This window comes from Psychrobacter sp. JCM 18900, from assembly GCF_904846625.1.
GTDB lineage: Bacteria > Pseudomonadota > Gammaproteobacteria > Pseudomonadales > Moraxellaceae > Psychrobacter.
Genome location: NZ_CAJHBL010000002.1, coordinates 1 through 57,671, shown reverse-complemented (window position 1 = coordinate 57,671; position 57,671 = coordinate 1). Strand labels below are relative to the sequence as shown.

Sequence of the window (57,671 nt, the reverse complement as noted above, 5' to 3'; positions counted from 1 at the left end):
CTGCCATTAGCCAAGCATTATCTACGCTTGAAAACAATCTTGGGTTTAAGCTATTTATGCAGCGTGGCAGGCACTTTGTGCCAACAGATTACTGCTTAGAGCTTGGAACGTTAACGAGTAAAGTGCAAGCAGTTGAAGACGAACTAGATCAGCTGATTCAAAGAAGTAAAATTTTTGAATCAGCTATATTGAAGGTAGGTCTATGCAGCCCGCTGCCGGGCACTGAAATTATTAAACAGTTTAGTAAGCGCTATCCCAAGCTACAGACTGAAATCTATTTTGGTAATTTCCATGAAACGTTTAGTAGAGTGGTTAACGGTCAGGTAGATGTTGGTATTCTTGCAAATGTTCCCAAAGGTGATAAGTTTCAATTTAAGAAATGTGCTACCCAAAGGCTTGTTGCTTTGTGCTCACCGAACCATGCTTTTGCATCAAGAGAATCTATAAGCTTAACTGAATTATCGACTGAAACTGTTATATTCCGCACGCACGGTTCCACCACTCAAAAACTTATAAATGAGGCGCTAGCAAAAATTAATTTAGAGATAACCCCTACGTATATCGTAAACACCCAAGAAAGTGTTTACGATGCGGTTTACCAAAACTTAGGTGTGGGATTTGCATGGAGCGAAAGCGCGATCAGAAAAGGTGGTTTTGTGAAGGTACCCATTGCGGAGCTACCTTCAGACTATGATGAGGTGGTCTTTTCACTCAAAAATGTAAACAATTTAGTGGTGACTGCTTTGATGAACTCTTTAGACACCTCTGGTTAGACTAGGTCAAAAGAGTATTTTAGTGTTTTAATATACACGCATCTTGCGAATTAGGTTTTTTTGCCTCGAACCCGTTTATCATAATACTCGATATCGCATTAGTGTACATCTGAGTGTATTTGACAACCTAGGCTTGATGGCTCTTCGAGTAGATTATCATAGAGGCAATTTATTGCTGATTATTTAGCGCATTAGAGGTCATGAGTATGCCATTTAAAGTGTTGCCACGATTCATCGAAGAATTAGGTATTGAATATACAAGTCAAGATTCTAAATACTTCTTAGGTAAAGATAAGCTTAAAGAGTTTCCAAGTGTATTAGATCATATTGAGCTATGATGAAAAAACTGTACAAGTAAACTTGAAAGATTATCGTTTTAAACAAGTCTAGGTCACTGTTTGTTTTTATTAAGGTATACTTTTTTATACATCATGGACACTTTTATAGGTCTGACTAAATAGTATACCGATACTGTCCCTTATTACTCCATCCATGGGTCAAAGTGCTGTACTTATTCAATGAAACCGAGAACAGGGCAAGAGAAAACAATGACAGAGATCAATGGAAAGCGGTTATCCTATCTTTATGAAGCTGTAACTATGGGGACGATCCGGGCTGCAGCAGATAAGCTAGATATTGCTCCCTCAGCCATCAGCCGACAAATATCTCTGTTAGAAAAAGAGTTAGCATGCATTCTTATTGAGCGGCACCGAAAAGGAGTAACACCAACAGAAGCTGGTAGTATTCTCTTACAGTTTTATCGAGAATCACTCTCCGCTGAAGAGACTTGTGTTTCCAAATTACAGGCGTTATTGGGATTACAGCGGGGTCATATAAAGTTAGCAATGGGTGATGGTTTTGTTGGGGATTTGATGTTAGGTCCATTATCTGAGTTTTCCCGTCTATATCCGGCGCTAACACTTTCAATCAGTACTGGTGGATCAAACGAGGTGATTCGTCAGGTTGAGGAAGATGAAGCGCATATTGGGCTAGTATTTCATCCCAGCAGTCATCCGCGCATCCGCTCACAGGTTATCAGTTGTCAGCCAATGTATATTATTGTTTCGCCCGACCACCCGTTGGCCAATCGAAGTAAACCTATGCAGTTAAAGGAGCTTTTGGAATATCCAGTGGGGCTGGCTGAAAGTCGTTTTGGCGTGCGTCAGTTACTAGCGATGGCAGAATTTCAACAAAAAATTCGATTTGACCCTATCCTAACCACTGACTCATTCACGGTGCTAAAGAACTTTGCTCGCTCAAATATGGGGTTTACCTTTTTACCATATTTTGTAGTGTCCAAAGAAGTGAAAGACGGACATTTGATAGCTATCCCTATAGACAATACGCTCCTGTCAAGCGGTGAAGCACATATCGTCACTCGATTGGGTCGTCATCTATCCCAAGGTCCACATGAATTACTACAGCATATGAAGTCATGGATGAAAGCTTTGTAAGTGGGCTGCACACCAGCAACGTTGAGTTGCTGGATGCTGTTTTGAAATAGCTGTTAACGTAGAACTGAACGGCTTCGCACCTTTTACAGCATAGCCTGGGCTATTATGGCAGAACCCAAGAAAGTGCCAGTAAAAGTAAGCAGCGCAACCATTGCGATTTTAAATCCAGATTTTTTAAACAAAGTCACTTCCATCTGAGAAATTGCAAACCCTGCATAGGCAAGCACAGGAGTAATGAGTTGTAATACGCCCAACTTGTCTGTTTCTACTAAGACATACTCGCTCATTGGAAACTGTGGTAAAGATATCAGAATGGCCACAATTGATATCCAAGCAATAGCGGGGACATTGACAGGAATAACCTCCTTTAATAAAACGCCAGCGATACAACAAGCGAACAGAATCAACATGGCAGGTAGCGCAGAGATTGGATCAACGCCTTGCCCTACCCAATTGCTTAGTAATAGAACGATACAGATAACCGCCAATAGGGATAGGGACTGCTTTACTGATAAAATAGATTGCTCTGGTACCTTTAAACCAAAATCTGTTTTTGTGGCAGCAGTAATATCATTATGCTTCTTAAATTTATTAATAACTTTATATAAAAACTCTGTGAATGGTAGGGCAACAAACAAACTGACGAATAGCCCTGTGGCGTAAGTTAATAAATTAGAAGTCGCTGCAAACGCAGTAATAGTTTCCGCTTGAGCAGGTACCGTTTCTGCGAGCGCTGCTGAACAGGCACCCATCATACTACCACTACCAATACCACAAGCCATAGCGAGCGCTCGAACATCCATGATATCCATAGAGGCAATAACACCCGCCATTAATGAAAAGTAAATTGCGCCAAATAAGGTGCCCATTACATAGACACCCATGACACCGATACCTTCGGCGCTCTGAAGTCCATACTTATCAGCAATGAGCGCAATATTTGGTTCACGAGCAATTGAGTGAGTGGCGCCAATAGCTTCTCTCCCCATTCCAAATACCAATACCGCAACGGGTAAGGCGATAAGAGCAGTCATTACATTGCCCAATTCTTGTAGCAAAAGAGCGGGACCTGCGGCTATGATTTCTTCAACTTTAGGACCGACACCAACACCAAATTTTGCAATGAATGGCATGATGCTCAAAAGGACGGCGTAGCTTGCAAATTTTACTCGGTCTCTAGAAATTACCGCTTTCATTGAAGGTATAACGTTGGGGTTCAATAGTAGTGTAAATATGAATGCGTATAGCAAAGGCAGTAAGACTAGTGTACCAATACCAATAGGTATCTTAATGATCCCTATCCATTCTGCAAATAGCGATGTAATAATTACTAGTAAATGCAGCTTCCAATCAAATAAGTGCTTCGTCATTGTACTTGATAGTATAGTGGTATTATTCATAGCAGTTCCTTTTGCATTTTATGATGCCTACGTTTTTTGATGATTTGGTTTATGCAGAAAGTTTTGGTAGCTGAGACTCAACTAAAGAGACCCATACTTTGATTCCTGTCTCAATAGCATCGTCATTAAAATCATAAGCCGCATTGTGTAATGGTTTAGAGGGGCTATTACCATCAACGCCTAACCAAAAATAAGCCCCCTTAACGACTTGACTCATAAATGAGAAATCCTCAGAAGCCATTGATGGTTCCACATCAGTATTTACCTTATCAGCACCCAACACTTTAGTAGCAGCCTCTTTAATTTCAAGATAGGCTTGGCTGTCATTAGTGGTTACTGGATAGCGAATATGGTAATCCATCTCTCCTGTGACACCATATAAAGGCGGTAGTGTTGCAACCATTTCTGTCAGCATATCCTGCATGGACTGTCTTACGTCCATATCAAAGCTGCGAACGGTTCCTTTTAGAATGGCGTAATCAGGAATGACATTGGTTGTATCACCACTATTCATCTGAGTGACGCTGATAACACCTGACTTGAGTGGAGATATTCGACGAGAGACAATAGATTGAATATTAGTAATCAATGCCGCACCTGCTGCTATAGGATCAGCTCCTAAATGTGGCATAGCTGCGTGAGTTCCTTTACCAGTTAAAGTAATCTCAAAGGTATCAAAAGACGCCATCATAGGCCCGTTGTTGACCGCAACCTCTCCCACAGGTAGACCTGGCCAGTTATGTAACCCGTAAACAGCATCCATAGGGAACTTATCAAACAACCCATCATCAATCATAGCCTTTGCACCGCCTAAGACCTCTTCAGCAGGTTGAAAGATAAAATAAATAGTGCCGTTAAAGTCTTTATGCTGGCTCAGATGCTTTGCCGTACCAAGCAGAACTGAAGTATGACCATCATGGCCACAGGCATGCATACAGTTTTCATGAGTGGATTTATGCTCAATATCGTTTTGCTCTTTTATTGGTAGCGCATCGATATCGGCTCGTATGCCAATAGTAGGACCTGAGCCGTTCTTTAGAACACCGACAACGCCCGTGCCGCCCAATCCTTGATGCACTTCCATCCCAAAGCTCTGTAATTTATCAACAATAAATGCTGAGGTCTTGAACTCTTTAAAGCCAAGCTCTGGTTGACTATGGATTTGCTGACGCCACTGTTTTACTTCACCTAGTAGGGTTTCGTTAATTAACATGTGTTTTCTCCTTACATACTATTGAATTGAGTAACCAAATTGGATAGCGGAGTCTTTTGCTGTTTCGACCCAGACACTTTTGGTCTGTGTATATTCGAGTAAACCTTCGTAGCCACTCGATCGACCATAGCCACTCTCACCAAAACCGCCAAATGGCGACATGACGTTGATTGATTTATAGCTATTTACCCAGAATGTTCCAGCATTTACTTGAGCGGCCATCCGATGCGCGCGGCCGACATCAGCCGTCCAAACAGCGCCCGCTAAACCAAAACGACTGTCATTTGCTATCGCTACCGCTTCTTCTTCTTCATCGAATGAAATAACAGAAACCACAGGTCCAAAAATTTCTTCCTGCGCGACTCGCATATCATTTTTCACATTGGCCAAAACGGTTGGCTGATAAAAGTAACCGTTTTTACCGCCACAAATAGCACCTGCCTTTCCGCCTGCGGCAACAACCGCACCTTCAGCAATACCGTCCGATACTAACGAGTGTACGTGGTCAAACTGTTTTTGATTATTGATCGGTCCCACCATCGTGCCTTCATGCCATGGCAAACCCACGGGCAACTTACTCGCGGCCGAGGCAACCCGATCCAACACTTCTTTATAGATATCACGATGGACCAATAACCGAGCACCCGATACACAGCTCTGTCCAGCAGCAGAAAATACCGCAGCTTGCGCGCCCACTACCGCGCGATCCAGATCAGCATCTGGAAAAATTATATTGGCTGACTTACCACCCAGCTCCAATACGCAAGGGATGACACGTTGCGCAGATGCCGAAGCAATGAGCGCACCAGTCTTCGGTGAGCCAACAAAAACCACTTTTTTAGTTGCCGGATGAGCAATGGCAGCAGATCCTGTGGTGTGTCCCAGCCCATTAATGACATTGACCAAACCACGCGGGATACCTGCTTGCTCAAGAATTTTAACGAGTGCTGTTGAGCTTAGTGGGGTTAATTCAGATGGCTTTAGTAAGACAGCATTACCGGCGCAGATGGCTGGCGCGATTTGCCAGCCTCCAGTAAATACAGGTGCATTCCAAGGGGTGATTTGAATCACGACACCATAAGGCTCATGGCGAGTGTAGTTCAAGTGGCTTGTTGGTACGGGGATAACTTGCCCCATAATTTTGTCACACCAGCCAGCATAGTATTCAAACATCTCTGCAACTTTTGCCACCTCAACCCGGCAATCCCGAATAGGCTTGCCTGCAGAGAGACACTCTAAACGTGCCAAAGGTTCTGCAGCTTCGCGTATTTTCATGCCGCACTTCCACATCAACTGACCTCGTGCACTGGCAGTCATTGACCACCATACTTTTTGAGCTTTCATAGCGGCATCAGCGGCATCAGCAACAATACTTTTTCCCGCATCACGATAGTTTAGAAATACTTGGCCAGTCGCTGGGTTAGTCAGATCGATGTTGTCTCCATTACCTGTAACTAATTCTCCATCAATCCAGCTGCCAAATTCAGAAGTACCTAATAGTTCATTAAGCAATATGTCAACTTGCTGCTCGCCATTTCCTTCTACGATAAAACTCATAACCTACTCTCCCAAGCCAGCATTTTTAACAATGCAGTTAAAATCATCCTGATCAGGTATGTTTTCTTCACTCTGCGACCAAATCTCAGCTACCTGTTGCGCCAAAGGCAACTCTAATCCCATCTCACTGATCATATTTTTTGCCAGACGTACGTCTTTACGCATCAGCTCCATCGTAAAACCGGAATCAAAACTTTGATCGAGAATCCAACGAGGAAAATTTACTTCACTGATCGCACTACGACCTGAGCCGGCATTCAAACCAGCAATAAGGTCTGCAGGATCGAGGCCTGCCTTGGTGCCCAAAGCTACTGCTTCGGCAGTGGTCACGAGATGTGCGGCACATAGTAGATTATTAATGAGTTTAGCGGCATGTCCATTGCCAGACTTGCCCATGTAGACCACTTTTGAGCTTAGCGCATCCAGATACAACTGAGCACGTTCAAGGGAGCTGCGTTCGCCGCCAACAACCATCACCATAGTACCGGCTTCAGCACCCGCTGGACCGCCACTTACAGGGCAGTCCAATAACTGATGGCCTAACCGATCTAGCTCCCTAGAGAGTGCCCGCGTTACCTCTGGTTCTGAGGTAGAGGTATCAATAATCAGAGTATTAGGCTGAGCGCAGTCAATAATGCCATCTTTACCTTTAACAACTGCTTGTACATGCTTTGCCATTGGCAAAGACAGAATGATGACGCTAGATTCGGTACAAAGCGCTTTAAGATCTGCAACCACATTCACGCCGATTCCCTTGGCAGCTTGGCATTGGGTTTCTCCTATGTCTGTGCCAAATACTTTAAAACCTTTGCGAAGCAAAGACTGAGCCATACCATTACCCATACGGCCTAAACCGACAATACCTATATTTCCATTCGTCATGTCTATTCCTTTAGTCTTATGTTTTCTGTCAGTCTTATTATGACTAATAAATTATTAAGAAGAATCACAACAAATAACCTTTTGTGTTCTAAAAAAGGCAACACTAGCGTAAGAAACGAGATAGGTTTCTCTCCACTTCATTTTGCTATTTATAGAAATTGGTAGGATATTGCTAAAATAGCTATAGTGAGCTTATAGCAGACACAACGGATTGATGACTTAGTTTTAGGAACGTTGTCATTTCGATCTTGGTGGGCTAAGTTTTTACATGAATCCTGAGATCGAGTACAAAGTTCAAATAGTTACCAGCTCGGCTGCTTTAGTTAACTGGTAACGACAAACCTTGAGTAGTGTGATGGCACGGTGGGATGACGAGAAATCTTAAGGATAGGACACAGCCGTTGGTTGCGATGATATTTGTAGAAATGTTTTCGAATCGTCCATATGGTGAATATTTTATCCAGCGTATTTCTCTCACAACGTTGATTGGGGTAAACGATAGTTGTGATAGTTTGGGAAAACAATCGAAGTCAACGAAAAAAAATATCGAAACTCACGACTTATTAGTCGATTTTCTTAAAAGTAGTTGGCGTTACAACTTGTTTGTCAAAGCTGTTCGGGATTCAAGGGACCACCCGTATCCATCGATAGATACTCACTTAAATACAAGCCAAACCTGAATTCTTTAATAAAATTTGAGCCTACTGTCACCTACCCCTGAATATCGAGCAACAGAAGACTCTATTTGCTTGTTATTTAATGACTTATTTTCAATATTTCTGGTCTAATCTGACAATGGAGTAGAGGTAAAAGTACTATAAAAATACAGTGCCTAAATACGATTTAAATTTTATTTTATTACAATTTACATTCTAATTATTCAGCCTTATAATATCTAAAGCCTTTTTATATCAATGTATGTAAGATATCGTCATAATATGTATTTTAGTCGACCTACTTTGACATGGTAGAAGTCGTTGGTTCGAATCCGATTACGCCTACCAGATTCGAAAAGCCCCAATCTTAAGATTGGGGCTTTTTTTGTCCGTGAAATATGGGCTGTAGCGGAAAATACTTGTCTACATCGACTCATAGTCATGATTATACAATCAGATTTAAATCATTTAAAAAAGTGACGGTGACCAAATGGTGACCGACCCTTAAAAACCATTAAAATTAAAACCCTCTTTTTGACCTCTACTTTAAACTGTAAGCTAAAACCTATTTCTGAGTATTTTTCTCTTTATCCTTTTTTAAATATTCAAAAATATCCCCTGCCCTAATATCTAGTGCTTCACAAATTTTATCAATTAGATCTTAGACACTGCGACTTGCTAATTTCTGTTATTCTTTATTTATACTTATATTTTTTAAAGTAAACCATACCCTAAATATCTTCTGAGTTATTACTATGTTTAACTTCGATTTTAGTCTAAATGTTCTGGTGTATCATGCCTTTCAATTAGGTATTGCTTTCATATTGTCACTACCAATCGCTCTCAATCGTGAACTTGAAGATAATGGTGCAGGTTTGAGGACTTTTCCTTTAGTAACAATTGCTTCGTGTGCTTTTATGCTAGTGGGCATGGACATTTATCAAGACGCCGATGCTGAGGCTAGAATTATGTATGGCATAATCACTGGAATGGGTTTTATTGGCGGTGGCGCTATCTTTAAAAATGAAAGCGGCGCAAAGGGCACTGCTACTGCGGCTGGATTGTGGAATACAGCCGCCATTGGGATATCGGTGGCTTATGGTCGCTATGAGATTGCCATTATATTATCAGTAGTTGGTTTTTTAATTCTACAATTCTCAAAACCTTTTAAACCAAAATCTTAACAATGCCACTCTTAGTCATTAGAATAGAGAATCAAACCGCCATTTTAACAAGAACTTCATACTTACTTTGCTTTGGACAAAGTTGTTAGTGGTTGAGCTCCTTTGAACCTTAGCAAGCGTAAAGCATTGAGAGTCACTAGTACCGTTGCACCAGTGTCCGCTATCACAGCAATCCATAGCCCAGTAATACCCAGTACAGTAGTGATTAGAAACACGGCCTTTAGTCCTAGAGCAAAAATTACATTTTGATGTATGTTGGCCATGGTTGCACGCGATAAGGCAATGAGATGAGCAACGTCTGTAACACGACTTTTTAATAACGCGATATCGGCTGTCTCGATGGCGACATCCGTACCGCCACCCATAGCAATACCTACGTCTGCTGTTGCTAATGCTGGCGCATCGTTAATACCATCACCAATCATCGCTATCTTGCTATTATCCTTCATCTCATTGAGCAAACGTAGCTTATCTTCGGGCAATAGCTCAGCTTGCCATTCTATATTTAAGTGACTAGCAAGTGCCTGAGCGGTCAGACGGTTGTCACCTGTAAGCATCACAGAGCGCACACCCATCGCTTTGAGCTGTGCCACTCCTGCCTGAGCATCCTCTCGCAATTCGTCTCGTAGCGCAACCAACCCAAGCACTTCGCAGCTCTGCTCATCGAACAGAACGGAGACCGTCTTGCCTTCCTTTTGCAATACTTCAATGTCTGCCTGTTGGTCAATTGACAGCAAGCTTTTCTCAGTTGCATAGACTGGTGATCCAATGGCTAAAGGGCGCCCGGCTACCGTTGCATGTACTGCTTTCCCCGCAGTAGCATAGGCATTTGAAGTTATCGGTATAGAGATATTAGCGGCTTTGGTATGATCAATAATCGCTTTTGCCAGTGGATGACTAGAAGCAGACTCAACACTGGCAAACAGCGCTAGTATCTCATTCTGACCTTCAGGCCCTATATGCTCTTGTACTGATTGCTTCTGTGTAAAGGCGATCACATCGGTTACCTGTGGCTTACCTTCAGTTAATGTACCCGTCTTATCAAAAGCCACGACATTCACGCGACCAATGGTTTCTAAAGCGCTGCCCCCTTTGATAAGTAAACCGCGGCGTGTACCGACAGCCAATCCTGATGCAATGGCAGCCGGAGTAGATAGTACAAGCGCGCAAGGACAGGCGATTAGCAATAGTGCAAAACCACGATATAACCAAGTCGACCATTCACCTCCCATCGTTAGCGGCGGAACAATAATAACCAGTGCAGCGATAGCCATCACCGCTGGGGTGTAATAACGACTAAATTTTTCAATGAAACGAGCCGTAGGGGCTTTAGAGGTTTGCGCTTGCTCTACCAAATTGATAATGCGTGCAATAGTGTTGTCAGCAGCTGTCTTTTGTACACGGATTTGCAGCGCCCCATCCATATTGATTGATCCTGCAAATACTGCATCGCCCATGTCTTTAGCAACGGGTATGGATTCGCCAGTGACAGGTGAGTCATCAAGACTAGAGCTACCTTGAACAATGACACCATCAGCAGATACTTTATCGCCAGGACGTACCAATACCAGATCATCGATCTGCAACGAAGCTGCAAGAACGTCACGCTGTCCGCCTTGTGCATCAAGCAAAATCGCATTCTTTGGCACCAATGATGCCAATGCCCTGATACCAGCACGGGCACGATCTGCTGCCACACCTTCTAACAATTCACCGACAGAGAACAAAAAGACAACCGCCGCCGCCTCTTCAGCCTCACCAATGACAAGCGCACCAATTGCCGCGATAGACATCAGCATTTCAATTGAAAACGGGGTGCCTGTCATTGCCAAGGTCATAGATTTTCGAGTGAAGGGGAAAACACCCACAATGACAGCAATAGCAAATGCCCACATGCCATAATCAGGAAAAACTAGTGCCAACGCGTAGGCGACACTCATCAAGATACCGAGACTAACGACTTGCTTACCTTTTCTAGTTTGCCACCAATACTGTTGCTGCGTCTTCAATTGATTATCACTAATGCTGTCTGCTGCGTTTGCTTGATCAGTAGTGGCAGATATGCCAAAACCCAGACGCTTGATGGTCTTTTCAATATCGCTGCACTGAGTATCTGAATTAGGGGCAAGCGATAGCTCTAACTTTTCAGTCGCAAAATTAAGCTGTATGTCAGAGACGCCAGGCATACGTGCTAATGCAGTTTCGATTTTTCTGACGCAACTGGCACAGTCCATACCTTCAATACGATATTGCATAATAAACTGCCTCATTATAAGAATTCATTTGATAACGCTATTGTGAACCCTCTAGTGGCTTCAGGGTCAAGGCCATTTATATGCAATTGTATAAACTTGATTTCCTTAGGGTTAAACCTTATAGTTACTTTAATGATTTCAGTTTTGAAATGACTTTGAGATAACCATGCTAATAAAAATTGGAGAGCTCGCTAAGCGTACAGGCGCTACAGTAGAAACCATTCGCTATTATGAAAAAGAAAAGCTATTACCAGAGCCTGCGCGTAGTGAAGGGAATTATCGCTTATATCGCGAAAGTCATATCGAGCGTCTACAGTTCGTTCTGCACTGTCGTACACTAGATATGACGTTGGATGAAGTACGGACTTTACTTAAGTACTGGGCAGAACCTAGCAGAGATTGCGCTGATGTCGATACCTTGTTGGATGAACATATCCGCGCTGTGGAAACACGTATAGAAGAGCTAAAACAGTTAAAAAAACACTTAAGTGTTTTGCGGCAGAAATGTGTCAGTAGCGCACCAGCGAAGTCATGTGGCATATTGAATGCACTTGCTGATCATTCTTGTCATGAAAATTCGCCATATGGCTCACATTAAATACTATCTGAATAGGTGCAAATAACTAATGCTTATTCATCGCTATATATAACGCCTCTGCTGCTTGTTAATTACTGTGCCACCATTTCACTTTATTCTGTTTAAGCGCATTCTAATGACTTGGTTAAACGGATTCTAACGATTTAGCCTCTTCAAAAAAGGCAAACCATAAGCGCCTACCCTCCTCATTAATACGTCGCACCGTCTCAAAATACTTTTGCCGTGCGTCCTCATCTACTAGGGGAGCAGGAAGCAGAGGGTCAAAAACAACACTACGAATACCTGCATCTCCAAGGACGAATATTTCTCGCAGCGCCACATGGGACGGTAAGTCGTCCAAACCACTTAACCAGTCGGTGAGCTGCTGCGACTTCTCGTTATAATGATTTTCAAGATGCATGTCTGACCAAAGTGCTCGTGCTTTTTTCTGCCTAACCTCATCAAAGTCATTGGCTTTAAAAACTGCAGCTTCCTCTTCTAAGCCCAAGTCCAATAGACGCTTGCGGACGACATCAATACCGCCTAATAAATTATTGGGACGCAGATAAAGCCCCTTATCAAGTTCACGAAACCCCAATAATGACAAAGCGCGAGCACGGGCACGCAGCGCTTTACGATCACTGCGGGGTAGTCCACCTGTAGCTACCGCTATCCATGAGCCATCGGATTTTATCGTTCTTTTATCCGCTGTCTGCCATAAGGCCACATCAGCGCCCAACTTTTGAGCTTTTGGTCCAAGTTTGTAGGTGGCAGGACCAATCGACTCAGCAAGATCCACTTGGATCAAACGAGCCAACGTCACACGTATACTGTTTTCTGTCATACCAAAGATAGAGCCTGCCAGCACCGCTTCGGAGGCACTAAGTGTGTTTGCTTCTGCCACCATAAGTAAGCGTAAAAGCAATAAACGAGGCGTTGGTTTGTTCATATTACACCTATTGACGGAATTATTTTTTATATGTAATACTGATCATGTAAGTTGCTGAACTACTGAAACTTAGGGAATGACATTCAAAATCAGGGAAGACAATTATCATGTCAATTGTAAATCAATTTAAGACCCATGAGGTGCAGAATCAACCTTTTACCTTAGCCAATTATAATGCATGGGAAACAGATACGGCGCTCAAAGAAGCTGTCGCACGAGAGGGTGCTGCTTGGGCAGAAAGTCACTTGAAAGAGTTTGGCGCACTGACTGGTGGAGAGCTGATCAGCAGCGGATTCTTAGCCAATGAAAACAAGCCTAAATTACGCAACTTTGATAGCTATGGTCGGCGTATAAATGAAGTAGAGTTTCATCCGGCTTACCATGACCTGATGCGAGCAGGAATGAAATACGGCATGAGCAATTTTGCTTGGCGCAACGAAGAGCGTGATAGTGCTCACGTGGCTCGGGCGGCAGTCATGTATCTCGGCTCACAGCCTGAGGCTGGGTTTGGTTGTCCCATGTCTATGAGCTATGCCGCTATCCCTGCCCTACGTCATTCGCCAGCACTGGCTGAAAAATGGCTGCCCAAGCTATCATCTGAACACTATGATCCGCGCAGCTTGCCCATGGAAGAAAAGCTAGGCTGTACGATGGGCATGGGCATGACAGAAAAACAAGGTGGATCAGACTTACGTCGCAATACGACTCGAGCCACACGACAAGAAGATGGCTCGTATGAAATCGTTGGGCATAAATGGTTTTTCTCAGCGCCAATGTGTGATGCTCATCTCGTCTTGGCCCAATCTGACAGTGGTCCTAGTTGCTTTTTAGTACCACGCTTTCGGCCTGATGGGACACGCAATGCCGTACAAGTTCAACGCTTAAAAGATAAATTAGGAGATTGGGCAAACGCTTCCTCCGAGGTAGAGTTTCAAGGTGCATTCGGTGAGCTAGTGGGCATTGAAGGTCGCGGTATTCCTACCATTATCGAGATGGTCGCGCTAACCCGACTTGATTGTATGATTGGCTCCTCAGCTCAAATGCGCCAAGCGATCGTTCAAGCGATTCATCACACCAGCCAGCGCGAAGCCTTTGGTAAATTATTAGTCAACCAACCTATTATGCGTAATGTGCTGGCAGACTTAGCCTTAGAGTCAGAAGCGGCTTTGGCCCTAACAATGCGTATTGCACGCGCTGTTGATAGGATAGAAACAGACCCTCATGAAGCCGCGCTCGCTCGTATCGCGACAGCAATTGGAAAGTATTGGATATGCAAACGCGCCCCCATTTTTATCAATGAGGCACAAGAATGTTTGGGCGGTAATGGCTATGTCGAAGAGACTATTATGCCGCGTTTGTACAGGCAAGCGCCGCTAAACTCAATCTGGGAAGGCAGCGGCAATGTGCAGTGTCTAGATGTGCTACGTGCCTTAAAAAAGGAGCCAGAAACTCAGCGAGCTTTATTTAAGGAACTGCAGCAGGCAGCAGGAAAAAGTGCTGATTATGATGCAGAATTACACCTGCTGATAGAGCGATTTGAGGACACTCAAACCTTGGAGTTCCGTAGTCGCTATGTGATTGAGCGCCTAGCATTGATGCTACAGGCTTCGATATTACTACAGACTGAACATACGGAGATCGCTCAGGCATTCTGTCGTTCTAGGATTGGGAATGAGCATGGGCTAGCCTTTGGTACATTAAGTCCTGATGCTCCTGTAGATTTATTGATCGAACGGGCAGCTGGCGCGACCAAAGCAGTTCTCTAGCTAGGTATATTTATATGTATCAAATAGTCTTCTACTCTTGATGTCAGTCACTTTCTTCTCAGCCATAACTGGCTAAATAACGGTCACAGGAAGCTCTAAAAAAGGCGCTTCTGAATTACAGAAACGCCTTACCGAATCGTCGTTCGAATATTAAATCGCTTAAATAAGCTCATCGTTACGCAGAGTGAGAACCTCATAGCCGTCAGAAGTAACCGCAATCGTATGCTCCCACTGAGCAGATAGCTTTTTATCATTGGTGATTACAGTCCAGCCATCTCTTTTGACTTTAACTTTGGCTTTACCTTGATTGACCATCGGTTCAATGGTAAATGTCATACCTTCTTGTAGGACTAGACCTTTTCCTTGATATCCGTAATGCAAAACTTGCGGTCCCTCATGCATCTCGCGTCCAATACCATGACCGCAATATTCTCGCACTACTGAATAGCCCTGCTGCTCAGCGTAACTTTGGATGGCATGACCAACATCACCTAGCGTTGCTCCAGGTTTCACCACTCGTATTCCTCCCCACATGGCTTCATAGGTCTGATCAACCAAGCGTTTTGCAAGTGGTGCCACCTCACCTATCAAATACATTTTGCTAGAATCAGCGATAAAACCCCCTTGTTCTAGGGTAATATCTACATTCACAATATCACCTGATTTGAGTATTTGCTGCTCTGAAGGAATGCCATGACAGACCACGTTATTCACTGAGGTATTCAATGCATATTGGTAACCATACTGACCTTTACTGGCTGGACGTGCACCTAACTGATTGACGATATAGTGCTCAGCAAGGTTATTGATGTCCATCGTAGAAGTACCAACTGTAATTTTCTCATCTAGATAATCAAAGACAGAGGCTAGAAGTCGGCCAGACTCGCGCATGATTTCCAATTCTGCTGCATTTTTAAGTATGACCTTATCCATCTATAAGGTTCCTTATATTGACATCAGCCTGTCTCATTTGCTCATTGATAATCTGGTTGTAAGACATATTCGGGTTGGCTTCAGCGAGCATGCCTATCTTCATCCAATATTCAGCTTGTGCGTTGATGGAGCGCACCATGACTGCACTTGCTTTACGAATATCTTCATGCAGTTCATCATCAATTTTCACAATACCCATAAAAATACCTTGATATACGAAACGTATATGAATCGTATATCTATTTTTGTATGGTTGCAAGAAATAACGTATCGCTCAACCTCGATTTCCTTGTATTGAAATCATGTGAATTCAACTATAGCTTGAGACTGATAGCAAAAAACCACCTATTAAGGTGGTTTTTTTAGACGTGGTGCAGCTAGCTTTTAGAAAGCTCTATTTAAAAAATCATGTGAGCACATACCGCAATGATTGGTAACGAGATGATTGTTCTTAGTAGAAAGATTATCAATAATTGAAAAAAGCTTACTGGGATTTTTGTCCCTAAAATCAATCCGCCGACTTCTGACATATAGATCAATTGAGACACTGACAAGCAAGCGATAACAAATCGAGTTAGTTCTGACTCTATTGAAGAACCGATAATAGCCGGCAAGAACATATCTGCGAAACCTACCATGATCGTTTTTGACATTTCTGCGGCAAACGGTATATTCAATAACTCTAAGAATGGAATAAACGGCATACCTAGATAATCAAATACAGGTGTTTCTTCTGCAACGATTAGACCCATCGTGCCGATTGCCATAACGACAGGCAATATCCCAATCCACATATCCAAAATATTTTTTAGACCATCTCTTAAAAAAGTAAGAAAGCTTGGACTCTTATCTGCTTTTTGGACAGCTTTATGCAAACTGTGGGTGAATAACGTTTTTCCTTCGGGAATGGTTTCATGATCTCTATCACTGTTTTCGATAGTATAAGTATCTTCAATTCTAGATAAAGGCAATAACCTTGGAACTATTAGCGCACAAACAATTCCGCATAAAGCAACGACGCCAATCATATTGATAAAGTAGCTTTCGAGCTTAACCTGAGAAATGACAACCAAACAGAATGTAATCGACACTGCTGAAAAACTTGTAGCAATAATTGCCGCTTCTTTTTTGGTATAGAACCCACCTTCCAATTGTTTATCGGTTAATAACACACCGATAGTGCCATCGCCCAACCATGACGTTAAACAATCTACAGATGACCTACCTGGTAAACCAAATAAAGGTCTCATTACTTTGCTTAGTAGAACCCCAAAGAATTCTAATAAGCCAAAATCAAGCAATAACGGTAGCAGCAATCCAGCCAAGAAAAATACGATAAAAAGTATAGGCATTAACTCATATAATATTAAGCCGCCAATATTGTCTGAATATATTGACTCAAACCCAAATTTAAAATAGGTCACGACAACAAAGAACGCACCAAGCATCCTAATAACAAGCCAAGGCGTTGTAACGTTTAATAAATTATTTAGAAACGCATTCTTCAGAATAAATGCAGGTTTCATGATTTTAGTATATAAGGTGCAACACAAGGTAATCATGATTGAGGTGACAACCAATAACGGTAAAAGGTCACCGATATAACCCTGTATATAATCCTTCAATACAGATATAGGAATGGTAAATCCTTCTGCATAGGTGACAAACTTACCGTCAACATAAGGAATTGGAAATACGAAAAGCATCAAACCTATGATAGATGGGATAAAGAACTTTAAAAATTGTCTGATATTGATACCGCTAACATCTCGACTTGCAGCGCTGGCTTTAATAATGTCCATATTATTTTTACTCGCAGTCCCTTTTTAACCAACCTAAAGAAGGTTTTAACAAACCCCTTTAGGCTAGATTCTTTTACTCATTTTAAATATTCAGTACTAGTAATTGCTCAAAAGTGTGTGGGTCACTTTCTCCAAAATTTTAAATATTCTGGTCGAGTCATCTTTTGAGTTGTTATACAAAGGATTTATTTCTGCCATCTCCCAGCAGCATACTTTCTTATTCTTAATTAACTCTATGTTAAGTTGCATCGCTTGTTCGTATGATAGGCCATTCATTGCAGGCGTACCGGTTCCTGGCACATATAAAGGATCGACACTATCAACATCAAACGACACATAAATATGGTCGCAATATTCTAGTTTTTTGAAGATTTCCTCTACGGTAGAACTGATACCTTTTTGGGTTATCTCAGCCACACTATATAAAGGGATTTTATGTCTTCTAATTAAATCCATTTCTTCTTCTTGATAATCTCTAACCGCACAAAAAACCACGTTTTCTGGCTTAATTGATGGCTCGTTCGATGCCATAAACTTCAACTTTTCCCAATACTCTTTTTCTTTTTCAGAAAGCTCGTTACGCTGACATTCCAAATTATCAATGGCACAAGCCATCGCCAAAGGCATGCCATGCATATTTCCTGACCCACTGGTATATGGTGAATGAAAATCAGCGTGAGCATCTATATAAACCACGCCGATTTCAGCATCAGGATGTGCCATTTTTAGGCCATGCATGGTGCCTGCGCAGCTAGAATGATCACCTGCGATAACAATCGGAAATTGATTCTCATTTCTTATATCTTTGATTTTATGCGCCAATTTAGAAATAACAGGTTCAATTACATCAGCGTATTTTGCATGCTTAAATGGCGACTCTTCTTCATGTATATATTCATTTTTTATACTATCAAGTTGCAATTTTTCATAATAGTCTGCGTTCATTTCTTTTGATGATGCGCGCAATGCATCGATTCCTAATGACGCGCCTTTTTTATGCCCTGCGACGTCTGAATAAACTTCTACTATTCGCACGTTTTTCATTAAATCATTCATTATTTTGTCTCTATTAAATAAAACAATTTTTTCATCATTTGAGTCCAAAACTGGCATTGAACTCCTATTTTTCTATATTCAAACTACTTATGATGCGGCCATCGCTTCATCCGTCTCTAGGCTACGATCTTTGCTATGAGCTTTGACTACCGAATAGAGGTTTTTAGGGTCTTGTTGCTGAGGAATCAAGTCAAGCAGCTCATATGCATCCTGCTTTTTGATCAAATCACGCAAAAATACCAAAGCCGTAAAGTCTTCTGAGGCAAAACCAACACCATCAAATACAACCAAGTTATCTTCATTGGTGCGTACTGCTTTTTCACCATTTACGATGCGGTGAAACTCTGTCACAGGGAAATCTTGAGAGAGCTGTTGAATGTCGCCTTCAATACGGGTTTGCGGTTCAAATTCCACAATCACATGATCGGCTCTTAACAAGATGTTGGCATCCAGCTCCGTTTTTCCAGGACAGTCACCACCGATGGCATTGATGTAGACACCTTTTTTGACCATATCATCACGAAGAATCGTGGCATTTTTCTTATCTGCGGTACAGGTAGTGATGATATCTGCACCTTCAACTGCTTCTTCTACCGTTTTGCAGATAGTAATCTCTAGGCCTGAATCGGCAAGGTTATGCGCTACTTTTTCAGACGCGGCTGAATCGACATCATATAAACGCACTTTTGAGATACCCACGACTGCTTTCATACCCATTGCTTGGAACTCACCCTGAGCACCATTACCGATAAGCGCTAAAGTCTGGGCGTTTTTGGGCGCACAATGTTTGGCAACCAATGCAGAAGTCGCCGCAGTACGTAAGGCGGTTAAAATACACATTTCTGTCAGCAGAATGGGATAGCCTGTATCGACATCAGACAATAAGCCAAAAGCGGCTACCGTCTGCAAATCACGCTTGGTGTTGATCGGATGACCATTGACATATTTGCACGCAAACATTTCACCATCGCTGACAGGCATCAACTCTATGACACCGTCTTTGGAATGAGAAGCAAAACGACTGGATTTTTCAAAACTATCCCAACGAGAAAAATCTTGTTCTAAAGCATCTACCAATTCTTTTATGGTCTGTTCTATACCATAATTACTAATAATTTCAGCCATCGCCTGTACGCTAACAAATGGCACACCCTGCTTCTGTGATACGATAAATTTAGACATTAATTTTGCTCCCTTCCATGAATATTATTTATTTAACCGACAATTAATATGCTACCAATTATAATTGTCAGTTAAAATGTCAATAATTTACCAAATATGGACGTTTTTTTGACACATTGTTAGGTGCTACTTAGCATAATGTCAAAATCTAGTGAAGGAAGCATTTTTATGGCGTATTACATTTATGATTCTTTAGATAGCGAACTGATATCTGAACTTCGACAAGATGGTCGAGCAACCATCTCAAACCTTGCTAAAAAACTCAAAGTCTCTCGTGCCACTATCCAAAACAGATTGGATAGACTGATTCACAACGGTGCTATTTTAGGATTTACGATTCGAGTGCATGAGGCACTAGATAAAGAAACGGTCAAAGCGATGATGATGATTGAAGTAACAGGAAAGTCTACTTCACAAGTGATTAGGAAACTGCGGGGTATTCCGCAATTGATTAAGCTGCATACGACCAACGGGGCCTGGGATTTGGTAGGAGAGATACACACGACAAGCTTGAGAGAATTTGATGAAGTGCTGCGTCAAGTCAGAGAAATTGATGGCATTTTGAATAGCGAAACAAGCGTTCTGCTTTCGAGTTTGTAATATAGCGACACTTGTATCACCAATAATATTGAATACTTAGTTGGCACTCCCTTTGCCATTATAGGTAAGTCTACTATTCACGTGAATATCAAAATAAATAAAAGATTTCTTTAAGTTTATTTTCTTAAATCATATAAAAGTATGAATGTAAATAAAGAACAAAAGCCTTGTATTTTATAGTTTTTTATTTACATTTGTTAACTAAACCGTTACATTGTGTCTATCTAAGTTAGGTGTGAAAATATAATGTTTTCACACCTAACTTATACTGTGCATATCACTCTATTAAAAAGGAAATAAGATGAAAGCTATATTTATTTTAATAGCCGCTTTATCACTTGGTGGCTGTGTTTCAGCAGCACATCATGCTGAACAAGTTCAAAGCAACTCAAATATATCTGTGGGCGTTGTTCAAAAACAAATCAAAGTAGGCATGAGTGGTGCAGATGTATTACAAGCACTTGGATCACCGAATATGGTCTCTACAGATGATCAAAGAAGAGAGGTCTGGGTTTACGATAAAGTAGCTACAGATAGAGTTCAGTCATCAAGTACAGGTTGGGTATTTGCTGTTCTAGCTGGTGGTCAATCTAGTTCAGGTGCGTCATCTACCTCACAGAGAACACTTACTATAATAATAAAATTTGATGAACAAAACTTGGTAAGAGACTTTGCCTATCATTCATCAAAGTTCTAGGGTCAAACTAATGAAAAAAATGAAATATATCTTTGTCGCTTGTACTTTAGCAATGACTGGTTGCGCGACAACTGCACCAGAAAACTTATTTCAAGCTTCTGAGACCTCTCTACAAGAACGACAAATGCAGTCTAGATTCTTTGAAACAAAAGATGAGATCTCACTTCTTTCAGCTGGAGTCGCTGTATTACAAGATATGGGATATTCGATAGACGAAACCGAAACAAAATCAGGTGTTATTACAGCGTCTAAGACTGTAAGTGCCACTAATAACGCGCAGATAGCAGGCGCGGTACTATTAGCCGTCCTTGGTGGTGGCAATATGTCAGTTGATAGCGAGCAGCAAATTAAAGTTAGTTTCGTCACACTACCTTCTAAGCTCAACAATGAAGGTTATTTAGCTAGAGCTACTTTTCAGCGCATTGTGACAAATACTCAAGGACAAGTAACCAAAGCCGAAACCATGAAGACAGAAGAGCTATATGTTGAATTCTTCAGTAAATTATCTAAATCAGTATTTTTAGAGGCTCAAGAAATATGAAATCATTAAAAATAACTTTTTTCGCTGCCTTCCTCGCTATTACAGGTTGTGCAACACATGATGCTAGAATTTTGGGCGCTGACAATCAAGTAGAGCTACGCAGTATGCAAACGCGAGCTTTTGATACTAGTGATAAAACTATAGTAGTTAGAAATGTAATATCAACCTTACAAGATTTGAGTTTTGTCATTGATAAAGCTGATACAGATCTTGGTACAGTTTCAGCTACCAGACTAGTCAGCGGTAATAAAGTTAGAATGACTGTTACTGCAAGACCTTCTAGTTCTGGAAAATCTGTAATTGTTAGAGCAAACGCGCAATACAACTTGAAACCAATTGAAAATCCCAAAATATATCAAGATTTTTTCTCGGCTTTATCAAAATCTCTTTTCTTATCAGCTAACGCTGTAGAGTAAGAAATATAAAAACCTTGAATCTCGGAAGTTTGTTTATATTTTAATATAACCAGTCCTCTATAACTTGGATACATGTCAGTTTCGCTTAGCCTACTATATAGTCATATATAGAGAAATATATGTAGCATAGCTCAGATAGCCATAGGCTGATACAAGAAATATCTATAAGAGAGTGTAATAATACGTTGCTTGGTCAACCTACTCAAACATGATAGAGATCGTTGGTTCGAGTCATATTATGTTTGCCAAATTTAAACAGCCCCAATCTCAAGATTGGGGCTTTCTTAGTGCCTATAGTATAAAGGCTGTAGCGGAAAACCTTTATTTTTAGAGATCTTTAACCAAAAATGGTTATTAAACGTCATTATGGTTCACTTAATAACCCAGTCGAAAGCAGCTACCCTTTCACATAGATGAATCGCTTGTTTTTATAAGAGCTGACAAGCCTCATCAAAGTCCAATCTTGGGAGGCGGCTGTACAATTGATCCTCTTGGCCATACCCTATATTAATGAGTAGATTTGAGGTCCATTTGCTATCTTTAAGAAAGGTGTCGTCCACTAATTCATTATTAAATCCAGACATAGGGCCCGTGTCTAAACCCAATGCTCTACAAGCCAAGATTAGATAAGCGGCTTGCATAGAGCTGTTTCTAAACGCCGTCTCTTTTATGAGCTCAGGGCTAGAGTTAAACCATGATCTGGCATCCGTATGTGGGAATAATTTGGGAAGTTGCTCATAAAACTCATTGTCATAAGCGACAATCACTGTGATAGGTGCTGTCATTGTTTTTTCGATATTACCTGTTGACAGTGCTGGCTCTAATTTCGCTTTAGCGTCATCAGATTTGAGAAATACAAACCGTGCCGGTGAACAGTTGGCCGAGGTAGGTGCCATTTTAACTAAATGATAGATCTCTTCAAGTAGTGCATCTGGCACGTCTTTTTTTTGCCAAGCATTAAAGGATCTGGCCTTACCAAACAGTTGGTCAAGACCTTCTGAGGTTAACGATAGGGAATCAGTCATAGTACGTCCTAATTGATATTAATTTTTGGATAAGAATTGAAGGATTTTGCTATTGGTTGAGCAGGTTTCTGTGATTGTACTGGCATGGCCACCTGTTACCATCAACTCAAATTGAGCATTTTGTATATTATCGGCTAAAGCCAGACCGCGTTGCCATGGCACCAAAACATCATCAAGATTGCTTAAAACTAGTGTTTTGTTTTTGATATGCTTGGCATTTATCAGGGGTTGATAAGCCTGCAAGGCTTTTAGTCTCGTTGAGACGTTCTCGACTGGCGCAAAGTGAGCGATGGCTTTATTTTCTTTTTGCGTGAGTGTATCTATGTTGTCTGAGATCCAGATCGGTGGGTATAAAAATATCGCTTGGGCACGTACAAATGCCTCTACCCCTGTGTCTTGTAGCAAACTGGTTCGCATGCTAAAACATTTAATAGTGTGAGGATCTAGGCTTTCCCATCCATTTAAGATGACCAGTTTATCTAACAATTCTGGCGCTTTATAAGCGACTTCCATACCGATAAATCCGCCAAGTGCGTGACCGACGAAATGACAGTTAGACAGCTCTTCTTGTTTTAAAATTTCGATTAATTGTTCTGCTAAATCTTGCATAGAATAGTTATCAGGTAAGAGAGCACTATCAGGCGACACCCCTTCTTGTTCATAGCAAATCACATTGTAATGCTCGGTAAAACTCTCAATTTGAGGTAACCAAAAATCAGCATGCCCGCCTAAACCTGAACTAAATACGACCGTTTCTGACGTGTCGTTCTTACAAGGATATTTTTTAACTAACATAGGGTTTCATCCAATTTCAGCAAAATTCAAATTGCGGTAAAAGTATCTAATAGCTTATAAAATCAAGTTAAATTAAATTTATTAAATCAATTCAACGGTACGCTCATCGCTTTCATCATATTCATACGCTACGGTTTCTTCTAAATTTTCGACTTCGCTTTCATTTTTACTTTTATTTTCAACAGCCTCTTGAGACTTGATATATTTGATTAATGCATCTATGGTGCCAACCTTTAGATTATGAGTATCGGCGAATTTCATCAGATCATTTCTGCGAGCCATTTCACCATCTTGGTTGATAATCTCTACAATAACCGCAGCAGGTTCTAAACCAGCCAGTCTCGTTAGGTCACAACCTGCCTCAGTATGCCCAGCGCGTTCTAAGACACCGCCTTCTTTAGCCACTAATGGAAAAATATGACCTGGGGTTACGACGTCATCAAAGGTAACGTCTTGAGACACGGCAGTTCTAATGGTATGAGCTCTGTCTGCCGTTGATATTCCGGTACTTACCCCTTCCGCTGCATCAATGGAAACGGTGAAATTTGTACTATAAGGTGCTTGGTTGTCTTTGCACATGAGAGGTAGTTTTAATTTTTTGCAACGCTCGGAGGTCAAGGTCAAACAAACCAAACCTCTGGCATGGGTAATCATAAAATTGATATCATCAGGCTTGGCTAAAGTGGCTGCCATGATCAGGTCACCTTCATTTTCCCGATCTTCATCATCCATGATTATGACCATCTTGCCTGCTTTAATATCTTCAATGATTTCTGGTATTGTATTGATATTCATAAAATCCACCATTTGCATTTATATTTGCTTTTGTATGTTGTTATGTAGAGCCTATCGTCAATTAATCACACGCTCTACATAACGTCCTACGTTTGCTAGGCCGTATAGCTACTTCATAGAAATAGTAGTATTTACGCCTTCACTAGCATCTTCATCAAACCAACGTGATATCACGGTTTTCGTCTGTGTATAAAACTGCACCGCTTGCTTACCATAAGGACCTAAATCACCGAGCTTACTGGCTCTAGATCCTGTAAACGAAAACATCGGTAGCGGTACTGGAATTGGTAAATTAATACCAACTTGTCCAACATCGATATCTTGTTGGAACTTGTGTGCATGGGCGCCAGACTGGGTAAAAATAGCAGTGCCATTACCATTTGGATTGGTATTGATAATCTCAATGGCTTCCTCAAGCGTGTCGGCATACATAATGCATAGGACAGGACCAAAGATCTCTTCGGTATAACAGCTCATATCAGCTGTTACATTGTCTAAGATGGTCGGACCAACAAAGTTACCATCTTCATAACCTGCTACCTGACAACCACGGCCATCGAGTCTTAGATGCGCCCCTTCATCAATTCCCGCTTGGATTAAGCGCTCGACACGGGCTTTGGCTTGCTTAGATATTAGCGGACCTAAATCTTTATCATCCTTGCCAGCAGACACTACTAGCTGTGCTGATTTTTCTACAATCTCATCAACCCACTGTTTAGACTCTCCAACCAATACCACAACAGACAGTGCCATGCATCGCTGACCTGCTGCACCAAATGCTGCACCTGCTAGCTGATTCAGACTTTGTTCTTTATTGGCATCAGGCATGATAACGGCATGGTTCTTCGCACCCATCATACATTGCACACGTTTGCCAGCCTGACCGGCTCGATCATAGACATGCTTGCCCACTGCTGTTGAACCAACGAAAGATATCGCTTTTATATCAGGGTGATCGCACAGCGCATCCACTGTGTCTTTACCACCATGAACCACATTTAATACCCCTTTTGGTATACCTGCCTCAAGCGCCAACTCGACCAATCTCATGGTAACGATTGGATTTTGTTCAGAGGGTTTTAAGATGAACGTGTTGCCTGTGGCGATGGCCATTGGAAACATCCATAGCGGTATCATGGCAGGGAAATTAAAGGGGGTAATACCTGCACAGACACCTATTGGTTGCTGCACGGTATACATATCGACACTACTGGCGACGTTTTCGATGTAGCCACCTTGTTGCAAGTTACCGATACCGGATGCGTGTTCTACGACCTCAAGACCTCTAAATACATCGCCTCTCGCATCTGCCAGCGTTTTGCCTTGTTCTTCAGTCAGTAGCGCTGCCAGCTCATCCATATTTTCACGTATCAGTTGTTGATACTTTAAGAAAACACGGGCTCGTTTGCTAATGGGTGTGACACGCCAACTCTGAAAGGCCTCAGATGCTGTTTTGATAGCTTGCTCGATTTCCTCAGGTGTTGACTGTGGTACCTTGGCGATAACTTCTTGAGTGGCTGGATTGGTGATATCAATCCATTCTGTGGTAGTTGATTCGGTAAACTCGCCATTGATCAATTGTTGTACGCTGCGTGGTTCTGTATTCATGACACGATTCCTTAAGGTAATATCAAGTAGTGATTTAAATTTATGGATTGAGTTTTAAGAGCGGCTCTGATGTAGCGATTTCTCTCTCAGTGGTCACGCTCACCTCTTTTTGTTTGTTTTTAAAATTGAAAACGAGGTTCATAAGAATGGCTAAAAAAGTAGCGGTACCGATACCACCTAAATCAAATCCTGCAATGTTTAGTGAATAGTTGCCAGTGCCTAGGATTACTGGGACGGCGGCTACCAACATATTGCCATTCTTACTAAAATCAATTTTTGCATTCATCCAAATGCGCGCACCAGCGATCGTGATTAAACCAAAGACAACGATTGAGGCACCAGTCAAAATAGGTACAGGAATAGTACTGACCAAGGTGCCAAATTTAGGAGATAAGCCCAATAAGATTGCAAAGACACCTGCTATGACAAAGACAACTGTAGAGTAGATTTTGGTCGCGGCCATCACGCCGATGTTTTCTGCATAAGTCGTCATACCAGTGCCGCCTACCGAGGCTGAAAGCGTGGTACAAAGGCCATCAGCGAAGAACGCTCTACCCATATAAGGTGAGATACTTTTGCCAGTCATAGCTTCTACTGCTTTGAAATGTCCAAGGTTCTCAGCGATCAAGATGATAAAGACAGGTGCAATGACTAATATGGCACTGGTCTCAAAGACAGGAGAATAAAGGGTTGGAATACCGAACCAAGCGGCATTTGCAATTGGACTAAAATCAATAGGCGTGCCCATGCCCAAGACGTTCGTTAATAGGAAATAAATAAAATATGCAGCTACCAGTCCTATTAACAGTAATAGACGTCTGACCATACCTCTGGTAAATACGGCGACTGAACAAATACATAATACGGTGACCAACGCCATCCAAGAATCAAAGCTACTGCCGATGACGCTTTGTATGGTGACAGGCGCTAAGTTCAACCCAATAATCATGACGATGGACCCAGTGACCACAGGTGGCATCAAGTTCTCAATCCACTCTGTCCCTGTTTTCATCACCAGCAGACCCATCAGTGCATATAAAACTCCGCAAACAACGGTACCTCCTAGGGCAATACCAATATTTGGGTTTATACCAGTGCCGCTATACCCTGTTACTGCTGCGACCGCTCCGATAAATGCAAAACTAGAACCCAAATAACTTGGTACGTGACCACCAGTAATCAGAAAGAAAAGTATCGTACCTATGCCAGTAATCAGCATGGTCAAGCTAGGATCAAAGCCCATCAGTAAGGGAGCTAAGATTGTCGCACCGAACATTGCGAATGAGTGCTGTGCGCCTAACACCACACTTTTACCCATTGGTAAGTATTCATTGATACCTACCGGTGTCGTTTCTAGGTTCCCGGTGTAAGGACGCCATTTCACAAACCATTTATCCATTTTCAATATCCTTAAAAAGTAGAGGTGTGATACTTAGTTTTTGCACTTACTTAATTGATGGTAGTCTCGATTGAAATAGATGAGACTTTCACAATCAGGCTTGTGTTTGATATCCAATACTTCACAAATAAGAATATCGTGAGTTCCCACCGAGCTGATGAGTTTGATTTTGCAATCAAAAGAGATACTGGCATCCTCTAATACAGGCGATCCAGTTGACAGCGTGGACCAATTGCCTTGCTCAAATCTTTCTTCCAACGCCTTTTTTCCGCCAAACACACCGCTTAAGTCTTTATGTTCAAGACCAAGTGTGTTGACGCATAGCACCATATTTTCTTTAAAAAATTTGTATACAGAAGCGCTTCGGTTTAGACATACTAATAGGGTTGGCGGTTCGTCAGTGACACTGCATACCGCTGAGGCTGTAAATCCTGCCCGCCCTGCTGGACCTTCAGTGGTAATAATGTTCACGGCAGCAGCCAACTTGCTCATTGCATCTCTAAAAGACTGCTGCATGTCGGTTAAGTTTCCTGCCGTAGAGGTGAATGATTCTTTAGACTTATGTTTCATTAATGAGGATTGCGTTACTTGGCTTTCTTTAATTACTGTATTCATCTGTCATTTCCTTTTAAACAATATTCCGCCACATGTGTAGTCAACTAAAGCGCCCTACTACAGTCCAATGCTAAGGGGTTCAATGTCAGGTAACTTTAAATTCACTAACTGCAGTTATTTTTAAACAGGTCTTTATCCAATGTGCGCTATGGACGCGATTTCGACCAAAGCATCTGGTTTAACCAATCCACATTGGATACAAAATCTTGCTGGCTTTTCATTGGGAAAAAATTCTGCATAGACTTGATTGACCGCGTCATAATCTGCCCAATCTTTTACAAAGATCGAATTAAAGGTCACATCATCCATATCGCCACCAGCAGTTTGAATAACGTTTTGAATCGTTGTTAACACATGGCGAGTTTGAGCAGCGGCATCACCCACATGTACGACATCGTTGTTTTCATCAAAGGGCAAAGTGCCCGAGACATAGACGATGTTGTCGGCCTTAGTCGCTGGTACATAAGGGGCTAATGGTTTGCTGGTACCTTCAGGGATAATCACTTGTTTAGACATATCTACATTCCTATTACGGTTAGGTTAAGTATGAAAATCGTGGTTTAGGTTGCTAAAAACTGGCTAAGTAAAACGTTAACTATTCGAAAAACACTGCTGCATGCTGGCAACATCGGACACCCAACCAAAAAAGGTTTTTACGTTATATAGTGTGGCGTCATGAGCCTCTACTGGTCCTGCCTGATAACAAGCGTCATCTAATAACACCCCAAAATACTCAAGGAAAAATCCATCTCGAAGCGTGGATTCAACACAGACGTTGGTCGCGATACCTGTGAGCAATAGATTACGTATGCCACGTGACCGCAATACACTATCGAAATTGGTGTTCGCAAAGCCGCTATATCGAGGTTTATCTATAACGATGTCTTGAGGCGCAGGGATAAGCTCATCGACCAACTCATAATCCCAGCCCCCTTTTGCCAATAGCGTTCCCTCAATTTCAGGATTCTTACGCATGGTTTTTAAGGCGTTTGACTTGTGATAATTGGGCGATCCGCTACCACCCGCTTCCACATACTTGTTGTCCCAGCCATTTCTGAAATAGATGACTTGTATGCCAGCTTGATGCGCAATATCCACGGCTTGCTTTATCTTATCGATGACGGGTTTGGTCGCTGTGACATCAAACCCAGCCAAATCCAGATAACCACCTTGACTGGCATATGCATTTTGCATGTCCACGACGATCAGTGCCGTCTGTGTGGGATCTAACTTGATAGGTTCAGGCAACGACTCTAAAACAGGAGAGGATTCCTTGGTAAAGTCTGCACAAATTGTATTAACCGAATTCATATCTGCTCCTTTTATTAGGCTTCGCTGACAGCTTGACTGGCAACTGGGGTATCGACATTGATACGGCTCTTCATAAGGGGTTGAATTCTGCTACCAAAATCTTCAACACCTTGCACGAAATCATCAAAGGTCAGTAGAACGCCATCCGTACCTTGTACTTCAGCGACTTCGTCTAACATGCTGGCGACATTTTCAAAGGAGCCAACCAGCGTACCCATATTGATATTGACTGGTGAAACGCTTGATGCCATATGGCGAACGTTGGTATCTTTACCTGAAGTTTTGTCCTTACCACCTTGTGACTGCAGCCAATCAATGGCTTCAAAATCCGCGCCATCATTGTATGATTGCCACTTTACTTGGGCTTTTTCATCGGTCTCATCTGCAATAACCATAAAGAGGACATAAGTGGGAACATTGCGGCCCGTCTGATCCGTATGTACCTTTAAGCGGTCATTAATGCCGGCATAGGCAGTTGGCGTGTTTAAACCTTTACCAAAGACAAAGTTGTAATCAGCGTATTTCGCAGAGAATGCCAAGCCTGTATCTGATTGACCCGCACAGATAATCTTCATATCCGCTTGTGGAATAGGCTTCACTTGACAGTCATCCATTTGGAAGAACTCACCCTTCAAATCAGATTGGCCTGTTGCCCAAAGATCTCTTAGAATTTGTACATATTCAGATAGGTAGTCATAGCGCTTACCAAAATAATCATCGCCTGGCCACATGCCCATCTGTCCATATTCTGCTTCTTGCCAGCCAGTCACGACATTCAATCCAAAACGCCCGTTTGAGATGCTGTCAAGCGTTGATGCCATTCTCGCTACGATTGCCGGTGGCATGACCAACGTCGCCGATGTGGCATAGATTTTTATCTTAGACGTGACTGCCGCGAGTCCTGCCATCAAGGTAAAGCTCTCGAGGTTGTAATCCCAAAACTCAGTTTCCCCGCCAAAACCGCGCAGCTTGATCATCGATAGGGCAAAATCAAACCCATAGTGCTCAGCACGTTGCACAATCTGTTTATTTAGCTCAAATGTTGGCTTGTACTGCGGCGCGTTTTTTGAGATTAACCAGCCGTTGTTGCCAATCGGACAAAAAATACCTATTTCCATGATTTCACCTATACGTTTGAGGAAGAAAAGAGCGATAAAAGAAATAAAGATTATTTCATGTTTTTTATGTAGCATAATTTATGCCAAATAAATTAATTGTTATTTATCAATAACTTATATTTTTTTCATACAAAAATTATTAAACCATATGGTCTAAAAATATGCAGAGAAATAGTGCGGGCTGTTATAAATTGGTGCAAAGTGTTATAAAATAGTGCACAAATGTATAAATTATTTATAAGTACATTTTGATGATGGTTTGAATGAAGATAAGGTGGAATAAGCAGCAGAAAAGACTGGTCAACAACAGGTTGCTATAGTTAGTGAACCTGCAAACCGATATGGTATTGCTCGCTGTTGGAGTAGTTGGCATATCTGTTTTGATCAGCCAGTAGCATCTGCATTTGGTTACTTCTACCCTTTTTTAAATTGAATCAACTATCATTTAAAACTAGGTTTTTTGGCTTTACGATGAGGGAAAATATAGTGAAAGAATACGCACTAAAAGAAGAGACAGAGACGAGTGCAAAGATATTAAAAAAGAAAGAACATATCATCAATGCTGCATTGATCGTATTTTCCCAAGAGGGGTTAAATGGCGCGCGCATGGAGCAAATTGCCGAAGAAGCTGACATATCTAAATCGAATATATTTTATTACTTTCAAAGTAAAGAAGTTCTGTATGTTGCTGTTTTAGAAAAGGTGCTGAGTAAGTGGTTATCACCTTTGAGTGAGATTAACGTCAACCAAGATCCAAGGGTTGCCCTTAAGACCTATATTGAAGAAAAGTATAAAATCTCAAAAAAATCGCCTGCAGCATCGAGACTGTATGCGTTAGAGATTATACAAGGAGCACCTCATTTGATGGCTGTATTAAAAGGCCCTTTGAAATCTTTGGTTCGTGAAAAGGTGGCAGTGATTGATGGATGGATTGCAGACAACAAGATTAAGTCCGTGTCTGCCATCCATTTGATTTTCCATATTTGGGCAGTCACTCAGCACTATTCTGATTTTTCTACGCAAACTGAAGCGGTGTGTAATCATAGTTTGAGAAATAAGAAGTTCGCTAACGAGGCATTAAACACTAGTACTCAGCTTTTGGTAGATAGTTTGATTCCGTGATTTGATATGAGTAAAGTACAGATCCCCAATTCGAAAGCCCCAATCTAAAGATTGAGGCTTTTTTTATGTCCGTCATTTAAGGGCTGTAGTTTAAATAAAGACTATAGTTTAAATAAAAATTTACATGACTAAAACTTCTTATTTCCAACCCCTATAGTCACGATTGTATAAGGATGACTTGGGAGAACTCAGCACCTGCAAGTGAGGTTAGCAACCAAGGTAAGTAGTGATATAATGTCCTGATAATTGATATTTTATGAAAGGGTTACATTATGGCTCGTACCGCTAGCGCATTGCACATTTTAGTAAAACATAAAGAACAAGCTGAGGACATTATTGCCAAGCTTAAAAAAGGCGCTAAGTTTGATGTACTGGCCAAGCGATACTCAACCTGCCCATCAGGTAAAAAAGGTGGCAGCTTAGGTGAGTTTGGCAAAGGCGATATGGTAGGGCCATTCGATAAGGTTTGCTTTACCGGCGAACTATTTACCCCGCATTTAGTAAAGACCAAATTTGGCTGGCATGTCGTAAAAGTCCTTTATAGAACTTAAGCGTTGAAGCTTTGATTGTAAGCCAACTGAGCTATATCTCAAATATTGTCCTGATTCATATATGATTTAACATCGTGGTAATTATGTGTGAATCAAGATTTGATTTTCGGTCAGCTTACCCCTTCTAATCCTTACGTCAAACTACCCTTATTTTATTTAAGCAGTATTTTACTTAAGCAGTTTTCTACGAGTTAAGGTCAAATAGTGAGGGGGCGAGACAAACTGTAATCAGCCTTTAAAACCTTTCGGTAGTTCAGGTGCAGGCAAGCGCTTCATATCAGAGTCAACATTACCGAAACGCTCATGGCCATTATTCCAATCAACAATAGATTGTTCAATCTCAGCTTTGTTATCAGCAACGAAGTTCCACCACATTAGCACTCGGTTATTAAGCGGTTCGCCGCCGATAAACATGATACGTGTGCCCTTTTTGGCAACCAGCTTAATACTTTTGTTATTAGCGACATCGCTATCATGAAAACGGAATAACTGGTCTTGCTGACAAACCTTGCCTTCAGACTCTACCTCCCCTTCTGAAACCAAGATACCGTACTCAAAGCCTGGCTCTAAATTCAATTTCGCTTCGCCATCTTGCTTGAAGTACACATCTATACCAACCAATTTAGAATACTGAATGGTAGGCGCTTTAAATGTCTCACCTGATGTATTGGTATAACTGCCTGTCGTTAGTATCATCTCTACATTGCCCTCGCTCCATGTCGGTAGCTTAGGATAATGATGAAAACTGCGTTCGATTTTCTGATCGGTGGGAAGCGCAATCCATAGCTGCACCATACTGATACCACGTGCAGCATTTTCTGAACCGCCCATATCTGGAAAGACACTTTGTTCTGTATGACTGATGCCTTGGTGTAGGCCCGTACCTGCGGTCATGACATTAACTTGGTTTTTGGTAATAACCTGATGATTGCCCAAACTGTCTTTATGTAGCACCTCACCATTTAGCATCCAGCTGAAAGTCTGCAAGTTAGTATGCGGATGGCGACCCACTTGCATCCCTGCATCATCTTGACCAAAATCAGCAGGACCTGCATGATCTAAAAAGCACCACGCACCGATAGGTTTTTTGCCTTTGTTAGGTAGTAAACGTGCGATTGGAATACCGCCGACATTAGCCAGTTTTGGCTCAAACGTTTGAATACTCATGAATCTACTCCTTTCTTGATACTCTATATATTACAAAGAATGAGCGTAGAAAAGTGTTGAATGGTTGTTGGTACTTCCATGCTCAATACATCGGCAACTGACGTATTATCATTTAGCGTCTTACCATTTATATTAACGCTGCTGCTAATGGCAAAGAGATAAACAACGGTACGGTAGTTTTATTGCTTACTTTCTCTGCAGTACTATCTAAATTTATTATGCCACTACAGGTACAATAAAAAGGATATATAATTGACGCATCTAAAATATGAGCACTGAAAACATGGATATCGAAGGCAATACGGCTGATCAAATAGAAATTATCTATGAAGATGAGTATATAGTAGCGATTAATAAAGAAGCTGGTCTGTTGGTTCATCGCAGTTGGCTGGACAAAGGTGAGACACGCTTTGCCATGCAGCTCACCCGTGACGCGGTAGGCTGCCATGTGTTTCCAGTGCATAGGTTAGACAAACCCACATCAGGTGTGTTGTTGTTTGCCAAGAGTTCAGCCGTGGCACGTAGCCTTACCGAAGCGTTTACTGAACGCAAAGTGACCAAGCAATATTTGGCTGTGGTGCGCGGCTTTATGTCTGAGCAAGGTACTGTTGACTATGCGTTGAGCTTTAAGCCTGACGCCATTGCCGATAAATTTGCCAACTTAGATAAACCTGCTCAAGAAGCGGTCACCCACTGGCAAAGTTTGGCACAAATTGAGCTGCCATTTGCAGTATCAAAAAAGCATGCCACTAGCCGCTATAGTCTGGTTCGCTTAACGCCTGAAACTGGACGCAAACATCAGCTGCGTCGGCATATGAGACATGTATTCCATCATATCGTGGGTGATACCAGTCACGGCGATATACGTCATACACGGTTTTTTCGTACTCACTATGATTGCACGCGTATGTTGCTGCATGCACAGACTTTGGCGCTCAGCCACCCCGTCACTGGTGAGCCACTAGTACTAACAGCAGGATTAGACGATCAATGGATGAGTATCTTAGAAGAGTTCTCTTGGGTAGACAGCGCTAAAGCCTAAACTTATCTAAAATAGTCAGTGAAAAAAGCCAAAATACGGCTGTTAAAGGTTCGGTTCCCTAGTGAGGACTTGAACACTAAGCTGTGGGCTAATGGTATCAACGTTTTAACTCGCTGAGATAGTCTCAGTGTACTTCATGGTGTACTTACCATGCATATTCTATTCGTGATCGGTGCGCTATACAGGCATCGAACATATTCCCATAATGGATGTTATGGTAGCTAGACCCTACAATTCTAACTTAGATGATAATCTAAACAAATAAAACCTCCTGAGTGAATGTATTAAATGACCTTGTTTAAAATTTCATTATCCGTAGTCCTTACATCCTTATCTATATCATTGATAAGTTGTCAGAAGGATTCAAATGTTGATAAACAAAGTGTTTATCAAGCGCAATTAGTGGCTGAAGACGAAAGCCATGACGTTGAAAGCTTAAAAGAACTAGCTGAAATAGGTGATGCTTTCGCACAGCATAATCTGGGTGTTATGTACGAACAAGGTAAGGGAGTCGAGCAAGATTACACCAAAGCGGTAAAGTGGTTCAAAAAAGCTGCTGAACAAGGTTTCGTGGAATCTCAACATAATCTAGGTGTTATGTACGAACAAGGTAAGGGAGTCGAGCAAAATTATAATGAGTCAGCAAAGTGGCGTCTAAAAGCTGCTGAACAAGGTTTTGCATTATCTCAATATAATTTAGCGCTTATGTACGATGCGGGTAAGGGAGTTGAGCAAGATTACACCAAAGCGGTAAAGTGGTTCAAAAAAGCTGCTGAACAGGATTATGGACCAGCACAACTTAATCTTGGTTATCATTATGTAGAGGGAGTTGGTGTACCGCAAAATCCTAATATAGCAATGAAATGGTATACAAAAGCTGCTGAGCAAAATAATGCAGATGCACAATATAGCATTGGTCTTCTATACTACTTAGGCGAGGGATCAGAAAAAAATTATGTTCAGGCAATAAAATGGTTTACAAAGGCTGCTGAGCAAAATAATGCAGATGCACAATATAATCTTGGTCTTATGTATATTAAAGGGGAAGGTGTAAAGAGTAACAGTATTGACGCGAAAGAATGGTTTAAAAAAAGTTGTGAAAATGGAAATCAGATAGGATGTGATAATTATTATAGTTTGAGTGAATTATAGATAATGACTGAGCTTAACACCTTTGCTGTTAAGCTAGTATCTACAATGTGAAGTTACGGTATACCCCAGCGGAACCAGCTATTTCACCCCAAAAACCTATTAACAGACTACTTAAAACAGACTGGTATAATGGAACCACTTATAACAACTTTTAAGAATAGTTATATCTGTTAGGCTTTACTCGATTACTTTATATTCTCATAATAAACTTAAAAGATAGACTCTTAGACTACGCTCCAGAACCTCAAGTTTTTCAAAATATCTTTTTATCAAGTCATCAGTATTTTGTAGCACTGCGCATATAGGCCACTTAATGATAACTCGCCGTTTTTTGGTGATCATTTTATCAAAAACCTTTTGCACAGTTTTGTGATTACGCTCACGGATATTAGTCTCATTTAGAATGATGCATTTTTTGAGAGTTAAAGGATGATAAGAGAATAACAAACGCAGAGCACCATTTGATGCCCTGCGTCCGTTAGGTTGAACGGTATTTACAGAATACTGCGTCTAAATTGTAGATAGGCCGCTGTGATTGCCGCTGCATCCTCTATCTGCGGATAATGACCTAACATAGGCATATTGGTTATATCAGCATTGGGTATCAGTTGACGATAACGATCAATCATATGCTGACCTGAGATAGGATCTTTGGCACCTGCGATCAATTTCACCGGTACAGTACTGTCGATAATCGCACCTACCCATCGCTCGCGGTATTGCTGACGCTGTGGTATATAGTTAATCAGCTTATGCATCACACCCAATCCATCATTGTGATTTAACAGCTGCCATAGCGTATCTATCACCTCTACTGTGGGCTGCGTGTCGGGGCCAAATATCCGTTGTAGACTGTCCGCAAATTTCTGCTTATTAATTAGCTTTGATACCAGAGGACCCAATGGCGATAGCAGTAGCTTCTGTACCAAGATAGGTTTGTGCGTCTCAGGAAACAGACCACCGTTTAAGAAGCATACGCTAGCAATGTGTCGCTCAGCGCTCCCTTCGACTTGTCTTGCTAGTAACTCCTGAGCCACCGTATCACCATAGTCATGCGCTAATATATGATAATCACTGACGTCCAGTTTTTCTAAAACCGCTTGATAAATATCAGCCTGTTTACTGATTAGATAGCGCGCGTTTTTAGGTTTATCTGACAACCCAAACCCCAGCATATCAAGCGTGATGACATAATAGTGCTCGGTTAGCGCGTCCCACATGCCTTCCCAGTCCCAACTGGCACTAGGATAACCATGAATCAATAGCAATACAGGTGCACTTTTATCCCCTGCATACCGAGTAAAGATTTGATGCCCGTTAATGGATTCATATTGCCCCTGCCGTTGCCACTCATCAAGAGTTATCATTAAAGACTTACTCCTCAAACGATGGATCAGTGCGGCGCAATTTTCTCAACAATGCAGGCCAGGCGATATCGCCATTCGCGCCACGGGTGACTTGCTCTGATGCAGCTTGGATACCTGCCAATATTTGTGCTGGTATCGGCGTCAAGGCACCTCCTCCGCTCTGCGCTTTGATCTGAATCTCACAAGCTCTTTGCATGATATACATGTATAAGAACGCATTGGCAACCGTATCGGCACAGGTGAGCAGACCATGGTTACGCAAAATCATAAAGTGAGCGTCGCCTAAATCAGCAACCAAGCGTACTTTTTCTTCAGGGTTTAATGCGACACCTTCGTAGTCGTGGTATGCCAAGTTGGATAGCGGAAATAATGATTGTTGCGAGATGGGTAGTAGGCCTTTTTCTTGCGCTGAGACGGCAACCCCATCATTGGTGTGCAAATGAATGACGCAATGCGCATCATCACGAGCCTCGTGTACAGCACTATGAATGATAAATCCAGCTGGATTGACTTCGAACTCTGATGGCGCTACTTTTTCGCCTGCTTTATTAACCTTTACCAGACTAGAGGCGGTAATCTCTTCAAATAACATCCCGTACGGATTGATTAAAAACTCATCCTCAGTACCTGGTACGCGCGCAGAGATGTGAGTGAATACCAAATCGTCCCAACCATAAGAGGCAATCATTCGATAACAGGCGGCAAGATTTACGCGCATCTGCCACTCTTGTTCGCTCATATTATGGTGTACACTCGAGATTGAATCGGTTGATGTCGCAGTTTGCATAGTTGTTTGCATGGTGTATTCCTTTACTGTGTTAGATATCCTGAATGATTACTTTACACCATTTCATAAAACCAAATCTGTCAAAAACATTACACTTATGAATATCAATCATTATTTAAATAACGACCCATGGTTTAGTCAATTACCAGCCATTGTGCAGCCGCTATTGGCAGGCGATGCGGTGCTAAAGGTATACCAAAAAGGCCAAATGATTCATGCCATCGGTGACAACGATGATGCGGCACTACACTTTGTCATGTCGGGTACAATTAGAGTCTGTAATGTGAGCGCTAGTGGCCATGCTATGACACTGGCGCATCTATCTAGTGGCGAGTGGTTTGGTGAGATATCTATCATAGATGACAATCCTCGCACCCATGATGCGTGGACGATTAACAAAGTAACGCTAATCTCAATTCCTAGAAATCTGGTGATTCAAACAGCGCAGTTGCATCCGATTTTATACAAGCACCTCGCGCTTATAACCTGCGAGCGAATCCGACGAGCATTTGATTGGATTGACGATGCTACCTCACTCAATACCTCAGCGCGACTGGCTAGCATGCTGATTGGGCTGATTGACACTTATGGACAGCAAATAGGAGACGATATCAAAATAGATCTGCGCTTATCGCAAGAAGAGCTTGGCTTTATGCTTGGCACTACTAGACAAACCATCAATAAAATCATCCAATCGTGGCAAAAGCAGCATCTTATCGATATGCACTATGGTTTTATCACTATAAAGGACAAACCCCAGTTGATGGCAATGATGAATCCTGCCTGACTTGAATATATAAAGCCGTCTCAACAATTCATACAACATCTAACTTATGATAGTTAGCATCAATTGCCTTAACATCTTCTTAACAGACCACTTGCTATGGTAAGGAATGACGTTTCCTACCATCTGTTGAGAAGTATCTGTATGTCCATACCTCAAGTCATCAAGACCAATGTGCTAAAAATCAACGCACCCAACGCCAATACAAAGACCAGCTACCTTAGTAAGCTCTATGATCGTGAGATAAGTCTCAGTTATCTTATTATTATCGTGGCTTTATATTTGGTAGTGACTGCAAATATTGCGTTCTTTGAGCAGGTGCTGGCTGTCTATCCATTTAGCAAAAACGTCGGATTTATCCTGTCTATTATTGGCTTGTTATTTGGACTGATGTGGCTGGTATTACAGCTGCTGTGCTATCGCCCAATTGCCAAACCCGTACTAGCTACGTTGCTGATTATCGCTGCCATCTGTGGTTATTTTACTAGCGCCTATGGAACGATATTTGATACCAACATGTTGATTAACAGTCTGGAGACCGATCAAGCAGAGGCGATGGGATTGTTTGCCCCCAGCATGGTCATTCGTGTGCTGCTACTGGGCGTGTTGCCAGCATTTATCATTAGCAAAATTCGTTTAAAACGCTTTACTTGGCAACGCAGTATTCTACAAAAAACAGTCACCTTGATACTGTCGATAGCGCTAATCGTCGTTTGTATTTTGCCATTTGGTGATCAATACGCCAGTTTCTTCCGTCAGCATAAACAAGTCCGTTCTTATGCCAACCCAATCACGCCTATTTACTCTACGATCAAACTTGGTGAAAGCTATGTCGATGAGCTACGCCGTCCTGATACTTTGACGCTGCATGCGACAGATGCGAAACGCGTGGCACCTGCTAATAGTGTGAGTGGCAGCGGCAAACCAAAACTAATGGTGTTTGTGGTTGGGGAAACGGCTCGCGCAGATCACTTCGGCTTGAACGGTTATACACGCAACACCACACCGCTGCTCTCAAAGCAGTCAGACCTTTATAGCTTTAAAGATGCCGTCTCCTGCGGAACCTCTACGGCCTACTCCGTACCTTGCATGTTTAGCTATGCAAATCGAACAGACTACGATATCGATACCGCCAAGTATAATGAAAACGTACTAGATACGCTAAGCAAGCAAGGGGTCAATGTCATTTGGCGGGACAATAACTCTAGCTCAAAAGGCGTGGCGGATCGTGTTACTTTTGAAGACTACAAAACAGCTGACACAAACCCCAACTGCGATGTTGAATGCCGAGATATCGGTATGCTTGATGGGTTTGATGAACTTGTAAAGTCAGGCAGCTCACAGAAAAATATGCCAAAAGACACACTTATTCTGCTGCATCAAATGGGCAATCATGGCCCCGCCTATTATCAGCGCTATCCTAAAACGTTTGAAACGTATAACCCTGTCTGCATGACCAATGAGCTGTCTAAATGTGATGCTCAGTCTGTGATAAATGGCTACGATAATGCGATTCGTTATACCGATTACTTTTTGAATAATGTGATTGATACGTTAAAGCCTTATGAGCAAGATTATGATGTGGTAATGGTATATATTAGTGATCATGGGGAGAGTTTGGGTGAAAATAATATCTACTTGCACGGCTTGCCCTATAAGTTCGCACCCGATACCCAAAAACACGTGCCTACGATAATTTGGTCGCCCAATAGTAATAGTATCGATACTGAAAGTCTTTCTAGTATGGTCAATCAGCCCGTGTCGCACGATTTTATTACCCCGACATTGCTTAGCTTTTTTGGTATTACGACCGATGAAGTCAAAGGTGCAGCAACTTTTTTTAAATTGGGTCATTCTAGTTGAGTGGCTAAAAATAATTTAATTCAAATAATTTGTTAAAAGTAGCTCACTACATTCGTTTTATATCGTTCAGTTCTTTTAGGTAACCACTATTTTTTAGGTCAGCATCATGTACAAGATACTCGTTATTGAAGACAACCCCGATATCGTGGCCAATATTTATGCTTTTTTTGAGCCAAAAGGGTTTGAGTTGGACAACGCGCACAACGGCTATAGCGGGCTAACACTCGCCTCAAACAATCGTTATGATGTGATATTGCTAGATGTGATGCTGCCAGGTATGGATGGCACGCAGCTGTGCAAAAAACTCAGAGAAGAGCTGCATGACAAAACGCCTGTGCTAATGCTCACGGCTCGCGATACAATCTTGGATAAAGTGGCTGGGTTTGATAGCGGCGCTGATGATTATTTGGTCAAGCCATTTTCGCTGGTTGAGCTGGAATGCCGTATCAAAGCGCTCATACGTCGCACCGAGGACGATCATTTTGCCCACAGTATTGCCGTCGGAGCGTTGTCCTTAAACAATAGTGAGCATACTATTATACGCGATGGACAATCACTGAAGCTTACCCCCACTGGCTTTAAAATATTGCACATCCTAATGAGTACAGCGCCTAGAGTCGTCAGTAAAGCTGAAATTGAAGAAAAAGTGTGGGGGCTAGACATACCCAGTAGTGATGCACTGCGCACCCATATGCATAGCGTGCGCGCACAGGTTGATAAGCCATTTGACACACCCATGATAGTCACCGTACCTGGCGTGGGCTACCAAGTTGTTGACCCTAACAAATGAGCAAGCGCGTAGTTGTGATTGCAGCATGAATTAAATAAACCTCATGTGACTTACTAACTGACTGACCGTATCGTATTTATCGCTCTGTTATATATCGCCCAGCTATATATCGCCTTCTTCTATTAGGTTGTCCCATGCCATGTTCAATATAGACTCGATAGCCAATAAGTTCAGACTGTCTTACTTCATATTCGCGTTATTACTGTGCGCAGCTTTTGTCAGTATTTTCTTGTACGCAGAGAGCCGAATAGAGCAAGATTTGGTCAAGGCTCGCCTATTGCAGCAGCTAGAGCTTAGCCAAGAAAAGCATGGTGAGCAGCCTATTTATGTCGCTGACCCAGGTATCAAGATTTATCGCTATGACAAAGCACCTGCTAGTTTACAAGCGATAGCCAATAACACGGTGCAAGAGACCTCTGTCACTGTTAATAAAGCCTCTGGAGCAGGTCATGCCAACCTGCATCTTTTTGCCTACACCCAAGACGGTCAAACCTATATTTTGACTTACCTAGAAAACACCGAAATGGTGATGGGAAATTATCCAGTCTTGGCGATATTTGAGCACCTAGAAGACATATTTGCAGATACGCTAAAAGTAGCCGTTATTTTAAGCTTACTTATCGCCGCTATCTTCTCTCAGTTGTCTTCCAAACAAATCATTAAGCCTCTATTGGACTTAAAGCAGGCCGTCGAGACCGATCATCACAACTTAAGCGATTTAACACATTTGCCATCTGAGGTTGGTGTCTTGGCACGGGCTATCGATGATAAAAACCACAAGTTAGAACAGTACCTCAAGCGCGAGCAACTGTTTACTGGTGATGTCAGCCACGAGTTACGCACACCGTTGACTATTATCATGGGGGCTTCCGAGGTATTGGCCTCGCAATTAGACGCTGACAGCCACTTAAATGAATTTACCAATCGCATTAGCACTACTGCCAAAGAAACTTCTGAGATTATCACTGCCCTGCTTCTACTATCGCGCGCGCCTGAAAAGTTAGACGCACCGCAAACCTCTATCAATAATATCGCTTTAGCAGAAATGCAGCGCCTGAAGTATTCGCTGCGGTATAAGTCTGTCACTTGTCAGGTAATTGCTGAGCAGGAATACAGCGCTTACGTACGCCCCGAACTCCTAAAAATGGCACTAGGCAATCTCATAAAAAATGCGTTTCAATATACTGATGATGGCGAAGTAGCCATTACTATCGATGACGAAAAAATCACGGTGACTGATACTGGCTTAGGTATTCCTGAAGCAATGATGCCTTTACTCTATGAACGGTTTGAGCGATTAGAGTCTCAGTATAAAGACGAGCAAACAATTCTGTTGTCAGAGCATGAGACAAAACATAAGGTTGAAGGATCAGGTCTAGGACTCAGTATCGTCCAGCGTATCATGTCACATATGGGCTGGCAGCTCACTCACCAAGCCAATCGCTCAGGTGGTAGCACCTTTAGTATTTATTATAAATAACCTTGTGATAGTCCAAAGACATCTTCATTTCCCAATCATAATTACTGATTGGGAAACGACAGGCTTAAACAACCATTACGCTTTATTCTCCTTCCTATATAGCCTCTTAACGTTTTCTTAACCTCTCCCGTCTTATACTCAGGCTATCTTAATTTTAATAGACCATTAAGAATGCCCTATGAAGCAAATTACTCATACCAACCTTGTAGACCCATCAGCCGAGCATAGTTCTATCAATCAGACGACGCATGATAATGCACTCGCAGCTGATAGCTTTGCAAGTCATGCCAAAGGTAAAACGGGAATCCTTCGCATTATAAAAGCCACTAGTTACTCTATAGATGGCTTTAAAGCCGCATATAAATTTGAAGCGGCTTTTAGACAAGTCGTGTGGCTCAACCTTGTACTGCTAGCTGCTGTCATCGTTATGCCTTTTGCGCTTGGTATAAAAATGATGCTAGTCGTCGCTTCTTTTTTGTCGTTGATTGTTGAGCTGCTCAATACAGGAGTTGAAGCCTGTGTCGACCATACTTCGACCGCCAAACACCCGCTCGCAAAAATCGCAAAAGATGTCGGCTCTGCAGCACAGTTTTTGTCTTTATGTTTGTTAATGGTTTTATGGGTAATGGCATTATCTGCTCTATTTTATTAAAGCATGGCGAGCATTCGTCTAACAGCGAAACGCGTTGCTAGCACTATCTTAAATAATAAAACGAAGGTCGTATTAAAATCCATCAACATCGCATATATGTTAACAGGTGTAGTCATGACTTCAGAAAACAACGCAATGACTTGGGACTGGCTAAAACTACTGTGCGTGACCATCATGGCCACCTTAATTTTTGAGCATAGTCAGTTAGATGTACGCATCAGTGAGCTTTTTTATAACAATGGACACTGGCTACTCGAAAAAGGCGCGCAGCCTTACGCATTTATCTTTTATGATTTGCCCAAAGCATTATTGATTCTATTGGCTATCTACCTCATAGCGGTTTTAATCATCAAGTATAGACAGTCAAGGCTTAATGCTAATGCCCTAAACTGCCATAAGCTAAATCACAGTAAGCTCAACCATAGTAAGCTTGATAAATTTCTGCTTCCTTTACCTATGCGCGAGATTGGCTACCTACTGATTATATTAGCGATTGTACCTGCTACCATTGCCACGCTCAAAGGCGTCACCCATGTTAGCTGCCCAAATGACTTGGTTATTTTTAATGGGGATTTGCCCTACCTCAACCTATGGCAAAACATCGTAGCAGCAACACCTGCCAGATGCTTCCCAGCAGCTCACGCCAGCGCAGGGTTTTCCTTATATGGACTGGCTTTTTTACCGACATTAAGAAAATACCGCTACCAGATAGTCATATCAATAACCGTTTTGGGCTGGACAATGGGACTGTATAAGATGCTGTTTGGTGATCATTTCTTTAGCCATACTTTGGTCTCAATGCTGCTGTCATTAACCATAGCCTGTGCGCTCGCAGCCCTATTTTTCAAACAATTGATTAAAAATAAAGCACACAGCACCAACGACGATAAAAGACATACTGGTCTTAGCTTGTCTAGCATTGAGCACTCTAACACTTAAAGTCAGCACTTAGGTTCAATAATTATGCATCAGTACTGTTGCATAAGTACTCAGCTTCAATAATTAGGTATCAGTACTTAGCATCCATACTTGGAATTGACGTTCGGGCATGACAGAGTTGTTCGTTATCTCTTTACTAAAATAGCACTACTAAGTATTTGAAAAACCCTGTATAAATAATAAACAATCACTGGCTTATTGTTAAGCAAACGCAAGGATAGCGCTTGTAAATAAGCTCTTCTATATCAATAGTCGATAAAGGAATGTAGCTATGCGCTTGTTGTCTACTAGGCCAGAATCATCGCATATCTATTCTTTTTTGACCATTCCATTATTATTCGTAGGCACTGCAAATAGCAGTCAAGCTGCTAGTTACGCTATTAATCCTGCCAACACTCATATTCGATTTGCTATCGAACGCTTTAAGAGTTCAGCCACGACTGGTGGCTTTTATAATATCAAAGGTCAATTGCAATACGATCCAAACCGAAGAACAGGCGACATCTCACTGATCATACCGATAAACTCCCTAAATACGGGCAACCCTTCTTTTAATAATAGTCTAACGGGGCCTGAGTTTTTTGATATGCAGAGGTTTCCTTCAGCGCAGTTTGAATCGACAAAATGGCATTTCAATTAAGATAAAAAAAGCCCGCAGGTCACTCGGGTAGATGGACAACTGACCCTGCATGGCGAGACCCACCCAATTAGCCTAACCGCAACTAAGTTTGATTGTTATCTAAACACGAGCATCAGAAAGGATGTTTGCGGTGGCGAGTTCACTGCTACGATTAATCGCACAAAATGGAATATCAATAAATTCGCTTGGTTCGGACTGACCAAAAACCTTGACTTAAGTATCAAGGTCGAAGCCGCCAGACAGTAGTATTTTTAATGTTTCGCCACTGTCTGAATGGATACTGGTAGTGATTTGCAGAAAGCTTAAAAAGGAATTAGACATGATTCATCGGTATTATAAAAGCATTACGAAACCATTGTCTGCAATCATGCCAGCATTGTCATTTTCTTCGATAATAACACTGACATTGGGATTCAGCTTAGTGTCTACCGTCGTGATGGCAGGTACGGTCAGCCTGCCAATAGACACTTTGCCCAGTCGAATAACCCTGCCAAATGTCAGCCCTGCTAATAGTGCGCTTGCCAACCGCGGGGCTTACGTGGCGCGTACCGCTGACTGTATGGCTTGCCACCGTGATGACTATAGTGGCGGCGTACCGATTGAGACACCCATTGGCAATATCTATTCGACCAATATCACACCATCGACGCGCTATGGTATCGGCAACTATACCGAATCCGATTTCAAAAAGGCGTTGCAAAAAGGTCGTGCACCCAATCATCAGCTTTATCCTGCGATGCCTTATCCGTCTTATCATAGCATGACAGATGAGGATATCAGCGCCTTGTTCGCCTATTTTCAGACCGTTCCTATCGTAGACAAACCACCTGAAAAAACCACTCATTTGCCTTTCCCGTTAAATATTCGTAGCTTGATGCTGGCATGGAATGTCATCAATGTGCCCTCTACTGAAAATCGTTCAGGGCTAACTGAAACTCAGCAGCGCGGTGAATATTTGGTCAATAACTTAGAGCACTGCGGCACTTGTCATACACCGCGCAACTTAACTCAAGGCCTCGATAAAGACCGCTATTTATCCGGCGCACCACTTGGTAAATGGTTTGCACCAAATATCACGCCTGACAACGATACGGGTATCGGCCTTTGGAACGAAATGGATATCGTAACTTACCTGCGTACAGGCACGCTTGATAAGCGCGCTTATGCGGGCGGCCCGATGGCAGAAGCCGTGGCGCACAGTACGCGTTATCTCACTGATGAAGACCTGATCGCGATGGCTGACTACTTAAAAGTCGTCCCAGCCATTAAGACCGATGATTATCTGATACCAGTCAATGTGTCTCGCCTGCCGCAGCCAGTCAGCAACTCCATTACTTATAACTTACTGGAGCAAAAAAACTATTTGGCACAGGCAAAATCTGAGACGGTTACTAGTGTAGATAGTATGGTCAGTTCGCACTATGTAAATAATAGCAATTCGCCAAAAGATTTATATCTCATCCATTGCGCCAGTTGTCATGGGGTCGATGGTTACGCCCAGCCCGATGCACGCTATGCATCCATCGTTGGCCTCAGTAGTATTCGCCGCGTAAAACCTGATGCACTTATCAGTGTGATTGCGTTCGGTGCAGAAGGCGCATTTAATACCGCACCAAAGATGCCTGGCTTCTCAGAAGATTTAAGCCCTGCACAAATCGCTAGCATTACTAACTACGTACGAGTCACCTTTGGTGGTTTACCCAACAGCGATGTCAGCGCGGCGGATGTCACACGTGTGATAAAAGAAAAAAGCTAACCATAAGACTAACTATAAAAAATGCGCTCTAATTTTCGCCTTTTATCATATGGCAAATACTAGCACGATAAGGATAATTCTATGAATGACCTGCTCCAATCTCCCACGCGACGACAACTGCTCTCAATGATAGGCAAGACGGCAGGCGCGACCGCGATGTATCAAGCGATGACCACGTTGGGGTTTGCATCTGAGTCGAGCTTTAAAAAAGAGATGAATCTCAAAGGCGCACCAGCTGGCGCAAGTATCGTGGTTTTGGGCGCAGGATTGGGTGGTCTAACTGCTGCCTATGAGCTGCGCAAAGCAGGCTATAAAGTGACTGTGCTTGAGTACCAAAATCGTGGCGGTGGACGTAGCTGGACACTCAATAGTGGTGACAAGTATACAGAGCTGGGCGGCGCTGAGGTCACGTGCGACTTTAAAAAAGGCAATTACTTCAATGGTGGTCCATGGCGATTGCCCATCCACCACTACGCGGTCTTCCATTACTGCAAAAAGTTCGGTGTGGCACTACAGCCATTTATCCAGACCAATGATCGTGCTTATCTACATCGTACCAATCATTTCGATGGTGCGCCTCAGCGCTTGGGCGAAGTGCAAAGCGATATTCGCGGTTATGTATCAGAGTTATTATCCAAAGCCGTCAATAAAGGCAGTCTCGATAGTACGGTCAATAAAGAGGACAAAGAAAAACTCCTCGAAGGTCTCAAGGGCTGGGGCGTGTTAGATACCAACTACCGTTACGTCAAAAGCCAAGAAACTGGTAAGCATCGTGGCTATAGTGTATATCCCGGTGGTGGTCTGATGCCTGATGCCAAGCCATCAACCCCCATACCGATGGACAAATTATTAGACTCAGGCATGTGGTCGGACATTTATACCAACTATACCGTCCATGTCCATCAACCAGCGATGTTTCAGCCCGTCGGCGGTATGGGAAAAATCGGTGATGCGTTCACGCGTGAGTGTCGCGAGATGATTACCTTCAATGCCAAAGTCACCAAAATCAATCAAGACGAAACTGGCGTCACTGTTGATTATGTTGATAGCAATAGCCCTGATAGTGCTATCAAAACCGTGCGCGCCGATTGGTGTATTTGCACCATCCCCTTATCCATCTTGACGCAGATTGATATCAATGTCTCCGCACCAATGAAGCAAGCCATGGCAGCCGTTCCTTATGATAGCTCTTACAAAGTGGGTTTGGAGTTCAAACGACGGTTTTGGGAAGAGGATGAATGGATCTATGGCGGCATCACTTATACTGATATGCCTATCTCGCAAATCTCCTATCCGTCACAAGATATGTTTAGCTCAGGCTCGGGCGTGATACTTGGCGCGTATGGATTTGGGGAAGCCTCATACAAATTTAACTCATTGACACCCAAAGAACGTATCAATGCCGCGCTCGCCTATGGCAAACAGATTCATCCGCAATATACTAAGGAATTTCGCGCTGGCACGTCTGTCGCATGGCACCGTATCCCTTGGTCGCTTGGCTGCTACGGCATTTGGAGCGAGTCCAGTCGTGAGCAGTATTACGACACACTCTGCGAGATTGATCACCGCATCATACTGGCAGGTGAGCACTGTTCGCATATTCCTGCGTGGCAAGAAGGTGCAATCCTATCTGGAATGGATGCCGCCAAACGCTTGCATCAAAAAGTCAAAAAGCTTGGATAGCCAGATTTTGAGTAATGAGCTTTGAATAACCAGTCTGCCGTTGAAGCAAGGATGATAACAATGAGACTAAGCACATTAGGAACAGTCATGAACATAGTGGTAGTAAATCCAATCAAACCATCTAGCTCACTCAGCTCGGGCAAAGCAATAACGATGCTCATGATTGGTGGGTCGATAGCCCTATCTGGCTGTAGTCAGTATAAAGCAGAAAACGTAGCCACTATCGCCAACCCGCAGACAGCACCAATGCTATTTAACAATAGTGTCGACAATCAAGCCAGTCGCAATCAGGGCGCATGGGGCGGCGTATATATGACCAAAAAAGAGTTGGCTGAACCTACCAGCAATATTGTCGATGTGCGCTCAATACCAAACATGAGTGAAGATGCCAGCATGCAGCAGTGGCTCACTAAATTTGAAGGCAGCACACAAGGTAACACGGGGTTTTTTACCACCAATGGCAAAAAACTCTACGATGACTCTTGTGCTGGTTGTCATATGCAAAAAGGTGAAGGTGCGCAAGGCGCAGGCTACTATCCACCGCTAGCCAATAACAGCAAGATGCAATCGAAGTATTATATTATTAGTGTCGTTATCAATGGCCTACGCGGCATGCCATCATTCCATAGCATGATGAATGATGAGCAAATAGCAGCTGTCACACAATACGTGCATAGCGATCTAAATAATTTCATTGATATAGTAACCACTGCTAATGTCGCACAGCTACGCCATGACTTCCCACCAGGCGCTGATCCTAGTGAGTGAGTTTACAAGAGTCGCTATTAATAGAGTCAATATAACTTTACATACCAAAATACATCTAGAAAAAGCCCTAATGTGAATGCAAAAAAACGCCACTGGATTGAATCCAATGGCGTTTTATGAAAAATCAAAATCTGTACTAGGTGAATAAACCTATAGAATAGTAGTATTCACATCAGTCTGAATCAACAGATCATGAGTACCATTGGTATCAGAGAAGCTATAAACGTTATAGCTAGTGCCACCTTGACTCCTAGTACCGCTACTGATCCACTCATCAGTCAATGTCACTGAATCACCATTAATCCCGCCATCGCCCTTGATGATTAAATCTTTATTAATCATGGCTGTATCACTAATAATATCAAGCACATCAATGGTCGACAGATTGGTTAGTGATTGCGCGCCATTACCTGTCATATCGATAACTTCAATACTTTCAAACTTAGATAAATCAAAAGTACCAAAATCGATAGTAGTATTGGCCATATTAATCAATAAAGTATCGATACCTGCGCCACCATCCATCAACAAGTTATCAGCTGCGAATACTAGCGTATCATTGCCTGCACCACCTCTTAGCGTATTGGCTCCAGTACCGCCGTCGAGGAAGTCATTGCCACTACCGCCTATAAAGATATCATCTCCAGCGCCGCCTTTATAGTTGACAGATACTGACTGTCCAGAAGCATCAACGATATCATTTTCTTCTGTACCTACAAAAGTTTTGCTAAACGCTATATCAACAGAGACAGACGGCACATTACCATCGATATCAATATAAACATCAGATGTATCCGTCACAGTCCCTTCGGTATAGGTAACTGTATCGGTAGTACTAAGCGCAAACTCTAGATCAGCTTCTAACGGTACAGACGAATTAATTTGTAGGTCATTGATCTGTTTAAGAGTGATACCGATAATAGTGTAGCTATTAGTCGCCTCATCCCAAATCGCAGTCAATAGCTCTTTGTTACTATTCACTCTAAAGCGTAAGACATCATCGGTTAAGTTAACACCATTATCAGTGATAACTATATTTACTGTCTCACTACTATCTGTATCTTCTAATACTGCGTTCAAATTTAATGCTGTCCATTTACCTTGATTACCAATAGTATCAGTAGGATTAAAGGTAAGACCATCAGCAACTGGTTTGACTTGCAGAGTAATATTTAATGGCTCACTGACTAGACCGCTGTCGCTAATGACTCTCATCTCAACGCCAGTCACCTCAGCACTGATATTCTCTGGTGGCTGAATGAAAATACTGTCAGCCTCTGAACTTAGATCGGTAGCATTGATTGTCCATAAATTACCATTACTGTTTTTATTACCATTGTTGTTAGCAAGTTGTTGTATATCATTACTATCTATGTAATATACCAAATAACCATCAGGTACATTGTCGATACTAATACCAGTAGCCTTATCAAACTTACCATTTACGCTACCATCATTATCTCCTTGAGTATCCCTTGAACTAATCTCATAAGGAATAGGGATAAGGGTATCTTCATTACCCACTGCTGTAACGGTGGTATCTTCTGTATCAGGTTTAAAGACATTAAGCTTGTCGGGTTGGGCAGTAACGTCAACAGTATATTGATGCTTATAAGTTTCTATGTCACCATCAATAGCCACATCGCTCACTTCCTTATGAGCGGCATTAACAAAAATAATAGCGCTACCATTAGCATCTGCGGCAGGAGTATATTGAACCTTGACACTACTAGGTGGATTGACACCATCTATGGCACCATTACTATCTGCAACATCTACGACATAATACTCTCCAGGTGCAATACCTGTACCAGCAAGCTCACTAGCTGTTACCTCAGTTGAGTTCAGTCTCGTACCGTTATATTCTAATATCCCAGCGTCTCCATTACCTCTTTTTAGATTAGATTCATCGATCTCGATATACAGTTTCCCATTAATCAATGAGACATAATCACCATCAGCACTATTCGTTAGATTGATATCTATATCAACTCTAGCATCTTCGGCTGCGACAACTGGTGATATGCCATTATGATTATCAAACGTGTCAGTGACTGGCTTGACAGTGATAGCGATGTTTTCAGTTGGAGATACATCTTCGCGCCCCTTATTATCGCGAGCAGTAAAGGTTGCATTGAAGCTTAGCTCTTGCCCCGTCTCATTGGTACTAAAGTCTTCTGGCAGCGAAACACTTATTGCATTAAGCGCTTTCTGTGGCGTCAGCGTACTGGCATCATTCACGCTGATAATCCACTGGTCTCCAATTCTTATAGCGCTCACCTGGCCTGAAGCCTCCGGATCTACAGATAGATTTGTTCCCTCTGGCACACCACTTAGCGCAATGTTATAAGCAGTGACACTACTAGCACTGGTCCCTACCAGCGTAGCATCAATCACATCCCCTAGATTAAAGCTACTATCTTCATTAGGCTCAATAGGTTTAATAACTAAATTATTAACCAAGTCAGCAGGAGGGGGATTGTTACCTGGATTTGTGCGTGTTAGCTCTAGGATAAAGTCTTTACTGTCTACCTCTTCCCTACCATCGATACCTTTTCCAGCAATATCTTGAGTAACCCCTGTTACAGTAATAGTATTTATATTATTTATAGAAAAATCAGCGCCATTATCACGCTCCAGTACTAAATCATAACTTGGCGCAATCCCTGTAGTGATGGCTGGATTAGGCACATCCACATACCACACGCCATTGGATACGATACCACCTTGTACGATAATACCATCAGGCACACCGCTGACTTCCAATCGAGTAAAGATCTCTGAGCCGTCTTGGTCAGCCGAGGTCAATGAGACGGTAACCGTCGCAGTATCATTGAATCCACTGTTATCAATACTCACATCAGTTTCAGCTAGAGCAATTGTTGGGTCATCAGTGACTGCTTGGAATGTGACATTTACCTCATTATCCGTTTGAGACGATGATGTCGTGATGAGCTTTGTGCCATCTGTTAATGTAGCCGTATCGGTGTAAGTATAGTCAAACCTGATATTAAAAGGGGCATCACTATGTTCGTTAGCACTGTTGTATTTTACTTCAATTTTATCGCTGGCATTAAAGGTGTAGTTGCCAACTTCAGGAGCCTCGCCATTAACAAGTAATACCACGTTTGCTATATCATCAGGATTTAAAGTAATTGTATCAAGTACTTCATCGCCTGCAGATGCATCCGTGGTTTTAAAAGCAGCATTAAAGTCTATCGTCGTCCATTCATCTTCGAACGCTACCACTTGCGGGTTATTGACTGTACCATCAGCAGCATCTGGAACTATCAATACAGAGACTGTCTTAGGAGAATGTGTGACACTATTGCCCGATACACGCTCAGTGGTAGTATCTTGAATATCAAAGCTAATATCACCTGCAAAGTGCTCTGGGGTGGTCAACATAGCACCACCATTCTGAATAGCAGCAAGCGGCACTGACCACACGCGATCCGCACCACTACCTCCTAAGAACACCACACCAGCGCCTATGATATTAAAACCTTCAGGTAGTCCTGTTATGCTATAGCTTATCGCTTCAGGTTGCGGTGAGCCACTATCATAAGGCGCTATTGACATAGCATCATCAAAGAAGTCTGATACTGCGATACTGTTGGTACTCAAACCTTCAGAATTGGGCTGGTCTTCGGCAATTACTTTAGTGTAATTTACATTTTCGAGGTCAACAGCCAGATCATCATTTAAGATAAGATCAGCTTTACCAATGACTTTAATAGGTAAGTTGAGTGTAGTGCTTTGCGTACCGGTTGTCCCTTCTTCCTGACTAACTGCTGATACTTTTAGAGTTACTGTACCGCTGTAATTTTCAGCAGGAACGAAATATAAATTAGTCACATCATTAGTATAGTTAGGAATGATGACCGAGCCACTACTGGTATCTAGTAGTGTTATTACACCTTTATTATTTTGATACAGCTGCCCGTCTAGTGGTATTTCTGAAATGGTTACATCATAAGTCTCTGAAAGACTATCACGCGAGCTTGGACGGATATTAAGTGCAATGCCATTGATAGGAGTGATATCACTTCCAATAGTACCCGTTGTTACATCCCCCATATCTGCAGCGGTGGCACGCGTATTACCACCAATGATGGCCTGATCTTCAATCCCCTCGGCAGGGTCAACGGCTAAGGTAGCTGGATCCGCCACACCTGTGACGGTAAAGGTTAGATAACTCCCACCACTGGTCGCTGTCACACTAGCACCACCATCTTCATCATAATCGATGGTTTTGGCTTCTACCTTAACTGCTGTCTGAGCAGTAGCCGATTCTGAAGTGACTGTATAATCACTATAGTCTTGCGGCGGGGTCACAGTAACCGTATTCAGATAAGCGGCTGGGATATCGACACCCGTCCCATTATCTGTTAGAGCAGGCTCAGTAGTTGCACCACCATCAACACTATAGGTAAAGACCGCGCCTGCTATCGCGGTAAATTCACCGTTGTCCCTGCTACCAAACGTCAGATGCGCGTAAGTCTGTTCAGAGTCATTAGCGGCAGCGGTATGGCTTTCCTGTCCGAAGTCGACCATGTCATCTTGGTTTGACCAGCCATCTATTAGGTTAAACGTAGTACTAGTATTGGCATCAATACCACTACCAAGATTAAAGGCAGCGTCCTCTTGGGCGGTAGCGGTATAAACACGGTCTGGATTGATGGTTAGGTCATCTATAGTATCGTTATCACTACGTCCGCCCACTACTTCAGCAACTGGAGTGACAACTACTGTTTGCGTTAATGGGCTTTCTGATGTGCTGGTCACCGTGTTACCGCCATCATCATCAGTATCTGTCGTTGTCACGGTAAAGCTAAACTCAGTATCGGTTGAAGACTGTGCAGGCGGTTTGATAGAGAACGTACTCAAATCAGGTGAACTTGTCATATCAATAGTGATCGTGGTCACAACTGCTGCATTTGTGACGTTGTTGGCACTATCAACACCATCCACATAAGACCAGCCTACTGGTATATCAAACACAATACTATCAATGACTTCTGTGCTAGCACCATCTGGTTTATCCAGCACAGTAAAACCAAATGTATCAAGGGTAACTGGTGTATCTTCTTTAGTTTGAACGCCTTGATTATCAAGCCCAACTTGACCAGCTACTGGAGTGACAGTTAGGTTGACATTGATCGTATCAATCAGCTCTACAGAAGCATCTTTCTGAATACCCGCTAGGTTCGGATCAAGATCAGAGTCAGAATCATGATCTTGGGTATATAAAGATACCTCGATATCATTCATATCAAGTGAGTTATATTGATCGGGTTTAATGCGTATTATGGGCTGACCAGTACTAGTGTTAAATACTGGCTCGTTCGTACCAGTAACCGTAGCTAAGCCAGTATTACTATCTAAAATGATATTACCACTACCGTCTTTATTCGCATTAGCACCAATTGTGGTAGTTCCGTTGGCATCTACCGTTCCGCTAGTTGCAATCACATTGCCGCTAGCATCAATAAATTCAACTACTGTTCCCGGTTTAAGACCTGTAATAACAAAGCCATAGGTTTCTCTACTGCCATTAGCAGCACTTCCTGCTAAATCACCAAAGGTGGTAGTGATTGGTATATCAACAGACTTGTTTTCCTCGACTTCAGCAATAACATCATTACCAATAATCGAACTAATACCATCGTTAGGTTCAATAACATAACTTGAATCGACACCAAAGCTACTAGCATCATCACCAGCAGCGTTGTTAAGTACAGTATCGGTGACCGCTGTGACATCGATGCTAATAGTAGATGTGCTAGTTTTACCTGTAATAGGAGACCCTCCTGTCGTCACCACTGCGCCAGTACCATCAACATTGACTCTATTGCCACTACTATCCACTTCAAACGAGGTCACCGACATTGTGATTGAGATATTGCTCGCATCATCTTTAGGTGGCGTGAGTTTTATGGCTTCAAATTGATCCACCGTCATAGAGGCTGTAGCTGGACCTGAATTATTGATGACGCCGTTACCATCCAATTGTATGGTAATAGGCGCTCCTGTCGCTGTAATAGTGCCAACACCATAGTCCAATACGGTGCCATTCGGTACCCCTGTTAAGGTAACTAGACCAATACGTTCTGGAGTATCGTCAGGACTACTGCTGTTTAGGTCAGTTGCGTCAGTAATAACCGGTGCTTTCAAACCAAGCGTTACTTCGGTGTCTTCTTCAGTTGTAACGGACACGTTAGTGAGCTGAGGAGCGTCAGATACTGGATTGACCGTGATAGTCAATTTTTGACTTGTTTCTTCACGAGTTGCACCAGTAACACCGTTTGAGACATTCGCAGTGATAACTGGTAGCGTACCACTGTAATCGCTAGTCGCCACATATTCATAAGTGCCATCACTATTGAAAGTAATTTCACCGACTTTATTAGTACCTACATTGACATTCTGAGATAAGTTATTTAAGTTATCAGGATCTACAGTAATAGCTGAGCCATTACCAATCTGGAAGCTTTCTACAGTTAATTGTTCTCCAAAATCCGGATCATCAGTGTCATTTTCATCAAAGATAGTAGCAAGCACACCACCTGAGGTCGTCGTGCCATTTTCATTGATAGTAATACTATTATCGGCAAGTGCAATACCGCCATCGTTGGTACCAGTGATAGTGACTTCGACATAACGAATCTCACTTTTGCTCAGCTCGTTACCATTAACAGCCGTAGTGACACCTTTATCATCGTTAACTTGTACCGCGTAACGGATGGTCACGGTTGTGCCAGCTGGAATAAAATCGATATAATCAGCTCGTGCTTCAAAATCCCAATCTGCTGTCGTATCTGTTACTGTCGCCGGATCAATCTCAAACAATCCTCTGAGCACAGCCTCTTGATCTTCTGTAAAGTTTAGACCTGAAGAAGTAGTGATTGTAGTGTTGGCATCTTCTAAATAGCTAATGGTTAAACCATCAGTCGTATCTTTGTCATTAAAACTGATAATGCCATTTTGAGTGAGCGTTGTATCATCTGTCGGTTCAATAAATTGGGTTGAAGCAATCAAGCCATTAGAACTGGTCTTAATAGTTGGCTGATCGTTAGTACCTATAATAGTTATAGTAAGCTTAGCGGTATCAGTACTACCATCAGCATCAGTGATAGTGTACTCAAACGTTTCTTTTCGCTGTTCGCCTACTGCTAAAAACTCTATAGCGGCATTATCTACACTATAGGTATAGTCACCATCACGACTTAGCGTCAGTTCGCCAAAATTACCTAAAGTTGGAGTTATGCCATCAGCAATACCAACATCACCACCTGATGACTCTACTGCTGTTACTATGGTGGCATCTGCACCTAAGTCATCAGCTTCAGTGGGCGCAGCACCAGATATTACGTTACCCGTTGCTATAATTTTGTTAGATTGCTCATCTACATTTACATTTTCAGTAACGCTATTCTTGTCATTATTTGCAACAGGTACAGTATCGATGATCTCAATATCTAAAGTATCATTGATTGTGCCACCAATTGTATTGGTTAATACTACGTTGAACTGCTCGAATACTTCACGATTCAATACATTATGGTCTTTTGCATTGCCATCTTCAGTGTACTCATAAGTCAAAATACCCGTCTGTGAGTCATAGTTGGTAATAGAAAGCGAACCTGCACTACCTCCTGAGATAACAATAGGGTTGCTAGGAGTTGCTAGCGTCACATCCTGATCGTTTATATCTAGACTTGCCACGCTCTGAGGATTAGTAACAGTAAATATGCCAATGACAGTATCGCCTGTTGCTTCAGTAACTCTATTATCATTGATCGTTAACATAGGTACAATATCGTTATCAAGAATCGTACCAGTACCAGCCACTCCATCAATGGTCAGCTTGGTGGTTTCATTATTCTCAAGAATAGTGTCATTTGACGTCGGGTAGCTGACCGTGAAGCTTGTGACCCCAGCGGGTACCGTGATGGTGCCATCACCATTGTTGATGACGCCGTCGCTAAAGATCACATCAGCAGGGTCACTACTGTAATCACCAGCGGTCGCACTGCCGTTTGTCAGTGCAAAGTCATAAGTGACGTCCGCTTGGGTGGTGCCATTCACTGTGACTTGGTGGACCAGATTGTCCCCTTCTGTCGCGCTCGCATTGCCAACGGTTAGGGTCGGTTTGTCACCGTCGGTATTGGCAGCTGGATTCTGTGGATCATCTGATTCATCTAAGATGGTGCCGGTGGCGCTATTTAAAGTAGGATCGGTGTTTACTGTCGCATTTACCGCGCCCGTGATACTCATACCCAATACTTCTGAGACTTCATAGAAACCATCGTTGGCTGGGGTAATGGTAAACGTTGGGTTGTTAGTAGCGCCAACTGCTGGTATGGTCACTTCAATACCAGCAAGGGCTTCGGCCACTGTGTAGGTGGTTTCTAAGCCTTTAGCGTCCGTGAAGATGACTTCTTGATCAAGAATGTCCGCTGCTACTGCGCCGCCAATGCCGCCTGGCAAATCAAGCTTGACGGTTACGGTACTGTCTTTGTCCGTTGCGCCTGTTTGAAAGATCTCAAAGACGATGGTGTCATCA

General features: G+C 42.3%; 46 protein-coding genes and 2 pseudogenes (1 of these 48 running past the window's edge). 24 read left to right on the top strand and 24 right to left on the bottom strand.

The window, feature by feature from the left end; all coding sequences use genetic code 11:
* From JMX96_RS03175 to JMX96_RS03170, 3 genes are all read left to right on the top strand, one after another.
* Positions 1-773, top strand: partial view of a LysR family transcriptional regulator gene (locus JMX96_RS03175; protein ID WP_201567307.1) — the 3' portion only. The gene continues 103 nt to the left of window position 1, outside the view; only the last 773 of its 876 coding nucleotides appear in the window; its start codon lies beyond the left edge, outside the window; its stop codon occupies positions 771-773.
* A gap of 206 nt (positions 774-979) precedes the next feature.
* Complete coding sequence (locus JMX96_RS13665) at positions 980-1,111, top strand: hypothetical protein (protein ID WP_261863802.1); 132 nt, start codon at positions 980-982, stop codon at positions 1,109-1,111.
* Positions 1,112-1,291: 180 nt separating this feature from the next.
* Positions 1,292-2,227, top strand: a complete 936-nt coding sequence (locus JMX96_RS03170) for a LysR family transcriptional regulator (protein ID WP_320157900.1) — start codon at positions 1,292-1,294, stop codon at positions 2,225-2,227.
* Between the two features lie 83 nt (positions 2,228-2,310).
* Here JMX96_RS03170 and JMX96_RS03165 read toward each other — a convergent pair whose 3' ends face one another.
* From JMX96_RS03165 to JMX96_RS03150, 4 genes are read right to left on the bottom strand one after another with little or no spacing between them, the layout of a single operon-like run.
* Positions 2,311-3,627: a DUF3100 domain-containing protein gene (locus tag JMX96_RS03165; RefSeq protein ID WP_201567304.1), complete on the bottom strand. Its 1,317-nt coding sequence runs from the start codon at positions 3,625-3,627 to the stop codon at positions 2,311-2,313.
* 49 nt (positions 3,628-3,676) lie between these two features.
* Positions 3,677-4,840 carry a M20 aminoacylase family protein gene (locus JMX96_RS03160; RefSeq protein ID WP_201567302.1) on the bottom strand — a complete coding sequence of 388 codons (1,164 nt, stop codon included), beginning with the start codon at positions 4,838-4,840 and terminating at the stop codon, positions 3,677-3,679.
* Between the two features lie 18 nt (positions 4,841-4,858).
* Positions 4,859-6,397, bottom strand: a complete 1,539-nt coding sequence (locus tag JMX96_RS03155) for an aldehyde dehydrogenase family protein (protein ID WP_201567300.1) — start codon at positions 6,395-6,397, stop codon at positions 4,859-4,861.
* A gap of 3 nt (positions 6,398-6,400) precedes the next feature.
* Complete coding sequence (locus JMX96_RS03150; protein ID WP_227676945.1) at positions 6,401-7,327, bottom strand: NAD(P)-dependent oxidoreductase; 927 nt, start codon at positions 7,325-7,327, stop codon at positions 6,401-6,403.
* Between the two features lie 1,363 nt (positions 7,328-8,690).
* On the opposite strand from JMX96_RS03150, the gene JMX96_RS03145 reads away from it, so the two are divergent.
* Positions 8,691-9,119 (top strand): MgtC/SapB family protein, encoded by a 429-nt coding sequence (locus JMX96_RS03145; RefSeq protein ID WP_057761029.1) that lies wholly within the window; start codon positions 8,691-8,693, stop codon positions 9,117-9,119.
* Positions 9,120-9,181: 62 nt separating this feature from the next.
* Here the strand turns inward: JMX96_RS03145 and JMX96_RS03140 are convergent, their stop codons facing one another.
* The gene (locus JMX96_RS03140; protein WP_201567296.1) at positions 9,182-11,374 is read right to left on the bottom strand and encodes a heavy metal translocating P-type ATPase; all 2,193 of its coding nucleotides are present in this window, start codon (positions 11,372-11,374) and stop codon (positions 9,182-9,184) included.
* Positions 11,375-11,540: 166 nt separating this feature from the next.
* Between JMX96_RS03140 and cadR the strand changes: the two genes are divergently transcribed.
* A complete protein-coding gene (gene cadR / locus JMX96_RS03135; protein ID WP_201567294.1) occupies positions 11,541-11,972 on the top strand; it encodes a Cd(II)/Pb(II)-responsive transcriptional regulator in 432 nt (143 codons plus the stop codon).
* Positions 11,973-12,096: 124 nt separating this feature from the next.
* Here cadR and JMX96_RS03130 read toward each other — a convergent pair whose 3' ends face one another.
* On the bottom strand, positions 12,097-12,900 hold the full coding sequence (locus JMX96_RS03130; RefSeq protein ID WP_227676886.1) for a PaaX family transcriptional regulator: 804 nt from the start codon (positions 12,898-12,900) through the stop codon (positions 12,097-12,099).
* 107 nt (positions 12,901-13,007) lie between these two features.
* Here JMX96_RS03130 and JMX96_RS03125 point away from each other — a divergent pair, with 107 nt between their 5' ends.
* Positions 13,008-14,666: an isovaleryl-CoA dehydrogenase gene (locus tag JMX96_RS03125; RefSeq protein WP_201567292.1), complete on the top strand. Its 1,659-nt coding sequence runs from the start codon at positions 13,008-13,010 to the stop codon at positions 14,664-14,666.
* Between the two features lie 159 nt (positions 14,667-14,825).
* Here JMX96_RS03125 and map read toward each other — a convergent pair whose 3' ends face one another.
* From map to JMX96_RS03100, 5 genes are all read right to left on the bottom strand, one after another.
* Positions 14,826-15,599, bottom strand: coding sequence for a type I methionyl aminopeptidase (gene map, locus JMX96_RS03120; protein WP_201567290.1), 774 nt, complete (start codon positions 15,597-15,599; stop codon positions 14,826-14,828).
* A complete protein-coding gene (locus JMX96_RS03115; protein ID WP_191113989.1) occupies positions 15,592-15,798 on the bottom strand; it encodes a ParD-like family protein in 207 nt (68 codons plus the stop codon). The genes map and JMX96_RS03115 overlap by 8 nt, the downstream gene beginning before the upstream one ends.
* Positions 15,799-15,997: 199 nt before the next feature.
* A complete protein-coding gene (locus JMX96_RS03110; RefSeq protein ID WP_201567288.1) occupies positions 15,998-17,401 on the bottom strand; it encodes a YjiH family protein in 1,404 nt (467 codons plus the stop codon).
* A 96-nt stretch (positions 17,402-17,497) separates the two neighbouring features.
* The gene (locus JMX96_RS03105) at positions 17,498-18,514 is read right to left on the bottom strand and encodes an arginase (RefSeq protein ID WP_227676884.1); all 1,017 of its coding nucleotides are present in this window, start codon (positions 18,512-18,514) and stop codon (positions 17,498-17,500) included.
* A 30-nt stretch (positions 18,515-18,544) separates the two neighbouring features.
* Positions 18,545-19,639 carry an ornithine cyclodeaminase gene (locus tag JMX96_RS03100; RefSeq protein WP_201567287.1) on the bottom strand — a complete coding sequence of 365 codons (1,095 nt, stop codon included), beginning with the start codon at positions 19,637-19,639 and terminating at the stop codon, positions 18,545-18,547.
* Between the two features lie 168 nt (positions 19,640-19,807).
* Here JMX96_RS03100 and JMX96_RS03095 point away from each other — a divergent pair, with 168 nt between their 5' ends.
* The 4 genes from JMX96_RS03095 (at position 19,808) to JMX96_RS03080 (ending at position 21,893) form a co-directional block, all read left to right on the top strand.
* Positions 19,808-20,239: an Lrp/AsnC family transcriptional regulator gene (locus JMX96_RS03095; protein WP_201567286.1), complete on the top strand. Its 432-nt coding sequence runs from the start codon at positions 19,808-19,810 to the stop codon at positions 20,237-20,239.
* Between the two features lie 301 nt (positions 20,240-20,540).
* On the top strand, positions 20,541-20,936 hold the full coding sequence (locus JMX96_RS03090) for an outer membrane protein assembly factor BamE (RefSeq protein WP_201567285.1): 396 nt from the start codon (positions 20,541-20,543) through the stop codon (positions 20,934-20,936).
* A gap of 10 nt (positions 20,937-20,946) precedes the next feature.
* Positions 20,947-21,477: a hypothetical protein gene (locus JMX96_RS03085; protein ID WP_201567284.1), complete on the top strand. Its 531-nt coding sequence runs from the start codon at positions 20,947-20,949 to the stop codon at positions 21,475-21,477.
* On the top strand, positions 21,474-21,893 hold the full coding sequence (locus JMX96_RS03080; RefSeq protein WP_201567283.1) for a hypothetical protein: 420 nt from the start codon (positions 21,474-21,476) through the stop codon (positions 21,891-21,893). The genes JMX96_RS03085 and JMX96_RS03080 overlap by 4 nt, the downstream gene beginning before the upstream one ends.
* A gap of 428 nt (positions 21,894-22,321) precedes the next feature.
* On the opposite strand, the gene JMX96_RS03075 is transcribed toward JMX96_RS03080, so the two are convergent.
* The 9 genes and pseudogenes from JMX96_RS03075 to rutA form a co-directional block, all read right to left on the bottom strand.
* Entirely contained in the window at positions 22,322-22,918 is a 597-nt protein-coding gene (locus JMX96_RS03075; protein ID WP_201567282.1) for a malonic semialdehyde reductase, read from the bottom strand.
* A gap of 18 nt (positions 22,919-22,936) precedes the next feature.
* Positions 22,937-23,713, bottom strand: a complete 777-nt coding sequence (rutD, locus tag JMX96_RS03070) for a pyrimidine utilization protein D (protein ID WP_201567281.1) — start codon at positions 23,711-23,713, stop codon at positions 22,937-22,939.
* A gap of 147 nt (positions 23,714-23,860) precedes the next feature.
* A pseudogene (gene ribB / locus JMX96_RS03065) lies at positions 23,861-24,508 on the bottom strand (3,4-dihydroxy-2-butanone-4-phosphate synthase); the annotation flags it as partial.
* A 108-nt stretch (positions 24,509-24,616) separates the two neighbouring features.
* Positions 24,617-26,116: a CoA-acylating methylmalonate-semialdehyde dehydrogenase gene (locus JMX96_RS03060; RefSeq protein ID WP_201567277.1), complete on the bottom strand. Its 1,500-nt coding sequence runs from the start codon at positions 26,114-26,116 to the stop codon at positions 24,617-24,619.
* A 40-nt stretch (positions 26,117-26,156) separates the two neighbouring features.
* On the bottom strand, positions 26,157-27,515 hold the full coding sequence (locus JMX96_RS03055) for a solute carrier family 23 protein (protein ID WP_201567275.1): 1,359 nt from the start codon (positions 27,513-27,515) through the stop codon (positions 26,157-26,159).
* Between the two features lie 33 nt (positions 27,516-27,548).
* Positions 27,549-28,130: an NADH-dependent FMN reductase RutF gene (gene rutF, locus JMX96_RS03050; RefSeq protein WP_191114002.1), complete on the bottom strand. Its 582-nt coding sequence runs from the start codon at positions 28,128-28,130 to the stop codon at positions 27,549-27,551.
* A gap of 132 nt (positions 28,131-28,262) precedes the next feature.
* Positions 28,263-28,646, bottom strand: coding sequence for a pyrimidine utilization protein C (gene rutC, locus JMX96_RS03045; protein ID WP_057761062.1), 384 nt, complete (start codon positions 28,644-28,646; stop codon positions 28,263-28,265).
* A 75-nt stretch (positions 28,647-28,721) separates the two neighbouring features.
* On the bottom strand, positions 28,722-29,441 hold the full coding sequence (gene rutB, locus JMX96_RS03040) for a pyrimidine utilization protein B (protein WP_201567273.1): 720 nt from the start codon (positions 29,439-29,441) through the stop codon (positions 28,722-28,724).
* Between the two features lie 14 nt (positions 29,442-29,455).
* On the bottom strand, positions 29,456-30,559 hold the full coding sequence (gene rutA, locus JMX96_RS03035) for a pyrimidine utilization protein A (RefSeq protein WP_201567271.1): 1,104 nt from the start codon (positions 30,557-30,559) through the stop codon (positions 29,456-29,458).
* 486 nt (positions 30,560-31,045) lie between these two features.
* On the opposite strand from rutA, the gene JMX96_RS03030 reads away from it, so the two are divergent.
* Together JMX96_RS03030 and JMX96_RS03025 are read left to right on the top strand one after the other, a co-directional pair.
* Complete coding sequence (locus tag JMX96_RS03030) at positions 31,046-31,681, top strand: TetR family transcriptional regulator C-terminal domain-containing protein (RefSeq protein WP_227676882.1); 636 nt, start codon at positions 31,046-31,048, stop codon at positions 31,679-31,681.
* A 272-nt stretch (positions 31,682-31,953) separates the two neighbouring features.
* The gene (locus JMX96_RS03025; RefSeq protein WP_102078430.1) at positions 31,954-32,232 is read left to right on the top strand and encodes a peptidylprolyl isomerase; all 279 of its coding nucleotides are present in this window, start codon (positions 31,954-31,956) and stop codon (positions 32,230-32,232) included.
* Between the two features lie 228 nt (positions 32,233-32,460).
* Here the strand turns inward: JMX96_RS03025 and JMX96_RS03020 are convergent, their stop codons facing one another.
* Positions 32,461-33,399 carry a pirin family protein gene (locus JMX96_RS03020; protein WP_201567267.1) on the bottom strand — a complete coding sequence of 313 codons (939 nt, stop codon included), beginning with the start codon at positions 33,397-33,399 and terminating at the stop codon, positions 32,461-32,463.
* Between the two features lie 268 nt (positions 33,400-33,667).
* On the opposite strand from JMX96_RS03020, the gene truC reads away from it, so the two are divergent.
* Positions 33,668-34,441: a tRNA pseudouridine(65) synthase TruC gene (gene truC / locus JMX96_RS03015; protein ID WP_413786728.1), complete on the top strand. Its 774-nt coding sequence runs from the start codon at positions 33,668-33,670 to the stop codon at positions 34,439-34,441.
* Positions 34,442-34,729: 288 nt separating this feature from the next.
* A complete protein-coding gene (locus tag JMX96_RS03010; protein WP_201567266.1) occupies positions 34,730-35,593 on the top strand; it encodes a tetratricopeptide repeat protein in 864 nt (287 codons plus the stop codon).
* A gap of 494 nt (positions 35,594-36,087) precedes the next feature.
* Here JMX96_RS03010 and JMX96_RS03005 read toward each other — a convergent pair whose 3' ends face one another.
* On the bottom strand, positions 36,088-36,960 hold the full coding sequence (locus JMX96_RS03005) for an alpha/beta fold hydrolase (RefSeq protein WP_201567265.1): 873 nt from the start codon (positions 36,958-36,960) through the stop codon (positions 36,088-36,090).
* Positions 36,961-36,967: 7 nt separating this feature from the next.
* Positions 36,968-37,759 (bottom strand): class II aldolase/adducin family protein, encoded by a 792-nt coding sequence (locus tag JMX96_RS03000; protein WP_227676881.1) that lies wholly within the window; start codon positions 37,757-37,759, stop codon positions 36,968-36,970.
* 85 nt (positions 37,760-37,844) lie between these two features.
* Here JMX96_RS03000 and JMX96_RS02995 point away from each other — a divergent pair, with 85 nt between their 5' ends.
* The 10 genes and pseudogenes from JMX96_RS02995 to JMX96_RS02950 all read left to right on the top strand — a co-directional run bounded on the left by JMX96_RS02995 (position 37,845) and on the right by JMX96_RS02950 (position 49,102).
* Positions 37,845-38,534 (top strand): Crp/Fnr family transcriptional regulator, encoded by a 690-nt coding sequence (locus tag JMX96_RS02995; RefSeq protein ID WP_201567264.1) that lies wholly within the window; start codon positions 37,845-37,847, stop codon positions 38,532-38,534.
* A gap of 141 nt (positions 38,535-38,675) precedes the next feature.
* Positions 38,676-40,394: a phosphoethanolamine transferase gene (locus JMX96_RS02990; RefSeq protein WP_201567263.1), complete on the top strand. Its 1,719-nt coding sequence runs from the start codon at positions 38,676-38,678 to the stop codon at positions 40,392-40,394.
* A gap of 106 nt (positions 40,395-40,500) precedes the next feature.
* Positions 40,501-41,184 carry a response regulator transcription factor gene (locus JMX96_RS02985; RefSeq protein ID WP_201567262.1) on the top strand — a complete coding sequence of 228 codons (684 nt, stop codon included), beginning with the start codon at positions 40,501-40,503 and terminating at the stop codon, positions 41,182-41,184.
* Between the two features lie 139 nt (positions 41,185-41,323).
* Positions 41,324-42,664, top strand: a complete 1,341-nt coding sequence (locus JMX96_RS02980) for a sensor histidine kinase (protein ID WP_201567261.1) — start codon at positions 41,324-41,326, stop codon at positions 42,662-42,664.
* Positions 42,665-42,842: 178 nt separating this feature from the next.
* Positions 42,843-43,316, top strand: coding sequence for a diacylglycerol kinase (locus JMX96_RS02975; protein ID WP_201567260.1), 474 nt, complete (start codon positions 42,843-42,845; stop codon positions 43,314-43,316).
* Positions 43,317-43,430: 114 nt separating this feature from the next.
* Complete coding sequence (locus tag JMX96_RS02970; protein ID WP_201567258.1) at positions 43,431-44,255, top strand: PAP2 family lipid A phosphatase; 825 nt, start codon at positions 43,431-43,433, stop codon at positions 44,253-44,255.
* A gap of 271 nt (positions 44,256-44,526) precedes the next feature.
* Positions 44,527-45,141 (top strand): annotated as a pseudogene (locus JMX96_RS02965) (YceI family protein).
* A 121-nt stretch (positions 45,142-45,262) separates the two neighbouring features.
* The gene (locus JMX96_RS02960) at positions 45,263-46,651 is read left to right on the top strand and encodes a c-type cytochrome (protein WP_413786732.1); all 1,389 of its coding nucleotides are present in this window, start codon (positions 45,263-45,265) and stop codon (positions 46,649-46,651) included.
* An 81-nt stretch (positions 46,652-46,732) separates the two neighbouring features.
* A complete protein-coding gene (locus JMX96_RS02955) occupies positions 46,733-48,334 on the top strand; it encodes a flavin monoamine oxidase family protein (RefSeq protein ID WP_201567255.1) in 1,602 nt (533 codons plus the stop codon).
* 87 nt (positions 48,335-48,421) lie between these two features.
* Positions 48,422-49,102 carry a c-type cytochrome gene (locus JMX96_RS02950; RefSeq protein ID WP_201567254.1) on the top strand — a complete coding sequence of 227 codons (681 nt, stop codon included), beginning with the start codon at positions 48,422-48,424 and terminating at the stop codon, positions 49,100-49,102.
* 150 nt (positions 49,103-49,252) lie between these two features.
* Here JMX96_RS02950 and JMX96_RS02945 read toward each other — a convergent pair.
* Positions 49,253-57,671 (bottom strand): VCBS domain-containing protein (locus JMX96_RS02945; protein WP_201567253.1); only part of this gene is annotated, 8,419 nt, incomplete at its 5' end.

What these genes read in the sequence shown, in the direction of transcription:
- rutA (WP_201567271.1), bottom strand. Translation starts at nt 30,559, where the DNA reads ATGGAAATAGGTATTTTTTGTCCGATTGGCAACAACGGCTGGTTAATC.
- JMX96_RS03100 (WP_201567287.1), bottom strand. Translation starts at nt 19,639, where the DNA reads ATGTCTAAATTTATCGTATCACAGAAGCAGGGTGTGCCATTTGTTAGC.
- rutB (WP_201567273.1), bottom strand. Translation starts at nt 29,441, where the DNA reads ATGAATTCGGTTAATACAATTTGTGCAGACTTTACCAAGGAATCCTCT.
- JMX96_RS02980 (WP_201567261.1), top strand. Translation starts at nt 41,324, where the DNA reads ATGTTCAATATAGACTCGATAGCCAATAAGTTCAGACTGTCTTACTTC.
- JMX96_RS03140 (WP_201567296.1), bottom strand. Translation starts at nt 11,374, where the DNA reads ATGCAATATCGTATTGAAGGTATGGACTGTGCCAGTTGCGTCAGAAAA.
- map (WP_201567290.1), bottom strand. Translation starts at nt 15,599, where the DNA reads ATGGATAAGGTCATACTTAAAAATGCAGCAGAATTGGAAATCATGCGC.
- JMX96_RS03115 (WP_191113989.1), bottom strand. Translation starts at nt 15,798, where the DNA reads ATGGGTATTGTGAAAATTGATGATGAACTGCATGAAGATATTCGTAAA.
- JMX96_RS03025 (WP_102078430.1), top strand. Translation starts at nt 31,954, where the DNA reads ATGGCTCGTACCGCTAGCGCATTGCACATTTTAGTAAAACATAAAGAA.
- JMX96_RS13665 (WP_261863802.1), top strand. Translation starts at nt 980, where the DNA reads ATGCCATTTAAAGTGTTGCCACGATTCATCGAAGAATTAGGTATTGAA.
- JMX96_RS03095 (WP_201567286.1), top strand. Translation starts at nt 19,808, where the DNA reads ATGGCGTATTACATTTATGATTCTTTAGATAGCGAACTGATATCTGAA.
- JMX96_RS03005 (WP_201567265.1), bottom strand. Translation starts at nt 36,960, where the DNA reads ATGATAACTCTTGATGAGTGGCAACGGCAGGGGCAATATGAATCCATT.
- JMX96_RS02995 (WP_201567264.1), top strand. Translation starts at nt 37,845, where the DNA reads ATGAATATCAATCATTATTTAAATAACGACCCATGGTTTAGTCAATTA.
- JMX96_RS03105 (WP_227676884.1), bottom strand. Translation starts at nt 18,514, where the DNA reads ATGCCAGTTTTGGACTCAAATGATGAAAAAATTGTTTTATTTAATAGA.
- JMX96_RS03165 (WP_201567304.1), bottom strand. Translation starts at nt 3,627, where the DNA reads ATGAATAATACCACTATACTATCAAGTACAATGACGAAGCACTTATTT.
- JMX96_RS03170 (WP_320157900.1), top strand. Translation starts at nt 1,292, where the DNA reads ATGAAACCGAGAACAGGGCAAGAGAAAACAATGACAGAGATCAATGGA.
- rutC (WP_057761062.1), bottom strand. Translation starts at nt 28,646, where the DNA reads ATGTCTAAACAAGTGATTATCCCTGAAGGTACCAGCAAACCATTAGCC.
- JMX96_RS03155 (WP_201567300.1), bottom strand. Translation starts at nt 6,397, where the DNA reads ATGAGTTTTATCGTAGAAGGAAATGGCGAGCAGCAAGTTGACATATTG.
- JMX96_RS02960 (WP_413786732.1), top strand. Translation starts at nt 45,263, where the DNA reads ATGCCAGCATTGTCATTTTCTTCGATAATAACACTGACATTGGGATTC.
- rutF (WP_191114002.1), bottom strand. Translation starts at nt 28,130, where the DNA reads ATGAATACAGTAATTAAAGAAAGCCAAGTAACGCAATCCTCATTAATG.
- JMX96_RS03160 (WP_201567302.1), bottom strand. Translation starts at nt 4,840, where the DNA reads ATGTTAATTAACGAAACCCTACTAGGTGAAGTAAAACAGTGGCGTCAG.
- JMX96_RS02955 (WP_201567255.1), top strand. Translation starts at nt 46,733, where the DNA reads ATGAATGACCTGCTCCAATCTCCCACGCGACGACAACTGCTCTCAATG.
- JMX96_RS03145 (WP_057761029.1), top strand. Translation starts at nt 8,691, where the DNA reads ATGTTTAACTTCGATTTTAGTCTAAATGTTCTGGTGTATCATGCCTTT.
- cadR (WP_201567294.1), top strand. Translation starts at nt 11,541, where the DNA reads ATGCTAATAAAAATTGGAGAGCTCGCTAAGCGTACAGGCGCTACAGTA.
- JMX96_RS02990 (WP_201567263.1), top strand. Translation starts at nt 38,676, where the DNA reads ATGTCCATACCTCAAGTCATCAAGACCAATGTGCTAAAAATCAACGCA.
- JMX96_RS02985 (WP_201567262.1), top strand. Translation starts at nt 40,501, where the DNA reads ATGTACAAGATACTCGTTATTGAAGACAACCCCGATATCGTGGCCAAT.
- JMX96_RS03060 (WP_201567277.1), bottom strand. Translation starts at nt 26,116, where the DNA reads ATGAATACAGAACCACGCAGCGTACAACAATTGATCAATGGCGAGTTT.
- JMX96_RS03020 (WP_201567267.1), bottom strand. Translation starts at nt 33,399, where the DNA reads ATGAGTATTCAAACGTTTGAGCCAAAACTGGCTAATGTCGGCGGTATT.
- JMX96_RS03085 (WP_201567284.1), top strand. Translation starts at nt 20,947, where the DNA reads ATGAAAAAAATGAAATATATCTTTGTCGCTTGTACTTTAGCAATGACT.
- JMX96_RS03055 (WP_201567275.1), bottom strand. Translation starts at nt 27,515, where the DNA reads ATGGATAAATGGTTTGTGAAATGGCGTCCTTACACCGGGAACCTAGAA.
- JMX96_RS02950 (WP_201567254.1), top strand. Translation starts at nt 48,422, where the DNA reads ATGAACATAGTGGTAGTAAATCCAATCAAACCATCTAGCTCACTCAGC.
- JMX96_RS03075 (WP_201567282.1), bottom strand. Translation starts at nt 22,918, where the DNA reads ATGACTGATTCCCTATCGTTAACCTCAGAAGGTCTTGACCAACTGTTT.
- JMX96_RS02970 (WP_201567258.1), top strand. Translation starts at nt 43,431, where the DNA reads ATGACTTCAGAAAACAACGCAATGACTTGGGACTGGCTAAAACTACTG.
- JMX96_RS03010 (WP_201567266.1), top strand. Translation starts at nt 34,730, where the DNA reads ATGACCTTGTTTAAAATTTCATTATCCGTAGTCCTTACATCCTTATCT.
- JMX96_RS03090 (WP_201567285.1), top strand. Translation starts at nt 20,541, where the DNA reads ATGAAAGCTATATTTATTTTAATAGCCGCTTTATCACTTGGTGGCTGT.
- JMX96_RS03130 (WP_227676886.1), bottom strand. Translation starts at nt 12,900, where the DNA reads ATGAACAAACCAACGCCTCGTTTATTGCTTTTACGCTTACTTATGGTG.
- JMX96_RS03125 (WP_201567292.1), top strand. Translation starts at nt 13,008, where the DNA reads ATGTCAATTGTAAATCAATTTAAGACCCATGAGGTGCAGAATCAACCT.
- JMX96_RS03000 (WP_227676881.1), bottom strand. Translation starts at nt 37,759, where the DNA reads ATGCAAACAACTATGCAAACTGCGACATCAACCGATTCAATCTCGAGT.
- JMX96_RS03080 (WP_201567283.1), top strand. Translation starts at nt 21,474, where the DNA reads ATGAAATCATTAAAAATAACTTTTTTCGCTGCCTTCCTCGCTATTACA.
- JMX96_RS03110 (WP_201567288.1), bottom strand. Translation starts at nt 17,401, where the DNA reads ATGGACATTATTAAAGCCAGCGCTGCAAGTCGAGATGTTAGCGGTATC.
- rutD (WP_201567281.1), bottom strand. Translation starts at nt 23,713, where the DNA reads ATGTTAGTTAAAAAATATCCTTGTAAGAACGACACGTCAGAAACGGTC.
- JMX96_RS02975 (WP_201567260.1), top strand. Translation starts at nt 42,843, where the DNA reads ATGAAGCAAATTACTCATACCAACCTTGTAGACCCATCAGCCGAGCAT.
- truC (WP_413786728.1), top strand. Translation starts at nt 33,668, where the DNA reads ATGAGCACTGAAAACATGGATATCGAAGGCAATACGGCTGATCAAATA.